At 65.5% G+C, this 54,516-nt stretch carries 45 protein-coding genes and 1 pseudogene; 23 read left to right on the top strand and 23 right to left on the bottom strand.

What is annotated here, in order from left to right:
• Window positions 1–648: 648 nt before the first annotated feature.
• The 4 genes from HMPREF3088_RS00230 to HMPREF3088_RS00215 all read right to left on the bottom strand — a co-directional run bounded on the left by HMPREF3088_RS00230 (window position 649) and on the right by HMPREF3088_RS00215 (window position 3,858).
• On the bottom strand, window positions 649–2,541 hold the full coding sequence (locus tag HMPREF3088_RS00230; protein WP_070757487.1) for a heavy metal translocating P-type ATPase: 1,893 nt from the start codon (window positions 2,539–2,541) through the stop codon (window positions 649–651).
• Window positions 2,538–2,897 (bottom strand): Cd(II)/Pb(II)-sensing metalloregulatory transcriptional regulator CmtR, encoded by a 360-nt coding sequence (locus tag HMPREF3088_RS00225; RefSeq protein WP_070757485.1) that lies wholly within the window; start codon window positions 2,895–2,897, stop codon window positions 2,538–2,540. The genes HMPREF3088_RS00230 and HMPREF3088_RS00225 overlap by 4 nt, the downstream gene beginning before the upstream one ends.
• An 82-nt stretch (window positions 2,898–2,979) precedes the next feature.
• Window positions 2,980–3,132, bottom strand: coding sequence for an alkane 1-monooxygenase (locus HMPREF3088_RS10580; RefSeq protein WP_246817951.1), 153 nt, complete (start codon window positions 3,130–3,132; stop codon window positions 2,980–2,982).
• Between the two features lie 183 nt (window positions 3,133–3,315).
• Window positions 3,316–3,858 carry a DUF488 domain-containing protein gene (locus tag HMPREF3088_RS00215; protein ID WP_070757481.1) on the bottom strand — a complete coding sequence of 181 codons (543 nt, stop codon included), beginning with the start codon at window positions 3,856–3,858 and terminating at the stop codon, window positions 3,316–3,318.
• Window positions 3,859–3,979: 121 nt separating this feature from the next.
• Between HMPREF3088_RS00215 and HMPREF3088_RS00210 the strand changes: the two genes are divergently transcribed.
• A complete protein-coding gene (locus HMPREF3088_RS00210) occupies window positions 3,980–4,420 on the top strand; it encodes a YtoQ family protein (protein WP_070757479.1) in 441 nt (146 codons plus the stop codon).
• A 27-nt stretch (window positions 4,421–4,447) separates the two neighbouring features.
• Here the strand turns inward: HMPREF3088_RS00210 and HMPREF3088_RS00205 are convergent, their stop codons facing one another.
• Both HMPREF3088_RS00205 and HMPREF3088_RS00200 read right to left on the bottom strand, forming a co-directional pair.
• Window positions 4,448–5,482 (bottom strand): sensor histidine kinase, encoded by a 1,035-nt coding sequence (locus HMPREF3088_RS00205; protein WP_070757477.1) that lies wholly within the window; start codon window positions 5,480–5,482, stop codon window positions 4,448–4,450.
• On the bottom strand, window positions 5,479–6,147 hold the full coding sequence (locus HMPREF3088_RS00200) for a response regulator transcription factor (RefSeq protein WP_210401459.1): 669 nt from the start codon (window positions 6,145–6,147) through the stop codon (window positions 5,479–5,481). Before HMPREF3088_RS00200 ends, HMPREF3088_RS00205 begins: the two co-directional genes overlap by 4 nt.
• Before the next feature lie 82 nt (window positions 6,148–6,229).
• Between HMPREF3088_RS00200 and HMPREF3088_RS00195 the strand changes: the two genes are divergently transcribed.
• The 4 genes from HMPREF3088_RS00195 to HMPREF3088_RS10015 all read left to right on the top strand — a co-directional run bounded on the left by HMPREF3088_RS00195 (window position 6,230) and on the right by HMPREF3088_RS10015 (window position 9,662).
• Window positions 6,230–7,117, top strand: a complete 888-nt coding sequence (locus HMPREF3088_RS00195) for a DUF418 domain-containing protein (RefSeq protein ID WP_070757473.1) — start codon at window positions 6,230–6,232, stop codon at window positions 7,115–7,117.
• Entirely contained in the window at window positions 7,098–7,979 is an 882-nt protein-coding gene (locus HMPREF3088_RS00190; protein ID WP_015381424.1) for a trypsin-like serine protease, read from the top strand. The genes HMPREF3088_RS00195 and HMPREF3088_RS00190 overlap by 20 nt, the downstream gene beginning before the upstream one ends.
• A 142-nt stretch (window positions 7,980–8,121) precedes the next feature.
• Window positions 8,122–8,526 (top strand): cupin domain-containing protein, encoded by a 405-nt coding sequence (locus HMPREF3088_RS00185; protein ID WP_012359897.1) that lies wholly within the window; start codon window positions 8,122–8,124, stop codon window positions 8,524–8,526.
• A gap of 146 nt (window positions 8,527–8,672) precedes the next feature.
• The gene (locus HMPREF3088_RS10015) at window positions 8,673–9,662 is read left to right on the top strand and encodes a TIGR00730 family Rossman fold protein (RefSeq protein WP_083317271.1); all 990 of its coding nucleotides are present in this window, start codon (window positions 8,673–8,675) and stop codon (window positions 9,660–9,662) included.
• Here HMPREF3088_RS10015 and HMPREF3088_RS00175 read toward each other — a convergent pair.
• The 8 genes and pseudogenes from HMPREF3088_RS00175 to HMPREF3088_RS00145 form a co-directional block, all read right to left on the bottom strand.
• Window positions 9,659–11,026, bottom strand: coding sequence for a YkvI family membrane protein (locus HMPREF3088_RS00175; RefSeq protein WP_070757471.1), 1,368 nt, complete (start codon window positions 11,024–11,026; stop codon window positions 9,659–9,661). The two genes, HMPREF3088_RS10015 and HMPREF3088_RS00175, sit on opposite strands and share 4 nt — an antisense overlap.
• A gap of 30 nt (window positions 11,027–11,056) precedes the next feature.
• Window positions 11,057–12,805, bottom strand: coding sequence for a thiamine pyrophosphate-dependent enzyme (locus HMPREF3088_RS00170; protein WP_070757469.1), 1,749 nt, complete (start codon window positions 12,803–12,805; stop codon window positions 11,057–11,059).
• Between the two features lie 189 nt (window positions 12,806–12,994).
• Entirely contained in the window at window positions 12,995–13,981 is a 987-nt protein-coding gene (locus HMPREF3088_RS10805; RefSeq protein ID WP_256374465.1) for an HAD-IC family P-type ATPase, read from the bottom strand.
• Between the two features lie 95 nt (window positions 13,982–14,076).
• A pseudogene (locus HMPREF3088_RS10800) lies at window positions 14,077–14,583 on the bottom strand (heavy metal translocating P-type ATPase); the annotation flags it as partial.
• A gap of 397 nt (window positions 14,584–14,980) precedes the next feature.
• Window positions 14,981–15,856 (bottom strand): patatin-like phospholipase family protein, encoded by an 876-nt coding sequence (locus tag HMPREF3088_RS00160; protein ID WP_012359902.1) that lies wholly within the window; start codon window positions 15,854–15,856, stop codon window positions 14,981–14,983.
• Between the two features lie 7 nt (window positions 15,857–15,863).
• Window positions 15,864–16,790, bottom strand: a complete 927-nt coding sequence (locus HMPREF3088_RS00155; protein WP_070757467.1) for a DUF808 domain-containing protein — start codon at window positions 16,788–16,790, stop codon at window positions 15,864–15,866.
• A 62-nt stretch (window positions 16,791–16,852) separates the two neighbouring features.
• Window positions 16,853–18,763, bottom strand: coding sequence for a DUF2339 domain-containing protein (locus HMPREF3088_RS00150; protein WP_246817950.1), 1,911 nt, complete (start codon window positions 18,761–18,763; stop codon window positions 16,853–16,855).
• Window positions 18,764–18,800: 37 nt separating this feature from the next.
• Entirely contained in the window at window positions 18,801–19,547 is a 747-nt protein-coding gene (locus HMPREF3088_RS00145) for a DUF4232 domain-containing protein (RefSeq protein WP_070757463.1), read from the bottom strand.
• A gap of 156 nt (window positions 19,548–19,703) precedes the next feature.
• Between HMPREF3088_RS00145 and HMPREF3088_RS00140 the strand changes: the two genes are divergently transcribed.
• Window positions 19,704–20,873 carry an acyl-CoA dehydrogenase family protein gene (locus HMPREF3088_RS00140; protein WP_070757462.1) on the top strand — a complete coding sequence of 390 codons (1,170 nt, stop codon included), beginning with the start codon at window positions 19,704–19,706 and terminating at the stop codon, window positions 20,871–20,873.
• A 184-nt stretch (window positions 20,874–21,057) separates the two neighbouring features.
• The gene (locus HMPREF3088_RS00135; RefSeq protein WP_246817949.1) at window positions 21,058–22,287 is read left to right on the top strand and encodes a SulP family inorganic anion transporter; all 1,230 of its coding nucleotides are present in this window, start codon (window positions 21,058–21,060) and stop codon (window positions 22,285–22,287) included.
• A gap of 81 nt (window positions 22,288–22,368) precedes the next feature.
• Here the strand turns inward: HMPREF3088_RS00135 and HMPREF3088_RS00130 are convergent, their stop codons facing one another.
• Window positions 22,369–23,076 carry an Rv1157c family protein gene (locus HMPREF3088_RS00130; protein WP_070757458.1) on the bottom strand — a complete coding sequence of 236 codons (708 nt, stop codon included), beginning with the start codon at window positions 23,074–23,076 and terminating at the stop codon, window positions 22,369–22,371.
• 353 nt (window positions 23,077–23,429) lie between these two features.
• Here HMPREF3088_RS00130 and typA point away from each other — a divergent pair, with 353 nt between their 5' ends.
• From typA to dapC, 6 genes are all read left to right on the top strand, one after another.
• Entirely contained in the window at window positions 23,430–25,340 is a 1,911-nt protein-coding gene (typA, locus tag HMPREF3088_RS00125) for a translational GTPase TypA (RefSeq protein WP_070757456.1), read from the top strand.
• An 80-nt stretch (window positions 25,341–25,420) separates the two neighbouring features.
• The gene (locus HMPREF3088_RS00120; RefSeq protein ID WP_246817948.1) at window positions 25,421–27,292 is read left to right on the top strand and encodes an ABC transporter family substrate-binding protein; all 1,872 of its coding nucleotides are present in this window, start codon (window positions 25,421–25,423) and stop codon (window positions 27,290–27,292) included.
• Entirely contained in the window at window positions 27,285–28,292 is a 1,008-nt protein-coding gene (gene mshB / locus HMPREF3088_RS00115) for an N-acetyl-1-D-myo-inositol-2-amino-2-deoxy-alpha-D-glucopyranoside deacetylase (protein WP_070757454.1), read from the top strand. Before HMPREF3088_RS00120 ends, mshB begins: the two co-directional genes overlap by 8 nt.
• Window positions 28,285–28,785 (top strand): hypothetical protein, encoded by a 501-nt coding sequence (locus HMPREF3088_RS00110; protein ID WP_070757452.1) that lies wholly within the window; start codon window positions 28,285–28,287, stop codon window positions 28,783–28,785. The genes mshB and HMPREF3088_RS00110 overlap by 8 nt, the downstream gene beginning before the upstream one ends.
• 76 nt (window positions 28,786–28,861) lie before the next feature.
• Window positions 28,862–29,179, top strand: coding sequence for a ferredoxin (fdxA, locus tag HMPREF3088_RS00105; protein ID WP_012359913.1), 318 nt, complete (start codon window positions 28,862–28,864; stop codon window positions 29,177–29,179).
• Between the two features lie 97 nt (window positions 29,180–29,276).
• Complete coding sequence (gene dapC / locus HMPREF3088_RS00100; protein ID WP_070757450.1) at window positions 29,277–30,446, top strand: succinyldiaminopimelate transaminase; 1,170 nt, start codon at window positions 29,277–29,279, stop codon at window positions 30,444–30,446.
• 105 nt (window positions 30,447–30,551) lie between these two features.
• Here the strand turns inward: dapC and HMPREF3088_RS00095 are convergent, their stop codons facing one another.
• Window positions 30,552–31,976 (bottom strand): amino acid permease, encoded by a 1,425-nt coding sequence (locus HMPREF3088_RS00095; RefSeq protein ID WP_070757449.1) that lies wholly within the window; start codon window positions 31,974–31,976, stop codon window positions 30,552–30,554.
• A 166-nt stretch (window positions 31,977–32,142) separates the two neighbouring features.
• Between HMPREF3088_RS00095 and HMPREF3088_RS00090 the strand changes: the two genes are divergently transcribed.
• Genes HMPREF3088_RS00090 through HMPREF3088_RS00075 form a run of 4 tightly spaced genes read left to right on the top strand, consistent with a single transcriptional unit; the run spans window position 32,143 to window position 35,784 of the window.
• Window positions 32,143–33,021, top strand: coding sequence for an LOG family protein (locus tag HMPREF3088_RS00090; RefSeq protein ID WP_070757447.1), 879 nt, complete (start codon window positions 32,143–32,145; stop codon window positions 33,019–33,021).
• Window positions 33,022–33,035: 14 nt separating this feature from the next.
• The gene (locus tag HMPREF3088_RS00085) at window positions 33,036–33,380 is read left to right on the top strand and encodes a DivIVA domain-containing protein (protein WP_070757445.1); all 345 of its coding nucleotides are present in this window, start codon (window positions 33,036–33,038) and stop codon (window positions 33,378–33,380) included.
• Between the two features lie 3 nt (window positions 33,381–33,383).
• Window positions 33,384–34,871: a leucyl aminopeptidase family protein gene (locus HMPREF3088_RS00080; RefSeq protein ID WP_070757443.1), complete on the top strand. Its 1,488-nt coding sequence runs from the start codon at window positions 33,384–33,386 to the stop codon at window positions 34,869–34,871.
• Window positions 34,872–34,914: 43 nt separating this feature from the next.
• The gene (locus HMPREF3088_RS00075; protein WP_070757441.1) at window positions 34,915–35,784 is read left to right on the top strand and encodes a methyltransferase domain-containing protein; all 870 of its coding nucleotides are present in this window, start codon (window positions 34,915–34,917) and stop codon (window positions 35,782–35,784) included.
• Between the two features lie 197 nt (window positions 35,785–35,981).
• Here HMPREF3088_RS00075 and HMPREF3088_RS00070 read toward each other — a convergent pair whose 3' ends face one another.
• Together HMPREF3088_RS00070 and HMPREF3088_RS00065 are read right to left on the bottom strand one after the other, a co-directional pair.
• Entirely contained in the window at window positions 35,982–37,592 is a 1,611-nt protein-coding gene (locus HMPREF3088_RS00070) for a glycoside hydrolase family 32 protein (protein WP_070757439.1), read from the bottom strand.
• A 113-nt stretch (window positions 37,593–37,705) separates the two neighbouring features.
• The gene (locus tag HMPREF3088_RS00065; RefSeq protein ID WP_246817947.1) at window positions 37,706–38,386 is read right to left on the bottom strand and encodes an O-methyltransferase; all 681 of its coding nucleotides are present in this window, start codon (window positions 38,384–38,386) and stop codon (window positions 37,706–37,708) included.
• A gap of 184 nt (window positions 38,387–38,570) precedes the next feature.
• On the opposite strand from HMPREF3088_RS00065, the gene sigE reads away from it, so the two are divergent.
• From sigE to tatB, 3 genes are read left to right on the top strand one after another with little or no spacing between them, the layout of a single operon-like run.
• Complete coding sequence (gene sigE, locus HMPREF3088_RS00060) at window positions 38,571–39,191, top strand: RNA polymerase sigma factor SigE (RefSeq protein WP_070757489.1); 621 nt, start codon at window positions 38,571–38,573, stop codon at window positions 39,189–39,191.
• 10 nt (window positions 39,192–39,201) lie between these two features.
• Complete coding sequence (locus HMPREF3088_RS00055) at window positions 39,202–39,675, top strand: anti-sigma factor family protein (protein ID WP_070757435.1); 474 nt, start codon at window positions 39,202–39,204, stop codon at window positions 39,673–39,675.
• 31 nt (window positions 39,676–39,706) lie between these two features.
• A complete protein-coding gene (gene tatB / locus HMPREF3088_RS00050) occupies window positions 39,707–40,282 on the top strand; it encodes a Sec-independent protein translocase subunit TatB (protein WP_070757433.1) in 576 nt (191 codons plus the stop codon).
• A gap of 123 nt (window positions 40,283–40,405) precedes the next feature.
• Here the strand turns inward: tatB and HMPREF3088_RS00045 are convergent, their stop codons facing one another.
• The 3 genes from HMPREF3088_RS00045 to HMPREF3088_RS00035 form a co-directional block, all read right to left on the bottom strand.
• Window positions 40,406–41,536, bottom strand: coding sequence for an Mrp/NBP35 family ATP-binding protein (locus tag HMPREF3088_RS00045; RefSeq protein ID WP_070757431.1), 1,131 nt, complete (start codon window positions 41,534–41,536; stop codon window positions 40,406–40,408).
• Between the two features lie 144 nt (window positions 41,537–41,680).
• Entirely contained in the window at window positions 41,681–42,247 is a 567-nt protein-coding gene (locus HMPREF3088_RS00040; protein WP_070757429.1) for a DUF1003 domain-containing protein, read from the bottom strand.
• On the bottom strand, window positions 42,240–43,553 hold the full coding sequence (locus tag HMPREF3088_RS00035; RefSeq protein ID WP_210401458.1) for a magnesium transporter MgtE N-terminal domain-containing protein: 1,314 nt from the start codon (window positions 43,551–43,553) through the stop codon (window positions 42,240–42,242). The genes HMPREF3088_RS00040 and HMPREF3088_RS00035 overlap by 8 nt, the downstream gene beginning before the upstream one ends.
• A 197-nt stretch (window positions 43,554–43,750) precedes the next feature.
• Here HMPREF3088_RS00035 and HMPREF3088_RS00030 point away from each other — a divergent pair, with 197 nt between their 5' ends.
• Entirely contained in the window at window positions 43,751–44,347 is a 597-nt protein-coding gene (locus HMPREF3088_RS00030; protein WP_246817946.1) for a hypothetical protein, read from the top strand.
• 199 nt (window positions 44,348–44,546) lie between these two features.
• Here HMPREF3088_RS00030 and HMPREF3088_RS00025 read toward each other — a convergent pair whose 3' ends face one another.
• Both HMPREF3088_RS00025 and HMPREF3088_RS00020 read right to left on the bottom strand, forming a co-directional pair.
• A complete protein-coding gene (locus tag HMPREF3088_RS00025) occupies window positions 44,547–48,245 on the bottom strand; it encodes a multifunctional oxoglutarate decarboxylase/oxoglutarate dehydrogenase thiamine pyrophosphate-binding subunit/dihydrolipoyllysine-residue succinyltransferase subunit (protein WP_070757423.1) in 3,699 nt (1,232 codons plus the stop codon).
• 118 nt (window positions 48,246–48,363) lie between these two features.
• Window positions 48,364–51,963, bottom strand: coding sequence for an ABC transporter ATP-binding protein (locus HMPREF3088_RS00020; protein ID WP_070757421.1), 3,600 nt, complete (start codon window positions 51,961–51,963; stop codon window positions 48,364–48,366).
• Between the two features lie 157 nt (window positions 51,964–52,120).
• On the opposite strand from HMPREF3088_RS00020, the gene HMPREF3088_RS00015 reads away from it, so the two are divergent.
• Together HMPREF3088_RS00015 and HMPREF3088_RS00010 are read left to right on the top strand one after the other, a co-directional pair.
• A complete protein-coding gene (locus tag HMPREF3088_RS00015) occupies window positions 52,121–52,948 on the top strand; it encodes a hypothetical protein (protein ID WP_070757419.1) in 828 nt (275 codons plus the stop codon).
• 153 nt (window positions 52,949–53,101) lie between these two features.
• Complete coding sequence (locus HMPREF3088_RS00010) at window positions 53,102–54,409, top strand: NAD(P)/FAD-dependent oxidoreductase (protein WP_246817945.1); 1,308 nt, start codon at window positions 53,102–53,104, stop codon at window positions 54,407–54,409.
• Window positions 54,410–54,516: the final 107 nt, after the last annotated feature.

Raw genomic sequence — 54,516 nt, 5'->3', positions numbered from 1 at the left:
AGTCGAGGTGGCGCATTCACCCACTGACAACTCCCATCAACCTTCCACTTTCCATTCTTCCGGCTCAGAGTATTGAGGGGTCTGGGACCGGGTCCGTAAACCCTTTATGTTTTTCGCGCACAGCGGTTTTTAGCGACGCACCCTATAGGTTTTCCGCAGAACTTATATGTGTTTCTGTGCACCCCATATGTTGTCTGTTTTAGCGGTATTTCGTTGTTAATTCCGCACGCGCGCATCAAATGGTTATTTATCGACGACACTCCGTGGACTTTAAGTTCAACGTTTAACGCGGGCAGCCGCCGGATTCTCGGCGGCGATTTCGGCCCGAACCTCGGGGAGATTGTCGCGCTTCCTCATCTACGTGAGCTCCGCAACTCCGGTCAGCGCACCGCTACCCCCCATCGTCGATAGCTTGAGCGAGCTCGACCACGACCACCTGATCTGGTGCACCGGTTTCCGTCCGGCACTTGGCTCATTCCGCCACCTTATGCGCGGCCGCGAATCTGACGTGGAGAATCTGCATCTAGTCGGTTACGGCAACTGGACCGACAACGGCTCGGCAACACTGATGGGTGTGGGCCCTTTGCCAAACACACTGCCCAGGTAGTCGCGGACCGTGTCGGTGAAGCTCGACATCAAAAGTGTGTCTCAGCGCTTCGCTTGCGCAGCCCGCAGGCCGTTCAAAATCACGATGACCTCGGCGACTTCGTGTACCAGCACGACGGTGGCCAGGCCCAGTACACCGCTGATCGCCAGTGGCATCAACACGATGATGATGGCCAGAGACAGCACGATGTTTTGGTTGATGATCCTGCTGCCTCGGCGGGCGTGCTGCAGCGCCTGCGGGATCAGCCGGAGGTCGTGGCCAGTGAAGGCGACGTCAGCGGACTCGATCGCGGCGTCAGAGCCGGTTGCTCCCATCGCAATGCCCACCGTTGCGCCCGCCAGTGCCGGCGCGTCGTTGATGCCGTCGCCGATCATCGCCGTCGGCGTCTTGGAGGAGAGTTCGGCGACGATGCTTACCTTGTCCTCCGGGCGCAGCTCGGCGCGCACGTCGTCGATTCCGGCGATTTCAGCCAGCGCCCGGGCGGTGCGAGTGTTGTCGCCGGTGAGCATGCTTACTTCCACATCGTTAGCGTGCAGGGTCTGCACGGCTTCGGGCACCTCGGGCCGCAGCTCGTCGCGGACCCCGATCGCCCCGGCAAGGGCGTCATCGACGGTGACAAGGACACAGGTCTGGCCCTCGGACTCCATGCGCTCAACGTCTGCCTTTAGTGGCCCGGCGTCGATCCACCGGGGGCTGCCCACCAGCACCCGTCGACCTTCGACAGTGCCGCCGATGCCATGTCCGGCTTCCTCGCTGATGTCCTGGGCAGCGGGCGCTTCGGGCACCGCTGCCGCGATCGCCGCGGCGAGGGGGTGCGTCGATTGCTGCTCAACTGCCGCCGCGAAAGCAAGCACCTGAGCCCGATCGAATCCGTCTGCCGGAACCACGCCGGTAACCTCGGGCTGGTTGCGGGTAAGGGTTCCGGTCTTGTCCACCGCCAGGTGACGGATTCCACCGAGCCGCTCGAACGCCGCGCCGGACTTGATGACCACGCCGAACTGGCTGGCCGCGCCAATCGCGGCTACGACTGTCAGCGGCACGGAGATTGCCAGCGCGCACGGCGACGCTGCGACCAGGACCACCAACGCGCGGGTGATCCACGTCTCGGGGTCGCCCAGCAGCGAGCCAATCACGCCGACCAGCACCGCCAAAATCATCACTCCGGGCACTAGGGGTTGGGCAATCCGGTCGGCGATCCGGGCGCGGTCGCCCTTTTCCGCCTGCGCCTGCTCGACCAGGTCCACGAGTGTGGTCAGCGAGTTGTCCGTTCCAGCTGCGGTCGTCTCGACCTCCAGCACACCGGCGGAGTTGATCGCTCCCGCGGCCACCTCGTCGCCGGGTGCGACCTCCTCCGGAATGGATTCTCCGGTGATCGCTGAGGTGTCAAGGCTGGAACGTCCAGACCGAATGATGCCATCCGTGGCGATCCGCTCTCCGGGGCGCACGAGCATCAGCTCGCCAACCACGAGGTCCTTCGCTGCGACCTCGGCCGTCGTACCGTCGCGCAGCACCGTCGCGGTCTGCGGTACCAATTTCAACAGTGCCCGCAGTCCGCCTTGGGCCCGGTCCATCGCCTTGTCTTCAAGCGCCTCGGAGATCGAGTACAGGAACGCTAGCGCCGCCGCCTCTCCGACGTAACCGAGGATTACCGCGCCGACCGCGCTGATCGTCATCAGCAAACCAATGCCGAGCTTGCGCTTCGTGGCAAGGTTCCGGATAGCGCCGGGCGTGAACGTATACGCCCCTAGCAGCAGGCCGATCCAGAACAGAACTGTCGCGGGTGTCTCTAGTCCGGACCAGTCCAGCGCCAGACCTATGCAGAGGGCTACGCCGGAGAAGATCGGCAGTAGCAACTCGGGGTCCTTCCACCATGGCCGATCGAGATCTTCGATCTCCGTGGCTGGTTCGTGTTCGCATCCACATGCTGAACTCATGCGTCCGCTCCTTTTCCGTCGCAGCCGGGCACCGAGCACTCAGGGTCGATGCACTGGGCGTTTTCGTCGACAGCCAACGTCGCGTTCACTAGTGCGTTGAGCGCTGTCGCGAGGTGCGGATCGGCGATTTCGTAGCGTGTCTTGCGGCCCTCCGGCTCGGCGACGATGATGCCGCAGTCGCGCAAGCAGGTCAGGTGGTTCGAGACGTTCGAGCGGGTCAGGTCCAGGTCGCGCGCAAGCACGGCTGGGTAGCTCGGGCCGTCGAGTAGGGTCATCAGGATTCGGGAGCGCGTCGGATCGGCCATAGCCCGGCCGAGCCGGTTCATGACGTCGGGGCGTGAAGCAATAGTCAGCATGTGTTGAACTATACAGTATTCACTGAAATATTCAACACGCACTGAACTGACGTTGGAGCGAAGAGCTTGCGACCTGCAGAAATTAGTCGATGGGGTAGCCGATAACTGGGCTTTTGTGGTTCGGCTGCCAACCCAACGCGGGGGCGAGGTGGGTGGCGAAGTTGTCCAAGATCTTCACGTTGACGTCCACGCCTATCCCGGTGGGGATGGTGTTGAACAGGGTGTCGGCGGACATGACGGCGGCGTCGGCTTTGAGCGTGCTGTCCGCTGGTGTGCCTCCGATGCTGCTGCTTATAAGGTGGCGGGCGCTCCATGAATGCAAGGCGTAGGTCGCGCCTGAGGTCAGGCCGAGGAGGATGCCGTGGCTGACTGAGTCGTAGTCCGAGTTTCCGCACCCCCCTGGCCTCTGGTGTACGCGCTAGCCCCGCTCGGGGTAGCGCACGAGGAGATCTTTGCCGATGACTGCGCCGTCGTTGAGCGTTGCCTCGCTTACCTTCGCCTCGGCTGCACCCAGGCCCATAATGTGGCCAACCTCGTCACCGTGGGCGATGAGGTGGTCGGCGATGATACGCCGGTGGCAGCGCCACCACACCGCCTCGGAGCACATGATCGCGGTGGGAGTTTCGGCGGCGTTCGCCCGTAGCTGCGAGAGCGCGTCCGAGAACTCCTCGCCGAGCGCATGGTCGGCGTAATTGTGGAAGCTGCGGTTACGCCAGTTGCCGTTAACCTCAAACGGCACCGAGTGGGACACGTTGCGCCGCCCGGTGAGGCCCTCGCTTCTGCTGTAAGTGATGCCACATGTGGGAAGGTGTTCGGCAAGGTGGTCGTCGTTGAACCACGGGTACTTCCTGGACCCGGGCAGCTTGCGCACATCCACGATGGATGCCACACCGGCAGCCTTGATCATTTCAGCGAAGTCCTCGAAGTCGAGGTTGGAGTGGCCCACGGTGTAAATGCGCATGTCGCCAATGCTACGCGCCAAGCGATTACACTTACATCGGCTTCACGAATGAGAAGGTGACTTTGCGACGACACGTCGTAAACTTCAAGGTCAACGTCAAAAACCGTAAGGAGAAAAGGCCTTGAGCTTCAACGTGTACCTGTCCGGCGAGATCCACACCGACTGGCGCGAAGAGATCCAGCGCGGCGCGGAGGCCGCCGGGCTCGACGTCGTATTCACCGCGCCGGTGACCGACCACCCCGCCAGCGACGCAGCCGGCGACCACCTCGGCGAGGCACCCGCGGGCTTTTGGCGCGATCACCAGTCCTCGAAGGTGAACTCCATCCGCACCCGCACCCTGATTGAGAAGGCCGACATGGTCGTCGTCCGCTTCGGGGACCAGTACAAGCAGTGGAATGCCGCCTTCGACGCGGGTTACTGCGCGGCACTGGACAAGCCTTATGTCACGCTGCATGGCGAGGACATCGTCCACCCGCTCAAGGAGGTCGACGCCGCCGCGCAGGCGTGGTGCACCACCACCGACCAGGTCGTGGAGATCCTGCGTTACGTGCTCGAAGCCTAAGAGGCACTCCGGAGCTGCGCTCACCCTCTAAGCAGGCAGCCGCAGCGTCACGATGAGCCCACCTTCAGCCCGCGGAGTCAGTTCCACCGAACCGCCGTGGGCCTTAGCAATTGCGTCGACGATCGCCAGCCCCAGGCCCTGACCGGCCCCCGAGGTCCGCTGCGCCCGGGCGAAGGGCTCCACCCACGTGCGAACCTCCGCCGCGTCCAGCTGCGGCCCACCTGACTCCACGGTGATCTCCGCGTTCCGACCCACCTGTGCCACCGTCATGGACGGATCCTCGCCGTGAGTGATCCCGTTGCGCACCATGTTCTCCACCGCCTGACGCACCAGGGTGGGGGAGGCGGCCACCGTGAGCGCTTCCGCCGCCACCGGCACGCTCTGCCCACGACCGATATCACGGCATAGCGCGGCCAAATCCAGCTCCTGGCGATCCCGGACGTCCACGTTCGCCAGCTGTAGCAACGAAGCCACGGTATCGGCGGCCCGTGCATTGACCTCGCGCACCCGCCCCAAGGTGTCCCGCAGCACCTGCTCATCGCCACTGGCCAGGGCCACATCAGCCATCGTCTGGATCGTCGCGATCGGAGTCTTCAGCTCGTGGGAGGCGTTCGACGCGAAGCGGCGTTGCCGCTCGAGGGCATCCGCCAGCTCGTCGAGCATCGCGTTCAGCGCATCCGCCAACTCGCCCACCTCGTCATCAGGGCCCTGGTGGCTGATGCGGGCACTCAAGTCACCCCGGGTGACGGTCGCGGCGTCGTGCGCAAAATCCCGAAGCGGCTTAATCACGAGCCCAGCCACGAACCAACCGATCACCCCAGCGACCGCGGTGAGCAGCGCCAATACGGTCAGGGAGGCCACCAGCACGCGGCGCAGAACCTCATCGGCGATCGGCACCGCCCCGTCGATGACTAGCCCCTCATCCGGCGTCGGGATTTGGGCCATGAAAGGGACCGGCGTGAGCTTCAAATACGCATACACCAGCCCGATCAGCGCCAACCCCACGCCCAAGACGGTGCCTAAGAACATCACGGTGATCCGTGCCCGCAAGCTCAACTTCATCGCGGCGCCTCCGCCACGTAGTAACCAGCACCTGCCACGGTGTGCACGATGCGCGGTTCGCCCAGCTTTTTGCGCAGGTGGGAGACCGTCACGCGCGGGGAGTTCGTGAATGGGTCGGCATTCTCGTCCCACGCCTCCGCGAGCAGATCCTCGGCGGAAATCACCCCACCGGCTGCCTCCATGAGGACCTCCAACACCGCGAACTCCTTCGGGCTCAAGGCCACCGGCGCCCCACCCCGGGTGACCTCGCGGCGGAAGGTGTCCAGCCGCACGTCGCCGCACCGGTAGACCTCGCCGCGCACCGGCAGGTTTCGCTTAGCTAGCGCATTAACCCGTGCGATGAGCTCCGGGACCTCGAAGGGCTTGGGTAGGTAATCATCCACGCCGAGGTCGAAGCCCTCCAGCCGGTCGTCCAGGGTGCCCGAGGCGGTCAGCATGATCACCCTCGTCGCCGGGTGGGTATCGACCACCCAGCGGCAGATGTCGTCGCCGTGGATGCCTGGAAGGTCGCGGTCCAGGACGACGACGTCGGGCCGGATATCGTCGATCGATGAGCGCGCGGTGGCACCGTCGTAGACCGCAGTGGCCTGCATGTTTGCGCTGTTCAGTGCGGTGCAAATGGCGTCGGCGAGGTAGCTTTCGTCGTCGACGACGAGAACGCGGATTGTCATGGCATCGATCGTAACGGCACGGGTGTTGTGCCCGCGTTAACGTCCCCGCAACATCGGCCTGCGTACCGTCCCAGCTATGCAGAACCGAAACGTTGGTATCGACGTCGCGCGCGCCGTTGCGCTCGTCGGCATGATGGTCGCCCACCTGACCTACCTGGATGGCGTGGCTGTCCAGGTGTTCTACGGCTTCCCGGCAGCACTCTTCGCTTTCATTTCCGGGGTGTCGATGGGTTACATGCGGGCGCGCCCCGCGCAACTCATCGTGCGTGGACTATGCCTGATTGCTCTGCACTTCGCGCTCGCCCCGTTCACCGGGCAGGTGTTCGTGGTGCTCGGAACCATCGGACTCTGCATGGCGTTGCTCGCCTGGGCGCCGCGCTGGAGCTCGCCCGTCCTCCTGTGGCTGGCCTGCGTGCTGACCTTTGGATCGGCGGTGCTGGCGTCCACCGCGACGGTGCTTATTCCCGCTTTCTGGCCCTACTCGCCGTTGACGTGGGGAGCGCTGATGATCGCCGGGATGCTCTTCCGGCGGCACATGCTCAGCCCGAAGCTGCTCTGGCTCGGCCTCGTTGTCGGCCTGGGGCTCTTCGCCGTGGACCTCGCGCTTCGCTGGTACACCATGCTGCCTGAGTTTTTCGACGTCGGCGGCCATACCGGTGGACTGGGCGACATCATCGGAAGCATCGGGGCGTCGGTGGGCATCTGCTCGTTGTGCTGCCTGCTGCAGCGCTGGATCGGCTGGCTCGCACCGCTGGGCCGTATGCCACTCACGATCTACTGCATCCACGTGCTCACGGCGGATCGGCTGGCACCGGAGTGGTTCGGCTTCTGGATCAGCTTGGGCGGCGCCATCCTCATCTCTTATGCGTGGCTCGCGGTGTGTGACCGTGGGCCGCTGGAAACTCTGCTTCGCCGCATCACCGCGGTGTTTGGAAAGGATAAAAATGAAGAAGTTCGCAGCTAGCGTGGCCGCCGGGGTGGTCGCAGCAGGAGCACTCGCCATCGCACCAGCCGGTGCCATGGAGAGCAAGACCTTCGCCGGGGACACCGAAGAGGCAAAGCCGGTCGTCTCCGTCCGCGTTGATGATTCTGACCCTGAAGAGGGCGTGTGCACCGGCACCGCCATCGACCCCCACTGGGTGATCACCGCCCGCCACTGCATCGACGCAGCCGCCAAGCCGGGCGGTTCGGTGCGCATCGGCCAGGGCGACGACCAGCGGGTGTACAAGGTGGACCGTCACGAGGCCGCCCCACGCGGGGACATCGCCCTGCTCCACACTGAGCAGGAGATCAACCTGGAGACCTTCGCTGAGGTCGCGGATGAGGTGCCCACCGGGGACGTCAACATTTACGGCTGGTCTTCCGATGGCTCCGGTGGTTCCACCAAGCTGCCGTCCGCCAAGGCAAAGGTCCGCGGTGACTCGCCGCTCGCGCTCTACGAGGCTCCGAAGGCCCTCGACGTTGCCCTGAAGGACGGTGCGCGCATCCAGCCGGGCGACTCCGGTGGTGCGATCTTTGCGGACGGCAAGGTCGCCGGCATCATGTCCGCCGGTCTCTTCGAGGACCCGGAGAACCCGACGGAGGAGGAGATGAAATCTAACGCCGCTGTCTCTGTGGCACCGGTGGCGGAGCAGGCTGACTGGATCCGGGGGGTCATTGGCGGTGATGCGAAGGGCGGCGACAAGAAGGAAGACTCCAGCGAGCCTGCAGCCGCGGCGTCCTCGGAGGAGTCCGGGAACACGGCCCGCAACGTCGGCATCGGAGCGGGCGTCGTCGTCCTCGCTGCGGCTGGCGCCTGGCTGCTGCTGCGCCGCCGCGGGGCCTAAGCCCTACCTCGCGTGCTGCCATTCCACCCGGACGGGCCTGAACGATCGCGCCTACAATTGAGGTGTAGCCGTTTCACCACGGAATACGGTTGGCTCAGCCGAAGCCGACTAAGCCGGAAAATCTCAAGAACAAGGAGTAGTCATGGCAGAGACACGAGATCAGGGCCCGAAGCCGTTCGTCGTCGATATCGAGAAGGAAACCCTCGATAACGAGACATTCCGCACCGCGCTGTGGACTGGGGAGCAGTTCCAGGTCACCGTGATGAGCATCCCGGTGGGCGGCGACGTCGGACACGAGGTTCACACCAAGGAGGACCAGTTCCTGCGCCTCGAGTCCGGCCGCGGCCGCGTCGAGATGGGCCCGTCCAAGGATGAGGTGACCTTCACCGAGGAGGTCTCCGCCGACTGGGCAGTCATCGTTCCGAAGGGGACCTGGCACAACATCATCAACATTGGTGATGAGCCGATGAAGCTCTACAGCATCTACGCCCCGCCGCACCACGCGCACGGCACCGTCCACCAGACCCAGGCGGACGACGTCGACTAGAAAGCACGCTTCGCGCTCAAGACAAAGCGCCCGGCCTACCGGTCGGGCGCTTTTGCCGTCTTGTTATCGTGAACCTTCCCTTCCCGTTCTTTTCCAGGGCCTGCTTCGAGCCCTTTTTAGACGCCAATCCCCACCGAAAGGACCCCGTGAGCAGCACTGAATCCGAAAGACTCATCACCGTCAGCGCCACCGTGATCCAGGACCCCCAGGGCCGGGTGCTCTGTGTGCGCAAGGAGGGCTCGCCCTACTTCCAGCTGCCCGGCGGCAAGCCGGAAGCCGGGGAGTCCAGTGCGCAGGCTGCCACGCGGGAGGCCGCCGAAGAGATCGGGGTGGAGCTCAAGGAGGAAGACCTGAGCTTCCTAGGCATCTTCAGCGCGCAGGCTGCCAACGAGGAGGGTTTTAAGGTGCGCAGCACCGTGTACACCCACCCGTACAACGAGGCGCTGGGGCAGGTGGCCGGTGGCCAAGCAGAGATCGCGGAGACCCGGTGGCTGGACATCACCACACCCGAGGAGCTGGATGAACAGCTCGCCCCGCTGCTGGCCCAGCGCATCGGGCCTGCGCTGAAGCGCAGGATCAATTCGCTGACCGTGTTCACCGGTGCGAAGACCGGCATGGGGGAGAAGTACGTGGCGCAGGCCCGCGAGTTCGGCCAGCAGCTGGCGGACCGCGACATCACCTTGGTCTACGGCGGCGGCCACGTCGGGCTGATGGGGGAGATCGCCGACGGCGTCCTAGAAAACGGCGGCCACGTGGTCGGCGTGATGCCGCGGCACCTGGTGGATGAGGAGATCGCTCACCCCGGGCTCTCCGCGCTGCTGGTGGTGGACTCCATGGCCGAGCGCAAGCAAGTAATGACCGACCTGGCGGATGGCTTCGTCGCGCTGCCGGGTGGGGTTGGCACCCTCGACGAGGTCTTCGAAGTGTGGACCGGCCTCCAGCTAGGCACCCACGGCAAGCCAGTGGCGTTGTGTAACTCCCGGTTCTGGCAGCCGCTGGTCACGGGGCTGGCCGCGATGGCCGGCGAGGGCTTCATCCGCGCGGCGGATTTTGATTCGCTGATCCTCACCGAGGGCGCGGCCGAGACCTTGGAGCGCTTCGAAGGCTGGCAGCCGCCGCGCCCACGCTGGTCCTAGCTCTGCTTCGGCGCGTACGCTGCAGCGTCAGGGGCCTGATCCGACGCCGCCGCGGCTTGCTGCGACGCGTAGCGTTCGTCGTATTCCTCGAGCTTGTCGAGCATCTCCTGGTGCTGGGCGGCCTCCGGGGAGTCCTCATACTCGCCCTCACCCTCATGCTGCTGCTCCAACTCATCCTGCAGCTTCTCACGGAAGCGCTCGTTATCCGGTGCGGTGCCGCGGATGAGCGTCGCGATGCGGCGCAGGTCACGGGTGGACGCCTTGGCCGGAGCCGTGGCGTACTTCCAGATGCGGGAGCGGGCCTTGCCCTCTGCCTCGATGCGGCTGGCCGTCTTGAAGCGCCACAGGATCAACGCGCCCACGATGACCATGCCGATCCAGCCCAGGATCGGGAAGACGATGTTGACCAGGTCGCCGAAGCCCACGAAGCTCACGCCGAAGCCGACCAGCACACCCAGCAGATACACCGGGCGGTAGGCCTCCGGCTTCTTGGCGGTCAGGCGGCGTCCCAGGGCATAGAACATGCCCAGGGCTGTGTTGAAAACCATGAACACCACGACCACGCTGGCGAAGTGGCTGAACCACGGTGCGATGTGCGTCGTCAGTGCCAGGATCGGGACGTCGGAGCCGAGGACCAGTGGGGCGGCCAGCAGCAGCATGATGACCTCGATGACCACCATGGTGCTGTAGATCAGCCCACCCAGCAGGCCACCGCGGATCGCGTTCTGCATGTTGGCGCTATCGCCACCGATGACCAGGATCATGCTGATGCCGGTGGCCAGCGTCATGCCCGTGTAGTTCAGGGCGGAGAGCCACCATGGCCGCACTGGGGACTCGTTTTGTGCTCCGATGGCAGCCAGCTCCGTGAAAGAGCCGTCCGGTTTATTCAGCAGCACCCACACGAAGACGATGAGGATCACCACGACGATCAGGGGCGTCGCTCCGCCGATGATCGTCGAGACGCGGTCCACGTCCAACAAACCCACCAGGGCGATGATGATCGTCAGGCTCAGGGCGCCGATCCAGGGCTGAATGCCCCATTGCTGCTCGACGACGGCCCCGGCGCCGGCGATCATGATGAAGCCAATCGCGAATTGGGTGACGGTCGCTCCCGCATCCATCACCTTGGAGATGATCGGGTGCGAGATGCGGTTGAATACGGAGGAGTGCTCCTCGGCGAGGAAGAAACTTCCCGCCGTCATCGCCACGATCGCGGCACCGGCGGTGGTGATGGCTGCGACGAGCACACCCCACACACCCATCGTGCCGAAGCTGACGAAGTACTGGGTAACTTCCTTGCCGGTTGCGAAGCCAGCGCCGACCAGTAGCCCGACGAGCGCCAACCCAATTTTGATGCTTCTCATTCTTAACTTTTCCCTTGAAGGTGCTTCCCGCTACTTCCGGAAGTTCACATCCGGAAGGAGCTCTAGCGCCTTCGCCCGGGCGAAACCATAAACCTGGGAGGGTTCGATTTCGCCCGGCACCGACACCTCGTCGGGGTTGGTGAGAACTTCGACCAGGTAGGGCTTGGGGGAGTGCACCGCAGTGCGCAGGGCTTCGGCCAGTTCCTCTGGCTCGGAGACCTGCACCGCCTCCAGGCCCATGGCACGGCCAAGTTCAGCGAAGTCTGGATTATCCAAATCAGTACCGTACTCCGGAAGGCCGACCTGTTCCATTTCCAGCTTCACCATGCCGAGTTTCGTGTTGTTGAAAACCACGACGGTGATAGGCAAATCGTAGGTCACCGCGGTGCGCAGATCGCCCGCCAACATCATGAGCCCACCATCGCCGGCCATGGCCACGACCTGGCGATCCGGGTACTCTGCCTGCGCGCCCAGCGCCATCGGCAAGGCGTTGGCCATCGAACCCAAATTATAAGAACCGATGAGGCGCCGGGTGCCACGCATCGGCAGCAGCCGGGAGGGCCACACCGTCGACATTCCGGTATCCGAGGTGAAGATCGCATCGTCGGCGCAGACCTCGTCCAGCGCGGTGGCCACACCCTCCGGGCGGATCCGCTTGCTGGGGTTATCGCCCAGCGAACGCAGTTTGCCGAGCAGCGTTTCATCGAAGTGCGGGTTAGCGAGCTTCTTCTGCCTGTCCAGCCAGCGCTCGTAGCGCTTACGTAGCCCTTCTGCCCAGTCCTTCGCATCCTTTTCGACGCCGGCGCTGCGCAGCGCGCCGATCAGCAGGCGGAGGCTTTCGGTGGCGTCACCGACCAGGGCGACGTCGATCTGGGCGCGGCGACCGATGTGGCTGGCGTTGATATCCAGCTGGATCATCTGCTTGCCGGAGGGGATCCACTCCCGGTAGGGGAAGTCCGTGCCGATCATGAAGATCGTGTCGGATTCCTCCATGGCCTTAATCGCCGCCGGGTTACCAATCAGCCCTGATTGGCCGAGCTGCCATGGGTTCTCGTCTTCAAGGAACTCCTTGCCCTTAAGCGTCAACACCATCGGGGAGTCCAGGATTTCGGCCAGCTCCAGCAGCTCCTCGCGGGAGTTCTGCGCTCCGCGGCCTACCAGCAGCGAGACCTTCTCCGCCGACTGCAAGGCGTTGACCGCCTCGCCGATCCGGTCGGCAGACGGGGTAGACCCCGCGGGCTTCGGCGCGAAGCGTGGGGTGGTGGCCTCCTTGGGCAGGGTCAGGCCGCCCACGTCGGCGGGGATGCTCAGAACCGCCACGCCACTCTGGGCGATCGCGGCGTTCACGGCCTGCTCGAAGAGGTAGGGCATCTGCTCGGCGGTGGTAACCGTCGCGGTGAAGACGGAGACGTCGTCGAAGAGGCGGTCGTTGTTGACCTCCTGGAAGAAGTTCGTCCCGATGGAGGCCTGCGGGACCTGGCCCACGATGGCAAGCACCGGGGCGTGGGATTTCTGAGCATCATAAAGCCCGTTGAGCAGGTGGATCGCGCCGGGTCCGACGGTGCCCATGACCACCCCGAGCTCACCGGTGAGCTGGGCCTGCGCGGAGGCGGCGAAGGCGCCGGCCTCTTCGTGGCGCACACCAATCCAGTCGATGCGATCCTCGCGCCGGATTGCGTCCGTAATGGGGTTGAGGGCATCGCCCACCACGCCCCAGACCTTGGAGACCCCGTGCTCGGCCAGAGCCTTAACCATCATTTCGCCGACTGTCATAGCCATGGGTTCAATCGCTCCTCGAATTCAGACCTAAGTTTCTGTTTTTTTAAAGAAGCAGTTGCGGCTGGTTGCCGGTCCGGGGCGACCAGCCACAGTGGTGCCCTTTGAGTCCCACTGTAACGGCCGGGTCAGAAGCCTGCAGAGCGTGCGCAGCGCCCCAGCATGAGGGCAGGCGAGGAGTGAGCGGTGTGGCTAGCGCTGCGCGGAACCCTCGAGATTGGCCACTGGCGCCTGTAGCGCCCGCAGCGCGTACAGGATCGCCGCGAGGTCCACGACCTCCTGCAACAGGGCGCCCGCGACCGCCGGGATGTACCCGAATGCCGCCACCAGCATCAGCCCCACCGAGAGCGTGATACCGATGATGATCGAGGTCTTGGCGGTCCGCAGCGTGTGCCGAGCGATCTCGATCGCCTCGGCCAGGGGAGCGAGGCTGTCCTTCAGAATGACGGCGTCCGCGGCCTCGCCGGCCGCCGTCGTTCCCCGCACGCCCAGGGCGATGCCGATGTCTGCCGCGGCGAGCACCGGGGCGTCATTGATGCCGTCGCCGACCATCATCGTCGGGTGGGGAGCGAGGTTGCCCGCCAGCTCCACCTTGTCCTTCGGTAGCAGCCCGGCGTGGACCTCGTTGATGCCCAGTTTTTCGGCCACGGCATTTGCCGTCGGTTCCGCGTCCCCGGTGAGGATCGCGAGCTTGCCGACACCCTGGTTGCGTAGCCAGCGAATCAACGCACCCGCTTCCGGGCGTACCTGGTCGGCCATGTGCAGTGATCCAGCGAACTGGCCGTCGACCGCGACATAGGCGACCGTCTCCCCGGATAGCACCTCCGCCGCATGCGCCGCCGGGTCGGTCTGCTGGATGAAGCTCAGCTTGCCGACCCGGACCTGGTGCCGACCGACCTCGGCAGCCACACCATTCGTGGCGATTTCTTCGAAATCCGTGGCAGTGGGGACGGTGACCCCACGGGCCTCGGCGGCCTGCATGATCCCCTCGGCGAGCGCGTGGGTGGAACCGCGCTCCGCTGCCGCGGCGAGAGCCAGAACTTGGTCTTCCTGCCAGCCATTGCTGGTATCGATGTGCTCCAGTTGCGGCCGGCCCGACGTGAGGGTGCCGGTCTTGTCGAAAGCGGCGGAGCGCACCGTGGCGAGCTGTTCCAGCACGCCACCGCCTTTGACCACCATGCCCCGCTCAGAGGCGCGCGACAGCCCACCCAGGAAGGCCCCGGGGCTGCGATGATCAGCGGACACGGGGTGGCCAGCACGAGCACCTCGGCGAAGCGGGTGGCGTCCTGAGCGACGAACGCCGCCACCGCGGCGAGGAGAACGGCGAAGACCGTGAATGGGAGCGCGAAACGGTCGGCGATGCGCACGACCGGGGCCTTTTCCTCGCGGGCCGTGGCCACCAGGTCGATGATCCGTTGGTATTGAGAATCCGCGGCCACCCGATCCGCCCGCAGACGAAGGGCCGCGTGGCCAGCCAGGGAGCCAGACATCACCTCGTCGCCGGTGTGCTTATCGACGCTGAGGGGCTCGCCGGTCAGCGCGGACTCGTCCACGCTGGCGTGTTCGGAAAGCAGCGTGCCGTCCACCGGGATCTGCTCGGCTGGGCGGACCAGGATGACGTCCCCGATCGCGATGTCCGACACCGCGATCTTCTCGACCTCGTCGGAATCCGCCGAGAGCAGGCGGAGCGCGTGCTGCGGGGCGCGGTTGAGAAGATTCGTGAGGTTGCGCTCCGCGCGGGCCTGCGCGTAATCCTCCAAGGCCTCGCCCCCGGTGATCATGAGGACGATGATCAGGCCCGCGACGTACTCACCGACCAGCAAGGTGGCCGTCATCGACACGACGGCGAGGATATCCAGGCCGGTGTGCCCGCGCAGCAGGTCGCGGATCATGTCCGCACCCACCCAGAGGATGACCGCCACGATGAATACTGAGGCGAGCCACTGTGCGGCGACTGGCTGCTTCATCAGCCGGAGCGCGCCCGTCGTGGCCAGGACTACCAGCGCGAGGTAGACCAGCCAGTAGCGTTGGAGATTTTTAAGCATACGCACATATTCGCCTATTAATGCGCGTTTAGCTAGCAAGGATAGCCTATCTGAACTGCGGTTATGCTGGGCTTCGGAAAGCTGAGGCTCGGCGGTCAGCCCCGGGTTCTTCAGGCCATTTCTGCGCAGCGGACTAGTCCCGCAGGAACTCCAACCACCGGGGGAGCTCCCGCATCGTCTGCTGCATCCCCAGCGCGTAATTTCGCCGCAGCGCGCGTACCTTGCGCTCGGTGCTGGTGACCATCATGTTCTCCGGGTAGAAGATCATGGCCTTACCCTGGCGCTCCAGCTCGGTCATTTGCTCCCGCACCGCGTTATAACGCTCGTGTCTCGTCAATGCAGCCTCCGCCACCGCCGGGTACTTGCGGTTGAACAGGCGCACGAGCTGTGGAGACCCCATCGCCGGGCGCGTGTAGTTGCGCGGCTTCGTCGCCAGGATGAGGAATTTATCGAAGCCGGCCTCGATCGCATTCGGCAGCACGAGGCCACCCGTGTCACCCAGCGCACCGTCCACGTAGGGCACCCCGTCGATGATGGTCGTCGGCATCAGGGCGGGGATCGTCGAGCTAGCCCGAACCTGTTTCATCAGGTCGCCGTCGTTGTGCTGGTCACCGCGACCCCAGGAGACCGTTTCTCCCGTGTCGGCCCGCAACGCGCTGATCGAAAAGGGGGTGTCGTCCGCGAAGAAGGTCTCGAAATCGAAGGGGATCGATGCGTTCGGCAGCGCGGCCTGCTCGTAGATGAAGTCCGAATTGAAGTAGCCGTTGCCCCGCATGAAGGACGACATCCCGCCCGCCGTGGGGTGGGCAGGAAGGGTGATGAAGCTCTCGCGGGCGCGCAGCCGGTCGCCGGAGAGGAAGTTCACGGTGTGCGAGGCACCTGCGCTCACCCCGCCGACCCAGCCGAACTTCACCTCATGGGCGAGTAGCTGGTCGATGCAGGCCGCGGTGTAGCTATTGCGCATGCCGCCGCCTTCCAGGACGAGGGCAACGTTTCTTGCATCCAGCATGTTTTCCCTACTTCTTCTTTATCGACGTCGCGATCGCCTTGCACACAGCGACGATGCCAAGCACGATGAACCCGGCGACGAGCCCAAACCCGAGGCTACACAGGGTTTCCGCGGTCCAGGAGGCGAAACCTCCCCAGGATTCGACGGCACCGCTCGCAGCTGCGGCGACCTCGTGTGGCCAATGCCAGCCGAGCTCGTCGAACCCGGAGAGCAGGATGTGCCCGCCCACCCAGAGCATCGCGAAGGTGCCGATCACCGCGATGGTGTTCAGTATCTTCGGCATCGCCGTGACCAGGCCCCGGCCGAAGCGAGCAGCCGCGGGCTTATTGGTGGCGATGAGCCGCAGCCCGATATCGTCGATCTTCACCAGCAGGCCCACGAAGCCGTAGACACCGAGCGTGATCGCTAGGGCGACGATGATGAGGATGAGGGTGCGGTTGAAGAAGGGTTCGGTGGCCACCTCGTTCAGCGAGATGACCATGATCTCCGCCGAGAGGATGAAGTCCGTGAGGATCGCCTGCTTTACCAGCGCGTCCTCCTCGACGGCCTCTTCGCTCTCGGCGTCGGGATGGGCGACGATTCCGAGCTTCTCGGCGACCTTCTCCGCCCCCTCGAAGGAGAGATAGAACCCGCCCACCATCAACAGGGGCATCAGCGCCCACGGGGCGAGCCAGCTCAGCAGCAGCGCCAGCGGCAGGATGATCACGAGCTTGTTGAACAGTGAGCCCCGCCCGATGCGGAAGATGATCGGCAGCTCGCGGGCAGGGGTCACGCCCTGGACGAACTTTGGGGTCACCGCGGCGTCGTCGACCACCACTCCCGCGGCCTTCGCGCTCGTGCGCCCGGCGGCCGCAGCGACGTCATCCACCGTGGCCGCTGCCTTTTTCGCGATCAGCGCGACGTCATCCAAGAGGGCGGCGAGTCCACCTGCCATAGTCCGGTTCTAGCCTTTCGGTTCTGAGGCGGGGCGCAGTCGCGCTCGCCCGGATCTCAAGTTTAGTGTGCCGAGCGCTCCATGGGGAGGAGCGGACCGATAGCACCTGCTCCCAGGCACAGGTAGTTGCCGCCCGCAGGGGTGGAACGCTGCTGCGGGGTCGCCAGAACCTCGATCGTGTTCCCGCCCCCGGAGACCCGCACGTGCTGCTGATTCAGTTCGGCCGGGACAGCGACCCGGTGGGCGCGGGCCAGGGACTCCTCGTAGCTTTCGAGCCCATTGGGGGTCAGGATGCGCAGCGTGACGGGGGTGCTCGCCGTGGTGTTCAGCACCCAGGTCCATTCGCCGAATTTCAGTGGCGCGCTGAGCTTGACCAATGTCGGTTTGTTCAGGGGGATCCGTTGCCCGCATTGTTTGCTGTCTGGCTGCTCGTTGACCGCCAGTTTTAGGACGTCCGCGGCCACCAGCTTCCCCTCGTCGTTGAGGAACGTGGGGCGTGGCGTCCCCGCCGATACGCCGGGCCAGTCAGGCAGGGAGCGGGCGACCTCGCCGATATCGACCCGCGGGCCGTCGTAGCGGTTCGCGATCATGGCCGGGACGGGCTGCGGCAGAAGCGGGGCGGGTGCGGCCCGCAGGCTGGACGTGACGGTGCGCAGCCACTCGGCGGTCTCATCGTCATGCCAGCTATCCAGGTAGCTGACGGTCGTGGCGGTGGAGGAGGCGATGAATCCCACGACGAGGACGGCCTGCACGATAGTGCGGGCATGCGGAGCCTGGGACTTGCCCTTGGTGCCATGACGGCGCGTGGTGCTTGTCCGCGGGTCCCCATCAGCTGCCGCCGCGTGGCCAGCGATCCGATGGTCGGGGAGCGCTCGGGCCTTCGCCTGCACGGCAGCCGCGGTGCACAACAGGACGGCCGCGGTGAAGGCATCAGCGTAATAATGCAGCGAGGCGGTGATCACGTCCGCCGTGTTGGCGCCAGAGCGGGCCAGAGCTAGGGCGAGGAAAACCAGCGCCAGGTAACCCAAGGAGAGCACCAGCCCGCCGGCCCGCAGCCGAGTGCCAACGGGCCCCTGGCCATGCCGGAAAAGCCACACCGCCACGAGTACGATGGCCCCGACCGCAGCGAGCCAGCCCACTGCAGCCGAGGGGGAGGCGAAGCTGCCACCAGGCGCCCAACGCTCAAAGCTCCACGGCCCACCGAGAACCCCGGGGAGAACTGCGTCCCGCAGCGCCCGCGGTACCGCACCCCACACCACGGACCCCGACGCCTCCCCGGTGGACGGCGCAGTCCGCGTCACCGCAACATAGAGCACCGCCCACGCGGCGGTGACCAACCACCCAGGCGCAAGGGTGAGGACCCGCATGCGTCGCGACGCGACGTCCTGACACCGGGGATAGAGGAAGGACGGGAAGAACAGCGCCAATGCGGTGAGCAGGGGGAGGATGGAGAGTGCCTTTTCCGTGAACAGCAACCCGACGAAGACTGTGACAGCCACCGCAGCACCGCGCACTGCAAGCCGAGCGCGAGAAGACGGCCTCGTTCGGCGCAGCAGCAACAGCGCCACAGCGCAGGTGATTTGCCAGGCCAGCGCGTTGATGGCCGCCGACCACCAGCCCAGCGCAACCCCCAGGAATGGGGAGAAACACAGCAGGGCGAGCACCAACGGGCGACCTCGAGCGACCCCACTGGCAGCCCACAGCACAGCAGACACAAAGGTGCCGACCACGATCAGCGTGGCCGGCAGCCACCATTCCAGGGCGGCGGTGCGGTCGGCCGCTAGTTGGAGGGCGATCGCGCCGGGCATGAGGTGCCCGTCGTGGGGGAGGAAGAGTTCCGTGAACGAGAGCTGCTCCGGGGCGCCGTAGGTGGCGGGGATCAGGAAGTCATCCCAGTACAGGGTGCGGCCGGCCACCCGATATGCGCTGAGCGCGGTGGCGGCGAGAATGATGGCGAAAGTGGCGAACCGCACTGACCTCGCTGCGCCCATGGAACCCCCTGGTCAGCTGCTACTGGGCTGCGCGCACTGGCTGCACGGACATGTACTTATCCTTCCCGGTGCAGCCCTCGAGCCCCTTGAACTCGACATAGGCGGAGCGAGTCTCCTCCGGCGGGTAGACGCGGATCCCGTCGGCAGCCTTCGGGCTGCACTCCTCAGGGTCCAGCGCCCCGACCTTCGTGATTCGGACGGAGGCGGTTGCGCGGTCTCCCGGCTGGAGGGTCACCTTGTCGGACTCGCCGGACTCCTCGCGATCGGCGCTGGCGCCGAGCTGCGTGCCGTTGTTATCGGTCACGAGGCTGACCCCGGGGTAGCCCTCGAGCGAGCACTCCTCGTCGCCAGTGTTCGTAAATACGATGTCCAGCAGGGTGCTGCCGGCCGCACCCTGCATGTTGTCCGTATCGATCTTCAGGTCAGGGGTGGCGCACAGGCCGTCGCGCTTGCGCTCGTCATCGGCGGCCGCCAGGCCAGTGGATTCGGAAGGGACAGTGGCGGTGGATTCGCGATCCGTCTGTGAGGACAGCGACTGCGGTTTGGCGTCCTCGGGGGAGTCGGATCCCCAGCTGCAGGCAGCGGTCAGTGCTAGTGCTGCGGCGCCCAGCCCCGCAGCGGCGCGCCGGGCCCACCGGGAAGCGTGCTTGTCTGCGCGAGCGGAGGTGGCTGCGCCCGGCAACACGGCAGGATTCGCAGGGGCGGTGCCCTCATTACCTGGCTGGGATGCTGGGGTGGCGTCGCTATATGGCTGGGACTGAATCATGAATTTTAGGGTAACTGAGCTGCGGAAAAACCGAGAACCGGAAGGGCTAAAAAGTTGTGAAATCGTGACAATGCTGCCCCGGTGTCCCGTGGCGCGCTACAGTGTCAGATAGTTATCTAGAACACAATTCCTGAACGCAATTTGTGGAGGTCACCTATGGGATTCAACCCGGACTTCGAACCATTCAAGCTCCCTGAGGAGTACCAGGAGCTGCGCGAAGCCATCCGCGGCCTCGCGGAGCGCGACATCGCCCCGTACGCGCAGGACGTCGATGAAAATGAGCGTTTCCCGGAGGAGGCCCTCAAGGCGCTGAACGAATCCGGGTTCAATGCGATCCACGTCCCGGAGGAGTGCGGTGGTCAGGGCGCGGACTCCCTCGCGGCCGTCATTGTGATCGAGGAGGTCGCCCGCGTCTGTGGCTCGTCCTCCCTCATCCCGGCCGTGAACAAGCTCGGCACCATGGGGCTGATCCTCAACGGCTCCGACGAGCTGAAGCAGGAAGTGCTCCCGGATATCGCCAACGGTGAGCTCGCCTCCTACGCGCTGACCGAGCGCGAGGCCGGCTCCGATGCTGGCGCGATGAAGACCCGCGCGGTGCGCGAGGGCGATGAGTGGGTCATTAACGGCTCCAAGTGCTTCATCACCAACGGCGGGCGTTCCTCCTGGTACACCGTCATGGCTGTCACCGACCCGGAGGCAGGGGCCCGGGGCATCTCCGCGTTCATGGTTCACAAGGACGACCCGGGATTCCGCGTCGGTGGCCTGGAGCACAAGCTCGGCATCAAGGGTTCCCCGACCGCAGAGCTGTACTTCGAGGACTGCCGCGTGCCGGCTTCCCGCATGATCGGCGAGGAAGGCACGGGCTTCAAGACCGCCCTGCAAACCCTGGACCACACCCGGCCGACCATTGGCGCGCAGGCTCTCGGCATCGCCCAGGGCGCGTTCGACCAGGCCGTGGCATATGTCAAGGAGCGCAAGCAGTTCGGGAAGGCCATCGCGGACTTCCAGAACACCCAGTTCATGCTCGCCGATATGAAGATGAAGATCGATGCTGCCCGGCTGATGATCTACACCGCAGCGTCCAACGCGGAGCGCGGGGTCGCTGAGGGTGGGGAGCGCCTGGGTCTGATGGCCGCCGGTTCCAAGGCCTTCGCCTCCGACGTCGCGATGGAGGTCACCGTCGACGCGGTTCAGCTGCTCGGTGGTTACGGCTTCACTCGTGACTTCCCGGTGGAGCGCATGATGCGCGACGCCAAGATCACCCAGATCTACGAAGGCACCAACCAGATCTGCCGCATGGTCATGGGGCGCCAGATTCTGGGCTAACACCGCAACAGGCGGCAGCCCACTGATCCGCCCCGGAGCGCAATACAGCGCCCGGGGCGGATTTTTCTGTTGCGCGTGGCAAGAGCTGAGCGTTTGCGCTTGGGGGGCGGACAGCATAAACCCCTGGGCTAGGGCTGCACCCCGGCGGTGGGGACCTGCTCTGCAGCCCGTTATGCTTAAGCGCATGCCACGTACCGTTCCCCAGGGGCCTCCGTACCAGTCGGTGGTGGGCTCCTTCCGCGAAGCATTCAGCAGTCAACAAAGATTCCGCACGGAGGTTTTGGCCGGGCTGGCTACCTCCTTCGCCCTGATCCCGGAGGTCATCAGCTTCGCGATCCTCGCCGGAGTGAGCCCCGCGGTGGGGCTGTTTTCCACGGTGGTGCTGTGCTTCGTCATCGCGTTCACGGGTGGGCGACCGGCGATGATCACCGGCGCTGCCGGCGCCACCGCCCTAGTCATTGCGCCCCTCGTGGCCAGCCACGGGACGGATTACCTCATCGTGACGGTCGTGCTGGCCGGCATCATTCAGGTGATCTTCGGCCTGCTGGGTGTAGCCAAGCTGCAGCGCTTCATCACACCCGAGGTCATGGCCGGATTCGTCAACGCCCTGGGCATCATGATCCTCACCGCCCAGCTGGAGCACATCATCGGTGCCGACTGGCCGGTGTGGGTGCTCTTCGCCATTGGCATCGCCGCTCTGCTTATCTTCCCGAAGATCACCGCTGCGATCCCCGCACCACTGATCGCCATCGCGATCCTGACCCTGATGGTCGTGATTCTCGGCTGGCGGGTGCCGGATGTGGGGGACATGGGTGGTCTCACCGGTGGGCTGCCCGAGGTGCGCATGCCGGATGTCCCGTGGACCTGGGAGACATTCTTTCTCGTGCTGCCTTACGCACTGGGCTTCGCCGCCGTCGGGCTGGTGGAGTCGGTGATGACAGGCCAGCTGGTGGACGGGATGACCATGACCTCCTCCAACAAGACCCGCGAATCCTGGGGTCAGGGCGTGGCTAATATCGCCGCCGGTGCGCTGGCTGGAACGGGCGGCTGCGGCATGATCGGCCAGACGATGGTCAACGTTGAGGAATCCCATGCCCGCACCCGCTTCTCCTCGATTGCCGCTGGCGGGTTTTTGCTGCTATTCATCCTTTCGCTGCACCAGGTCGTCTCCGCCATCCCCATGGCAGCGCTGGCTGCGGTGATGGTCATCGTCTCTCTGAAGACGATCTCCTGGTACACCGTGAGCCCCAAGGGCTTACTGCGGTTGCCGTGGCAGCACTCGCTGGTGATGATGTGCGTCTTCACTGCGACCCTGGCCACCAATAACCTCGCGGTGGGTGTGGTTTTGGGTGCCGCGGTGGGCGTGGCGCTCACAAAAATCGCCCCCACGGAACGCGGGGGCAAGGCCGCTTAGCCGTGTCCGCAAGCATGTGCGCCCGTGGCCCTTGGGGGGCCACGGGCGCTGTGCTAGCCGACGATGGTCATCGCGGCTGTTTTAGCGGACGTTGATCATTGCCACGGTCGGGCTGAAACCACAGTTGGACGGGCCGGAGTTCTCTTCCACCGTGGTCACGCCGCCCTCAAGCAGAGCCAGGACGGTGCCCGGACCGGTCTTCGCAGCACCGTTGACGGTGCCCGGGCCCTTCGGGTTGATGCCGTTGTTGCCCAGCACGGTGGTGCCGATGCGGCCGTTGTTGATGTTCACCCAGTGGACGCGCATCGGGATGGCCTGCTTCTTCGCAGCCGGGCCCGTGCCCAGTGCGGTGAAGACGAAGTTCACCTCACCCGCTGCCACGCCAGGCAGTGGCAGGGCAGCCGGGCCCGGAACGGCCATGGCGGTACCAACGGCCTTGTTCTTGCCGCCGATGCACTTCATGGACATGGTCGGGAAAGCGAACTGGGTGAATGCCGGGCCGCCCTCCGGCAGGTAGACGCCAGGATCCTTGTCGCCATCGCCACGGAAGAAGCCGACCACCGACTCGAGGGCGGACTTGGCCTTGTCAGGCAGGCCAGGGGTGTTGGCGAACTGCTCGATCTGGTTCAGCACGTGCGGTGCCGGACGGCCGAGGTGATCGAGAGAGCCGACAGGAGCTGCCTGCGCTGGGCTGATGACGGCCGTGGCGCTGAGCGCCATCGCGGCGAGGGTCGTGGCGGCGCGGCGGCCCCACGTGCGCTTGCGAGAGGAAATGGCCTTGACGTTCATTCCGGGTGGTGCCTTCCAGTGCTGGTTGCGGAGTATTTCGGACCGGCAAGCCTGGTGCTGCTCATCACCGTTCTATGGGAGAGGGCAGTCAGCGCTTGCACGATTGTTGTTTGGTTTGGTTCACAATATCAGCACGGCGTGAAAAGTTGGGGAAAACGATAAAACTTTTCTGGCCGCCACCTGACCCCGGAAGCGGGGGAGTGCGCAGGGGTGACGAGCACGGGCTGGGATAACGCATGCAGAAAAACTTCGAGGCATGTGGAAAAATAGTGGAGTCAACCGCGGCGCTAACATTGGCTCCGTAGGAGTGGCCAATCGCTCATAGTCGATATTTTTAAGGAAGCGTTGAACTAGTGACCCATACCGAGTTTCGAAACGTCGCCATCGTCGCGCACGTCGACCACGGAAAGACGACTCTCGTCGATGCCATGCTGCGCCAGTCTGGCGCCTTCGACCCGCACGCGGAGGTCGAGGACCGTGTCATGGATTCTGGTGACCTGGAGCGCGAAAAGGGCATCACGATCCTTGCGAAGAACACCGCGATTCGCCGCAAGGGGCTCGGTAAGGACGGCTCCGACCTCGTCATCAACGTGATCGACACCCCAGGCCACGCCGACTTCGGCGGCGAGGTTGAGCGCGCCCTGTCCATGGTGGACGGCGTGGTGCTGCTCGTCGACGCATCCGAGGGGCCGCTGCCGCAGACCCGCTTCGTGCTCGGCAAGGCACTGGCCGCCAAGATGCCGGTCATCATTTGCGTGAACAAGACCGACCGCTCGGACGCCCGCATCGACGAGGTTGTCGAAGAGGCGCAGGACCTGCTCCTCGAGCTGGCTTCCACCCTGGAGGACGAGGAGGCCATGGAGGCCGCCGAGTCCCTTCTGGAGCTGCCGGTGCTTTACACCTCCGGCCGCGAGGGCAAGGCGTCCACCGAGAATCCGGGCAACGGCAACGTCCCGAACTCCCCGGACCTGCAGCCCCTCTTCGACGTCCTGTACGACACTCTCCCGGAGCCTTCCGCCGACATCGAAGGCCCGCTGCAGGCCCACGTCACGAACCTCGACTCCAGCTCCTTCCTGGGTCGCATCGGCCTGGTCCGCATCCACTCCGGCGTGCTGCGCAAGGGCCAGCAGGTCGCGTGGATCCACTACGACGAGGAGGGCGAGCAGCATGTCAAGACCGCGAAGATCGCCGAGCTTCTGCGCACCGTCGGCGTGACCCGTGTGCCTGCCGAGGAGGTCATCGCTGGTGACATTGCCGCGATCTCTGGCATCGACGACATCATGATCGGCGATACTCTCGCCGACCCGGAGCACCCGAATCCGCTGCCGCGCATCGCCGTAGATGAGCCTGCGATCTCCATGACCATCGGCGTGAATACCTCCCCGATGGCTGGTCGTGGAGGTGGCGATAAGCTCACCGCCCGCATGGTGAAGGCCCGCCTCGACCAGGAACTGATCGGTAACGTCTCCCTCCGCGTGCTGCCGACCGAGCGGCCCGACGCCTGGGAGGTCCAGGGCCGTGGTGAGATGGCGCTGTCCGTCCTCGTTGAGACGATGCGTCGCGAGGGCTTCGAGCTCACCGTCGGTAAGCCACAGGTCGTGACCCGCACCGAGAACGGTCAGCTCATGGAGCCCTACGAGAACCTCACCATCGACACTCCAGAGGAGTACCTGGGCAACATCACCCAGCTGATGGCCGCCCGCAAGGGCCGGATGGAGTCCATGGACAACACCGGCTCCGGCTGGATCCGCATGCACTTCGTCGTGCCTGCTCGTGGACTCATCGGTTTCCGCACTGTCTTCATGACCGAGACCCACGGCACCGGTATCGCCAACCACTACTCTGCGGGCTACCAGCCCTGGGCCGGCGAGATCAAGGGCCGCCCGACGGGTTCCCTGGTCGCGGACCGCACCGGCCAGGTCACCGCCTATGCGCTGATCAACCTCGCCGACCGCGGTCAGTTCTTCGTCGAGCCGGGCGCCGAGGTCTACGAGGGCGTCGTCGTCGGCGCGAACAACCGCGACGAGGACATGGACGTCAACGTCACCAAGGAAAAGAAGCTGACGAACATGCGCGCCGCGTCCGCGGACACGACCGTGACCCTGGCGAAGGCCCACGAGATGAGCCTCGAGGAAGCCATGGAATTCTGTGGCTACGACGAGTGCGTCGAGGTCGCGCCGGACGTCATTCGCGTGCGTAAGCTGGTCCTTAATGCAACCGAGCGCGCTCGCGCCCGGTCCCGCGAAAAGGCTCGTAACAAGTAATGTGCTCTTCGCCCGCGGCGGGGAGCCACCCGCCCGGGCGTGATAGAGCGCAGTGGCGCTGACGGAGGTTGGTCTTGGCAATGACTCAGAGGCAACCCCGTCAGCGCTTTTTTGCTGCCCTCGTGGCCACCCCGGTGGCGCTCAGCCTCGTGCTGGCAGGCTGCCAGGCCCGCCCCGGCGATGCCCCCACCGTGGAAGAGCCGGCCAAGCCCAAGGCCAAGGAGCCTAACGAGGAAAAGAACGAAGACACTCCGGATTCGAAGCTGCGGGAGATCAACATTGGCGTCGATGAATTCGACGGCAACCTGAACCCGCACATCGTCGGAAACCTGGGCCAATCCACGATGGCGGTCGCTGATCTCACGCTGCCGTCCGCGTTCAACCGCTTCGGCAACCGCTGGGTGATGAACAAGGACCTCCTGGTCAAGGTGGATGCCGATAACCCTGAGGCGCCGACCGAGGTGACCTACACCCTGCGCCCGCACGCCCAGTGGTCCGACGGCACCCCGATCTCTGGCAGTGATTTCCAGTACCTCTGGGATGAGCTGCGCACCCAGCGCATCGCGGAGAATGCGGCCCAGTACAGCAAGATCTCTGGGATCAAGGTCTCCGGGGGAGGCTCAAGGGTTCGCGTGAGTTTTAGCGAGCCGCAGGAAGGTTGGCGGCAGTTGTTCCGGCATCTGCTGCCGAGCCATATCTATCGGGCTGAGGGGCAGCAGTTCGCCACGATGATGAACGAGCGATCGGTGGCCTCGGGCGGAGCTTATCGGGTTCACGCAGTAGACGCTGGGCGCGGTGTCATCGAGCTGCAGCGCAACGACCGCTACTGGGGATCAGCCCCTGCCGCCACGGATAAGCTGGTCCTCCGGGCGGTCCCGGATGTTCACACGGGGGCGCAGATGCTGCGTTCCCGGCAGCTGCAGATGTACGCCTCCTACCCAGCGGGGCTGGCGGCGCTGACCCTCGGCGAGGTGCCGGATGTCCGCGGTACCCAGCGGGACCGGAAGGTCCAGCTGAACTTCGCTCTCAATCTCGATTCGGAGCGGATGAACCAGATGGCTGTGCGCCGCGCAGCCTTGGCGGCGATCAAGCCAGACACCGTGGCGCAGATCGTCTCCGGGAATAGGGACGTCACCCCTCCGGAATGGGGTGAGCGACCCACCGAACAGATGCCGGACGAGGCCCGGGCTTTGTTCGACGAGCGCCCCTTCACCATCGCCGCTCCCAATAACGACAAGCAGGCGGCCATCGCCGCCCGCACGATCGCTGATGAGCTCAGCCGCAACGGGATCAACGCCCAGGCTCTGACTGTGGATGCGGAAAATCTGCTGGAGGAGATGATCCCCGAGGGGGAGGTAGACGCGTCGGTGCTGTGGGGGCGCACCCCGGATACCCCCACGGACGTGGCCAACCAGTTCTCCTGCGTCCAGCCGGAGACGCTGCGTCAGGCTGAGGAACGGGCTGCCGAGGATAAAACGTCGGGCGAAGACAGCAAGTCCGAGGAGTCGACCGTCAGCTCCGCGACCAGCGAAAAGGCCACCGAATCCGACAAGGCGAGCTCGTCACAAGAACCTGGCGAGACGGAGGCCACCCCGTCGGTGGAGCCAGCGGAGGGGTCCCCGCAGCGAACCTTCGGCGCGAACATCACGGGCCTCTGCGACCCGGCAATCGACGAAGCCATCGCCGAGGTGCGCGACGGTGAAGATTCCGCCGCAGCTATCGAGCAGGTGAACGCGCTGGTGCAGATCCAGTCCGTGCTGTTGCCACTCTTGCGCGATGAGCAGTACTACGCTGCGAGCCCAGAGTTCGTGGGCTCCGACAAGCCCGTCGAGCAGTGGCCTTTCGACCCCTATAGTGGAATTTTTTTCGGCGGTGCCCGCTGGACGCGCCAGGACGTGGCGGAACCGACGACGGCAGCCCCAGAACCGGAGGTACCACGTTCAGATGACTAAGCCCGCCACCCACGCGGCACCGCGCCGGGTGATGTTTATCCACGCCCACCCGGATGATGAATCCTTGTTTACTGGCCTATTGGTGGCCGCGAGCTCCCGGGTAGGTGCGGAGACTTCCGTGCTGACCTGCACGCTCGGTGAAGAAGGGGAGGTGATCGGGGAGAAGTACCAGAACCTCACCTCCGAGCACTCCGACCTGCTGGGCGGTTTCCGCATCGGGGAACTGCAGCACGCCCTTGAGCACCTCGGGGTTCAGCAGGGCCCGCAGTTCCTGGGTGGGCTGAGCCGCTGGCGGGATTCCGGGATGGCGGATACCCCGACGATCCGGCACCCCCGCGCCTTCGCCGGGGACTCGGAGGATAACTGGGAGCTACAGGTTGAGCAGCTGCTCGCGGTGCTCCGCCGTGAGCGCCCGGAGGTGCTCGTCACCTACGGCCCCGACGGCGGCTATGGGCACCCCGACCACATCCGAGCCCACCGGGTGACCCACGAAGCAGTCCGCCGGCTCGTGGACGCGGGCGAGGAGGCCGCCCCGCACGAGATCTGGTGGGCCGTCACTCCGGCAGGGGCATTCCACGCGGCGATGGCGGGCGCGGAGGTGCCGGAAGGCTGGCGTAAGGCTGAGGACGGGGAGGTCGCGCTGGTCGCGGAAGAGTTTATCGACGCCTTCGTCCAGGGCGCGCCCGAGGACGTCGCGGCCAAGCGGAAGGCGATGGCGGCGCACGCCACGCAGTTGTGGGTCGCCGACGGTACTCGAACGGACGTCAACCCCGAAGCTCGGGACGTGGTCACGCCGACGGGGGAGTACCTCTTCGCGTTGTCGAACCTCATCAGCCAGCCGATCCTCCCCGTCGAGGGCTATCAGCTGGGCTGGGTGAAGAACGCTGAGCCAAACACAAACAGACAGATCAGTCTGCTACACTTTGACTTCGTGGTTCCCAGCAACGGGACCGCCCAAGAACACGGTAACGACGGGAAGGTACGGGGTGAGAATGGCTGACAACGCGACAAGCCAAAACCACCGTGCCGTCAATCCCGAAGAGACACGCCGGAGCGAGCCTCACTGGGGAGACCCGAACCGCAGCCAGGTCCGCCGCGACACCACCCGCCGCGAGCGGATTGCGGGGATCGCCTGGCTGAGCGTTGGGGCTGCCTTCGGACTCTTCGTCTCCGTGCTCTACCTGGGCAGCCGCATCAGCATCGGCGAGGTGAGTATTCCGTTGCCTTGGACGATCCTCTTCGCGGGAGTGTTCAACTGGATCATCACCAAAACCGCGCTGCTGTGGACCCCGAATAAAGCGATCGCTGCCATCCCCACCTGGATCTGGCTGGCGGGATTCATCGCGCTGCTGCTGTGGCCTGCTATCAGCTCCAGCGGGGATACCCTGATCCCGCAAAGCATCACCACGCTCGGCCTGCTCGCAGCGGGGCTGCTGGGTGGCGCGATTCCGGTCATGTATATCGACCCCACGGCCGATCGTGATTCGAATTGAACCCGCCCGAGTGACAGAATAAAGAGATAAGTGCTTAGCCGTTAGCGCTAGACCCGATAGTGCATAAGGGAGAATAATGACCTACACGATTGCGCAACCATGCGTCGACGTCCTGGACCGCAGCTGCGTCGAAGAGTGCCCAGTGGACTGCATCTACGAAGGCAAGCGCATGCTGTACATCCACCCAGATGAGTGCGTGGACTGCGGCGCGTGTGAGCCGGTCTGCCCGGTCGAGGCCGTCTTCTACGAGGACGACATCCCGGAGGAGTGGGAAGAGTACAACGACGCCAACGCGGCGTTCTTCGACGACCTGGGCTCCCCGGGCGGTGCTGCGGCGCTTGGCCCGCAGGACTTCGACGCCCCGATGATCGCGGCCCTGCCACCCCAGGCCTAAGTGGCTGGAAGGCCGGCCTTCACAGTGTCGGCCGCGTGCCCGGCTCCCGGTGCTTCTGGTGGGGCACCGGGAGTTTTTCAATGAGGAGAGTGAACCCGTGACTCGACGGTCACCAGCTTTTCGCACCCCCGCCGCCGAGCGGCTTCCAGCGTTTCCCTGGGACACTCTGGCTGAGGCGACGCAGCGAGCTGCCGCCCACCCCGACGGGATGATTAACCTCTCCGTCGGAACGCCAGTCGACGACGTCCCCCCGAACGTCCAGCTCGCGCTGGCGGAGGCCGCGTGGCAGCCGGGCTACCCGCCCACCGAAGGTTCCGCTGAACTCAGGGAAGCCATCGTGGCCGCGATGGCCCGACGCTTCGGTGTCACCGGGCTCAGCGAGGATGCCGTGGTGCCGGTGATCGGCACCAAGGAGGCGATCGCGAGCCTGCCGATGGACCTCGGCATCCATGCCGATTCGCTGGTGGTCATCCCAGAGCTGGCGTATCCGACCTATGAGGTCTCCGCGAAACTCGCGGGCTGCCGGGTGCTGCGCGCTGATTCGCTGCTGAAATTGGGGCCCGAAACTCCAGCCCTGATTTACCTCAACTCGCCCGCGAACCCGCACGGCGCAGTGCTCGGGGTAGAGCACCTTCGCAAGGTCGTGGACTTCGCCCGGCAGCGCGACTGCATCGTTGTCTCCGACGAGTGCTACCTCGGCCTGGGGTGGGAGGCCACCGAGGTGGCCGACGCGCCCGTCTCCATCCTCGATCCGCGGGTCTGCGATGGCGACCACCGCAACCTGATCGCGGTGCATTCGCTGTCGAAGACCTCCAATATGGCCAGCTACCGCGCGGGCTGGCTCGCAGGTGACCAGGAGCTCATGGCTGAGATTCTCGGGATCCGGAAGCACGCCGGGGGCATGGTGCCGGGGCCGATCCAACGCGCGATGATCGCGGCGCTGAGTTCCGATGATTTCGAAACCCTGCAGCGGCAGCGCTACAGGGAGCGCCGTGAGGTGCTGCTTGCCGGGCTGGCCGCTGGCGGTTTCACGGTCGAGCACTCCGAAGCCGGGCTCTATATCTGGGCCACCGAAGGCCGGGATGCGTGGGAGACGGTGGACCGGTTCGCGGAACTTGGCATCCTCGTGGCTCCGGGGCACTTCTATGGCCCCGCTGGAGCACAGCATGTCCGGGTGGGGCTGACCGCTAGCGATGAGCAGATCGCCCAGGCCGCCCAGCGTCTCGCCGCGCTGGGTGAGGGCGCGGTGGGTGAGGGCGCGGTATAGATTCAAAGAAAACGGCCTCGGAAGCACCATTTTGTGCTTTCGAGGCCGTTGACTTTTCTTGCCACGTGAGGGCGCCCCAGGAGGGTTCGGGGCGCCGGTGATGTTCTAGAGCGTCATCTCCTCGTGGTCCTGGGCAGCAGGGTTAACCTTGCCCACGATGTAGCCCAGTGCGGAGAGCGCAGCGAAAGCGACGGCTACGGTGATGACCTGGCCTCGGGCCGAGGGATCCCACAGCATGAGGATGGTGAGCCCCAGCAGCAGGGCAACGGTCAGCCACGGCAGGAACGGGTAGCCCCACATCCGGACCGGCATCTTGCCGCGGGCCTCGAGAGCCGGGCGCAGCTTGATTTCGGAGAGCACAATCATCACCCAGATCACCAGCAGCGAGCCGCCGACGGCGTTGAATAGGATGCCGATCAGGTTCTCTGGGCCCCAGACCTGCAGGGTCACCGAGAGGAAGGCGAAGAACAGGGATGCCCACACTGCCGGGATCGGAACCTGCTTGGAGTTCGTCTTCCGGAAGATCTTCGGTGCGTAGCCAGTGCTACTGAAGCTGAACAGCAGGCGGGAGGTGGCGTAGATCTGGGCGTTACATGCCGAGAGCAGGGCCAGGACGATGACGATCTCCATGAGCATCACAGCACCCGGGATGTTCGCCAGCTCCAGCACGCGGGTGAAGGGGGACTCTGCGGCGGTCTCAGCGTCACCCAGGGTGGAGTACGGAAGCAGGGCGGTGATCAGGAAGACCGAGCCCAGGTAGAAGACGGAGATGCGCCAGATGACGGCGCGCACGGCGGAGGCAATGGAAGTGGTGGGGTCCTTGGCCTCGGCTGCGGCGATGGTCACGATCTCGATTCCGCCGAATGCGAAAGCAACAGCGAGTAGGCCGGCAGCCATGCCGGAGATGCCGTTCGGCGCGAAGTCGCTGAAGTGGGAGAGCCCAGGGCTCTCGAAGCTCGGGAAGAAGCCGAAGAGCAGGCCCAGGCCGATGACGAGGAAGATGACGATGACCGCGACCTTGATGAACGCGAACCAGTACTCAAACTCGCCGAAGCCGCGCACGGCGGTGAGGTTGACGATGGTGAAGAAGACGACCGCGATCAGGCCAGGAATCCAGCCATCCACGCCGAACCACTTACCCATGATGGCGCCGGCGCCGGTGATCTCGGCGCCCATGACCATCACGAGCATGAAGTAGTACAGCCAGCCGAGCGAGAAACCCGCCCAGTTACCGAATGCCAGGCGGCCATAGGTGGCGAAGGTGCCGGAGGCCGGGCGCGCGGCCGCGAGCTCGCCCAGCATCTGCATCACGAAGATGACGATGATACCGGCGACGATGTAGGACAAGAGGACAGCAGGGCCGGCTGCTTCGATGCCGACGCCTGTTCCGAGGAACAGGCCGGCACCGACAGCGGAGCCGAGGCCCATCATGGTGAGGTGTCGGGTTTCAAGCCCCTTGCCGAGGGCGGAGCCACTCTCTGGGGTTGCCGCTGTGGTGTCGGCAGCCGACTGAGTATTGGGGGAATTCATGTATGAATTAGACCATATTCACGCGCGCGTCAGACAATGAAGTCCACTTCTTTGCCCACTTCCGGGCCCGCGGGGGCGCGCACTGCACCTGTTAAGGGGGAATGCTGGCCGCGCCAGGAGATTGCCGGCGGCCACGTGTCCTGGGTCACCGTTAAGATGAGTAGCGATGACTACTGAAGACCCCACCCCCAACTTTCTGGCCACAGATTCGGCCAATCTCTCCGATTTTCGTTTCCGTGGGCCCGTTCTGTACCGGGGGACTCCGGACTCAGAGCCGAAGGACTCCACCACCGACCAGCGCCTGCTTCAGCCTCAGGACAGCACCGACTGGTTGCACACGGATCCGTGGCGCGTGATGAGGATCCAGGCCGAGTTCGTTGACGGCTTCGGCGCGCTCGCGAAGATCCCGAAGGCGATCACCGTCTTTGGCTCCGCACGCGTCCGGGAAGACCACGAGTACTACAAGCTCGGCCAGCAGATCGGCACGCTGATCGCCCGCAGTGGCTACGCCACGATCACGGGCGGTGGTCCAGGCCTGATGGAGGCCGCGAACCGGGGTGCGGCAGATGCGGGCGGGCTCTCCATCGGCCTGGGCATCGAGCTGCCCCACGAGCAGCGCCTCAACGACTGGGTGCAGCTGGGCATGAACTTCCGCTACTTCTTCGTGCGCAAGACGATGTTTCTGAAATACTCCCAGGCCTTCATCTGCCTGCCTGGCGGTTTCGGCACCCTCGACGAGCTCTTCGAGGCTCTGGTGATGGTTCAGACCCAGAAGATCCAACGCTTCCCGATCATCCTCGTCGGGACGGAATTCTGGGGTCCGCTGGTGGACTGGATTAAGGAGCGACTCGTCGAGGAGAAGATGATTTCTCCCGAGGACGTCGACCTGATTCACCTCACGGACGACCCCGAGGACGCCATGGAATTTTGCCACCGTGCGCACGATAAGCACACCGAAAGCTTGAAGCGCCGCCGCGAGGACCTCGAACGCGAGCGCGGTCGAATCGAGGAGGAGCTGGAGATGCTCCGCCGGGAGCAGCCCTAGGAGAAGCCCCAAGGATGTACTGGATCTTTTCGATCGCCGGCGCGGCACTTGTCGCGGGGCTTCTCGTTTACCTGGTGGGGCGCGTATTCGGCCCGGGGGAGTACACCGGGCCGCGAGCGGACCACCCCGCCGAAAGGCAGGCAGCGGAGTTCCGCGCGAATTGTGAGCTCACCGGGGCGAACCTACGGCAGGTGAAGTTCACCCGCTCCCTCCGCGGGTACGACGCGGCCGAGGTCGACGCCCTGCTCGAGCGGCTCGCCACCCACTTCGGCGACCCAGGCCAGCCGGGCGACTATAAGCAAGCGCCCCCAGCCGCCGGGGATAATAAGGAAGATAAACAAGCAGCAGAAAGGGCATAAACCGTGGCTCCCATTCCCAAGATTCCGCAGGCCGTACCCGAGATCACCTTCGGCGCGCCCGTCGAGGGAACCGAAGTGCTGAATGTGCGCTTCGACGCGGATCGCGAGCCTGCCCGCGGAGTTGAGATCAGCGCGAACGGAGAACCCGTCGAATGGGTCGTGGGGCTGCCTGATGCGCCCACGCGGGCATCTGACTTTTCCGAGCACAGCGACTTTCTCGACGACGGCTGGCGCGCCCGCGGGGCGCAGGTCATCCGCCACATGAACCAGGTCGTCGCAGGCCACCCGGTGCGCTCCAAGCGTCATCTCGTCCAGCTTCACCTGCCCGCCAATATCAAGCCGCGCCAGCTACGCTCCCTCATCATTGGCGCGATCGTGGGCGGCCACGAGTTCGTCACAACGAATGAGAAGCGACCCGGTGCGGTACGCAACCTCCACCTGGCATGGGACAACCCGGCGTACCGCAGCATCGACAATCGCACGAACCTGGGGCTGCGCCGCGCGGTGCGCGACGGCGTGCAGCTGGGTAAGGCAACCTGCCTGTCCCGGGATCTGGCGAACGCCCCCAGCAACGTGAAGTCCCCGGAATGGCTGGCTAAGCGCGCGAAGAAGCTGGTCGGGAACATCCCGGGCGTCAAGGTGAAGGTCCGCGACGCCGAGTGGCTACGTAGCAAGGGCTTCGGCGGCATCATTGCGGTGGGCTCCGGATCCTCCCGGCCGCCGGTCATGGTGGAGATGGTGTGGGGTCCCGAGAGCATCGGCTTGCCACAGCGCCGCAGCCCCATCGCCATGGTCGGCAAGGGAGTGACCTTCGATACCGGTGGTATCAGCATCAAGCCCGCCGCTGGGATGGATCTCATGCGCACGGACATGACCGGCGGGGCGAGCGTCATCGCCGCTTTCCGGGCGCTCGCGGAAGGACAGGTGCCGCGCAAGGTCGTCGCGATCGTCCCGATGGCGGAGAACATGGTCTCCGGGGACGCCTACCGGCCGGGAGATGTCGTCGAACACTACGGTGGCATTACCTCCGAGGTGACCAACACCGACGCCGAGGGCCGCATGGTCCTGGCCGACGCGATCAGCTACGTGGCCAAGAAGTACGAGCCGAACGCCATCATCTCCATCGCCACGCTCACGGGTGCCGCGAAGCTGGCCCTGGGCCTGCGCACGGGAGCTGTGTTCGCGCCCACCCCGCAGGTAGCGCTGAAGCTCGCGCGCCGGGGCGCCCAGGTCGGTGAGCAGTGGTGGCCGCTGCCACAGCCGAAGTACCTGGAGCAGGCGGTGGATTCGAAGATCGCGGATGTCCGCCAGGCTCCGAAGGGGCCGGGTGCGACCACCGCGGCGATGTTCCTCCGCCGGTTCACCCGCGGGGTCGACCTGATCCACCTGGATATCGCTGGTCCGGGGCGTGCGGAGCAGACCTACGCGGAGGTCTCGCCGGTCGGTACCGGGTTCGGTGCCCGCACGCTTGTACAGTGGTTAGCCAAATAGTTTATAAAAGAAGTTCTTGAGGCTTGAATGAAGGAGCGCGACTGTGCTTTCTGATGTGATTGATCTGCTGGCGGACCCGGTGGACGGAACCGCGCTGTCGGCTGGTGACGCGCAGTGGCGAACCCTCGTGTCCGACTCGGGGCATAGCTACGACATCGCCCGCCAGGGCTACGTGACGCTCGCCGGCGGAGCCGGGCTTCGGTACTCCGGCGATGACGCCGCGATGATTAGCGCCCGCGAAACCTTCCTCACCGGCGGGCACTTCGCGCCCTTCGTCGAGGCCGTCACCCACAAGGTGGAGGACGTGCTGGACGACGCCGGGGTCGCGCCGAGTAGCCACCCAGGGCTGGTAGAGATCGGTGCAGGAACCGGCTACTACCTGAGCCACGCGCTCGACACCATCGAAAACTCCCGCGGCGTGGGCATCGACGTCTCCACCGCGGCGGTCAAGCGCCTGGCTAAGGCCCACTCCCGCATCGGCGCCATTGTCGCGGACGCATGGTCGCGACTTCCTATCCAGGACGAGTCTGTGGACGCTATCATGGTCGTCTTCGCTCCGCGCAACGCTGCCGAGTTCGCCCGGATCCTGAAGCCCGGTGGGGAGGTCGTCGTCCTCACGGCGGACGCCGGTCACCTGCACGAGCTACGCGAGCCACTGGGCATCATCGAGGTTGAGGAGGGCAAGGTCGAGCGCATGATCGAGCAGGCCTCCGGCCACCTCACACCGGTCGGGGAGTCGGAGACCGTGGAGTTCGAGATGACCCTCGACCAGGATTCCATTGCCGCGCAGATCGGCATGAGCCCGTCCGCGCGCCACATTCACTCCAAGGTGCTCGCCGAGCGCATCGAGAACCTGCCGCCGCAGATGAACGTCACCGCGCGCGCGAAGATCACCCGCCTCGCGAAGGCCTAACGCGAGCAGCAGGGGAGAGTCAAAGCCCCCCTTGCTGTCGCTGACATTGTTGTTGACGCCTCTCCGCGGCACGCGCGCTCACCAGCGGCCAGCCACGTCAGCGCCCCACAGCAAAGCTAAAGCCCGGGCAGGGAACACGCGTTCCCGCCCGGGCGTTGGCATTCCTCACGCAGGAAAGCCGTGGCAGATACTCCGAGCTAGTCCAGGTCCAGCAGGTCGTCGATAGCGCCGGCTGCGATATCCCGATCGGCTTGCGCAGAATCTGCGATGATCTGCTCCTGGGCGGCGGCCGAGTTGAGGCCCGCGTGCAGGCGCTGCAGCTGGCGGCCCAGGGTGACCATCGAGACTTCGGTGCGGGCTCCGTCGGTCGCGGTGACCTCCACGTCCCGGACCGGTACCGCAGCGGAGATGCTGCTCGTCAGGGTGGCCGCACCTCCGTCGGCGTAGACCTCGCACAGCGGGCCGTCGATGAAGACCGTGAGCACGTCGGCCTCCGGGTCTGCGAGAGGGGCGGTGCGCGTCTCCCCGTCGCGGGTGACGGAGACCGCGTCCTTGGTGTAGGTGATCAGCGCGATCTCCCCGCCGTCCATGTTGCGCACGCTGAGCTCCACCTTTCCTTCGCCTGGAGCAAGCTGTCCGGTCCAGATGAGCCCGAAGTCGGAGAAAGCGTGCACGGCTTGCGGGGCGCCAACGATGTCCTGGTACAGCGACCCGTCCAGCAGGGTGAGGGCGCGCGGCGTGGACAGGCAGTTGGCCCAGTCCGCGCCGGTGCTGGCGTCCGGGTGGGCGCCCACCAGGCCAATCAGCGCGGGGGTATCGCCCGGGACGATGCGGGGACGGGTCAGGTCATGGCCGTGGTCCAGGACGCGGAACTCACCCTGGGGCCGGAAAGTGACCTTCCCTGCGGCGGGGGTGTCGATACGTCCGACGAGGTAGCCGGTGACCTCGTCGCCCTCGGCCTTCCAGGTGCCGTCGTCGCGGTAGGTGAGGATGAGGACGTGGTAGTCCTGACCATCACCCTGGTCGGTCATCTTGACCAGACGCGGGGCGAACGGGCGGGATGCGGGCAGGGACACGTCGCCGTCGATCTCGACCGCACCGGCGACGCGCCAGCGCTGACGGTCCTCGGAGAGGAGCCAGACGATCTCGGCGTCCTCGTCGTTAACGAGGTTCAGGGCCAGCATGCCCCAGCCATCCTCGCCGAGGGGGACCACACTCGGGGTGACCAGGTCAGCGACCGGGTGGGCGGAATCGTCGACGTCGATGGGGCCCAGGCGACGCACGCCGGCGGCCACGGCCTTCGGGTCGTCGGACACTTCGTTGAGGGTGGCGAGGTCGTCGATCTGGGCGCGTTGGATGCGGAAGGTGCGCGCGCCACGGCGACCATTCGCGACCTGGCTGCCCAGCAGCTCCTCGCGCTTGGTGTCCGCGTCGCGTGGCTCGGAGGTGACGAAGATCAGTTCAACGGTCTCCGGGGTGCCGTCCGCGGCGGGGAGGGTGAGGGCGGAACCCGCGAGGACGTCCAGCTCCTCGCCCTCGGGCTTGAGGACGTCGTCGTTGATGTCCCAGTCGTAGGGAATGTGGGAGGCGGTGACGTGCGCCCACCGCGAGCCGTTGCTGCGCTTCGTGCGGAACTGGTGGAAGACGTGGATCGCGCCATCGGCGAAGACGGCTCCCGCCGGGGCCTCGAGCACACCGCGTTCGGCGGTGATGTGAAGCTCTGGGGCCTGGTGGGGGAGCTCCGCGTCGGTGCCTGCATGCTGCGGGTTGACCGGCGCGGAAGTGTGTTCTGCGGAAGGGTTAGCCATGACCCCGTTTATACCAGCGGATTGCGTGCGAGGTCGGGCGGAGTTCGCCCAGCTAGCGCCCGCCCGGACGCTGCCGCCGGTGGAGAGAGGGCAGCCGTGGGACGAAGGGAGGGCTAGTGCTTCGTGATGATGGTGGCGCCGGCGCCGACGGGCAGGCGGGCGGCGGTCACGCCGTCCAGGCTCGTGATGTACTCGTCGGCCTCGCGGGCACAGACGGACTGGCGATCGGTGCGCTCCGCGTCGGCGAGGGTGCCGTCCAGCAGCGTGTCCAGCAGGAGGAGGACGCCACCGTGGCGGAGCGTCGGGAGGGTGGCCGCCACGGTGGCCTCGATGTCCTCGACCGCGCACTCTGCAATCGCGAGGTCGTAGCTGGTGGAGGCGAGCCGGCCGATGACGTCCAGGGGGCGGCTGGGCAGGAAGCGGAAGCCGTTGCTGGCGATGCCGATCTGCTTGAAGGCGTTCTTCGCGAGCTGCTGGTGCTGGACCTCAGGCTCGATGCAGGTCAGGTGCGCCTGGGTGGCGCCGGCGGCGTAGAAGCCACGGAAGAGGTGGGAACCCAGCAGGCCACACGCTGGGGACATGATGATCCCGGTGGGGGTGTGGCCGCCCAGCGCCGCGCGGCCCGCGGTGTTGGCCGCGAGGAAACGGAGGAGTTCTGCGGTCGCGGCGTCCGGGACGAGTAGACCGAATTCGCGGGCAGCTTCGGTCGCGGCGGCGAGTGCCTCATCGGCAGGGGCGGTCTGCTCGATGTAGGACTTGATGGCGTTGATGCTGGAATTATTTGCAGAGTTCACGATTGTCGAGACTATGGCACGGGACCGTGAATTCGGGTCAAGACATGCCTGATCGGGTGGGGTTTTAAAGAAATAGAAACGCTTGTTAATCACTGTGGCCTAAGTGGGATGGCGGCCAAAGTTCACAGCGTTTCCCCAGTCGGAAACTACCCCGCAGGGAACTCCGCATGACATGCTGAAAAACATGACTCACTCGAACGCCAGCCCCCACCCCCAGGCTGACGGCCCGGTGACGAGCCCGGCCACCACCGCCGCATTCGATGCTGGCGAGGCTGAGATGCCCTCCTGGTCCGAGCTGGTGGCCGAGCACGCTGATCGGGTGTACCGGCTGGCATATCAGCTTTCCGGCAATCAGCAGGATGCCGAGGACCTGACCCAGGAGACCTTTATGCGGGTGTTCCGCAGCCTCAAGCACTACCGCCCTGGCACCTTTGAGGGCTGGCTGCACCGCATCACCACTAACCTCTTCCTGGACATGGTGCGCCACCGATCCAAGATTCGGATGGACGCGCTGGAGGAGTACCCGGAGTACTGGACCCCAGCCGCCTCCTCGGAGCCCACACCTGAGGCTGCCTTCGAGCTCAACCACCTGGACCCCGCCTTGGATGCGGCGCTGGCCGACCTGCAGCCGGAATACCGCGTGGCGCTGGTGCTACGGGATGGTCTGGACATGAGCTACGACGAAATCGCCGTCACTCTCGGCGTGAAGTTGGGGACAGTCCGCTCCCGCATCCACCGCGCTCGTGCGCAGATGAAGGCTAGGCTCGTGGAAAAGCAGGGTGAATTGCACTACGTCGGATCCTAAGGTGGGAGCTATGGAGATCGGTCACTTGGGGCCGGAGGCCATCGCCGCCCTCGTGGATGGGGAACTGAGCCCCCGCGCGGCTGAACGCGCTCGCATCCACCTCGTGAACTGTGCGGAGTGCCGCCGTGAAGTGCTGTCCCAGCGCGAGGTCGCCCAGGCGATGCGTACCGCCATGGCGCAACAGGACGGCCCGGGCCACGCGGTTGAGCACGAGGGTCAGGGGCTGCCCGCCGCACTGTTGTCGCGCCTGGCAGCGATCCCGGAGGACTCGGTCGATCCCCAGGCGGCTGGGCGAAACGGTCAGGACACACGTGCCGCTGGTGTCGCCACTGCTGGCGACCGTGGCCGCGCGGGTGCGCGCAGTGGGGGAGACAGCGCCGAGCAGAAGCTAAATTTCGATATCGCCGGTAGGCGATTCCCGCGCACGCTGGCGGCGAAAATCGAGCTGTTCATTCACCAGCTTCGCGACGCCAGGAGGTCTTAAGTCCGCCTGTCTGGTGGGCTAAAGTGGAGGCGTGTTTTCTTCCATCAGTTGGTTCAACATCCTGGTGCTGCTGATCATCGGGCTGATTGTTATCGGCCCGGAGCGGCTGCCGGGGATGATCAAGGATATCCGCGCGGTGGCGTTGGCCTTTCGCAACCTCGTGAACGACGCGCGTCGCCAGCTGGATGAGGACTTCGGCCCTGAGTTCAAGGAGTTCCAGAAGCCGCTAAGCCAGATCAACGAGTACCGCCGTATGGGGCCACGCGGGTTGGTGACCAAGGCTCTGTTCGATGGGGACGACGCCTTCTTCAACGACCTGGAGAATACCGGCCGCCAGTTGGCTGACTCAGTAAATTCGGTGACCAATCCGGCCGGACACACGAACGCCGAGCGGCCCTCTTCGCAAGCCCCGCTGCCCGGCTCCCAGGCGGGGGCGGGGACCCAGGGCGCCGGGAGCGCTTCCAGCGCGGCGTCGGCGGGTGCGTCCGCTCAGGGCGCACGGGGCAGTGCCCCGGTGAGCACTCCGAGCCAGCAGCCCCAGCAGCCCGCGGCGGGGGAGCGCACCGCGTCGCCACGGGCAGCCGGGGTGTGGGACGACGTCCTCTAACGCCTACTGGGAGCCCTAGCCGGGAGGGCCGTGCACTTGAGCTGCCCCGCCAGGGCACTGTGAGAAGCGAAACGCCCGCTCGCTGAAGATTCAGCGAGCGGGCGTTAGCTTTTGTACCCAGGGCTACTTGCGGGTGACCCCCAGGCCGAGGGACTTGCCGGCCAGGGAGGAACGCCGCAGCGCCAGGTGATCGGCGATCGCGCCGAAGGCCTGGGCCGCCTCGGAGTTCGGCTCCGAGAGGGCGATCGGGTTACCCAGGTCGCCACCAATGCGCAGGTTCGGGTCCAGCGGGATCTGGCCCAGCAGCGGCACCTTCGTGCCCGCGATCTGCGACAGGCGATCGGCCACCAGCTGGCCACCACCGGAGCCGAAGATCTCGTTCTTCGAGCCATCCGGCATCTGCATCCAGCTCATGTTCTCGATCACGCCGCCGATGCGCTGGCGGGTCTGCTGCGCGATGGAGCCCGCACGCTCCGCGACCTCCGCGGCAGCCGCCTGCGGAGTCGTCACGATCAGCAGCTCAGCGTTCGGCACCAGCTGGGCGACCGAGATGGCCACGTCGCCGGTTCCCGGCGGCAGGTCGAGCAGCAGGATGTCCAGGTCGCCCCAGAACACGTCGCCGAGGAACTGCTGGATCGCGCGGTGCAGCATCGGGCCACGCCACACGACCGGGGAGTTATCGCCCACAAAGTGGCCGATGGAGATCAGCTTCACGCCGTGCGCCTGCAGCGGCATGATCATCTCGTCGACCTGGTGCGGCCGATCGGTGCTGCCCATCATGTTCGGGATGGAGTGGCCATAAATATCGGCGTCGATGACGCCGACCTTCAGGCCACGGCGCTGCAGGGAGACCGCCAGGTTCACGGTGGTGGAGGACTTGCCCACACCACCCTTGCCGGAGGCCACAGCGTAGACGCGGGTCGTGGAGTCCGGCTGCGCGAACGGGATCACCGGGTCGGCGGCGTCGCCGCGGACGATCTTGCGTACCTCGCGTCGCTGTTCGTCGCTCATCACGTCGGTGGTGACGGTGACGTTCTCGACGCCGGCCACGCTTTCTGCGGCCTTCCGCGTTTCCTCCGTGAGGTGGGACTTCATCGGGCATCCCGCGATGGTGAGGTAGATCTCGACAGCCACGTCGGCGCCGTCGATCTCGATGGACTTCACCATGCCGAGTTCGGTGATCGAGCGGTTCAGCTCGGGATCCTCGACCTTCGACAATGCGTTGCGAATATCAGATTCTTGAACCATGGGCATCGCCTTAAATCTGCTTCTTTACCTATAAGTGTTTTCGAGGGTCTGGGTCACAAAAACTGACCCTCAAGCCAATAAGCCACTGTACCTTGGGCGCGGTCGCTTTATTCAACCTCGGCCCCCGTCACGTGGCTCTCCGCAGGCCCGCTAGGCCTCGCCACGTGGGGATTCGCCTGCACGTCGAGCGCCCTCCGCCGTCTCGCGCTCGTCTTCGTCGTGGGCGCGGTCCTCGAGCTTGTCCTCAATGCGGCGCATCAGTTCCGAGAGTTCGTCGAGCTCGCGGCGCAGGTAGTCGCGTGTCACGGTTTCGCCCACCGCGATGCGCACACCCGCCAGTTCCCGGGCAAGGAATTCCGTGTCGGCCTTGGTTTCCGCAGCGCGGCGCCGATCCTCGTTCAACGCCAAGCGGTCGCGGTCGTCCTGCCGGTTCTGAGCCAGCAGGATCAGAGGTGCCGCGTAAGCAGCCTGCGTGGAGAAAGCCAGGTTGAGCAGGATGAAGGGGTACGGATCCCAGTTCCACCACATGCCACCGATGTTGAGGCAGATCCACACCACCACGATGAGGGTCTGCCAGGCGAGGTACTTGCCGGTGCCCAGGAAGCGGGCCACCTTCTCCGCGCCCGCGCCGACGGCGTCGCCGTTGAAAGCAAACAACGAGCGGCGTGTCCCGGTGACCGGGGTGTCGAGGGCGGGCTGGTTGTAGTTCTTAGGCATCCGCGTCACCTTCCTGCAAGGACGTCTGTGGTTCCTTCTGTGCTTCGTTGCCGACACGCCAGTCCTGGTCGCGCCAATCTTCCGGCAGCAGGGCGTCTAGCAGGTCGTCGACGGCGAGCACCCCGAGCAAGTGGTTCCCCTCGTCGACCACGGGCGCGCAGACCAGGTTGTACGTCGCGAAGAAGCGCGCCGCGGTCTCGTGGCTATCGGCCACGGACAGGGCCGGTAGGTCGAGGTCGAGCAGCTCGCTGACCAGGGTGGCGGGCGGATGCCGCAGTAGCTTCTGTAGGTGCACGCAGCCCAGATAGTGCCCCGTGGGGGTGGACTGGGGCGGACGCACCACGAACACCAGGGAGCTCAAAGAGCTGGACACATCGGGGTTGCGGGCGTGCGCCAGCGCCTCAGCAACCGTCGCCTGTGGGGTGAGGATGATTGCCTCGGAGGTCATCACGCCACCGACTGTGTCCGCGGAGAAGCTCATCAGGCGGCGCACGGGGGCGGAGTCCTCGGGATCCATGAGGTCGAGGAGAACGTCCGAGGTGCCGGCCGGGAGCTCGGCGAGCGCATCAGCGGCGTCGTCCGGCTCCATCTCCTCCAGAACCTCGGCTGCGCGCTCCACGCCGAGCTGATTGAGGATCGCGATGCGGGAATCCTCCGGCAGCTCCGCGACGACATCGGCGAGGCGCTCGTTCGGGATCTCCCGGGCCAGCCTGGTCTGCTGTTCTTCCGGCAGGTCGTTCAGTGCGATGGCGATGTCCGCGGCGCGCATTTCCTGGAAGGACGCCAGCAGCTCGGCGTTGTTGTCCGCAGGCCCGGTGCCGCTCGCGCTCAGGCCCTGGATGCGTGAAAGCGGCACCACCGCGACCTTCCCCAGGCGGCCGAGGCGGCCGCGCTGGGCCACCGCGACGCGGCTGACTTCCCAGTCCCTGGTGCGGGACTGTTTCAGCTCCACGTCCACGATCTCCAGCGCCTGGCCATGCAGCTCGGCGTGTTCGGGATCGTCCGTGTGCACCTTGGAGCCCACCAACTCGTGCTGAATGCTGATCTCGCCGGAGCGGGACTGGAAGGGCTTCAGGTTCACCGAGCTGGAGGTCGCCATCACCTCCGAGGGGTTGATGCTGGCCACGCGAAGGATCGGCAGAAAGATCTGGCGTTTATTGGGCAGGGCTATAACCAGCCCCAGGACGTGGCTGCGGTGCTGGTAGATGGTGACCACCACGTCCCGAACTCGGCCTATGGAATCCCCGTAGGGGCCCATCAGCATCATTCCGGCCAGTCGGCCTGCATAAACGCGAGTTTCTGTCATGGTAGCCAAGAATACTTGAGTGCCTACGCAGCCACGATGCCCGGCCAGGTGGCAGGCCCGCGATAGGATGAGGAGCATTCCTCGCAGCCAAGCCTTTCGCTGCGAACCCTAAAGCTGTGAAATTCACCCAAGGAGAGCTGCAAACCGTGTTTCTTCCGCGCAATGCCGATGCTGGGCGCACCCCGAAAAGAAAGCGCGTGGTGGTAGCTGGACTGGCGCTGGCACTGGTGGCACCGCTTGCTTCCTGCGCGGATAAGGACCACATCGTGATCGGGGTGCCGGACGCCGGCACCGGGACCCACGGCGGGCCACGCATGGAGGAAGAGCTGATCGAGCCGCTGGCGCAGGAGTACATCGAGCAGTTCGAGGACATCACCGAGGACACCCCAGAGGTCTCCACGACGCCGATCTCCGCCGACCAGCGAATCAGTCAGCTGCGGGAGGGCAAGGTCAGCATGACCTTCGGCTGCGTGGGTGAGCTTCTGGACATTCTCGACCCCGCGAAGGGCAGGGAACTACGCGAGCTGTATGCGGCGGAGGAGAAGCCCGACCGCGTGGAGTGGCGGGATATCACGCACTCCACGATGCTCTCGGCGCTCCCGCCGGAGCTGGCGGCAACCCACCCCGGAGCTGCCGTGATCTGCGAGGACGAGACCCTGCCACAGAACATCGTCGCCCTGTGGGCCAAGCCGCAGCCTGATCGTTATGAACTGCGCGCGGCCAATAACGTCGCCGGCGGGGTGTCCACCGAGAAGCTGCGTGCGACCGCTGCGGGCGAGGACTACGTCCAATAAGCGAGGGCTTGGGGGAGCGCGAGTCCTAGCAGGGCGCACACAACCTGGGGGCTCGCCAAGAAGAGCAGGGAGTGCGCCGTAGCCGGGCGGGCGCGCGAAGGGGGCTCGGCTAGAAAATTGGCGGGGTAAAGAGCGCTACCAGATACAAGAAAAAGCTCCCCCAGCCAGCTGGCTGGGGGAGCAGGGGGCAATATGCCGACTAGTCGGCGAAGGCCTCCTCGAGCAGTGCCTTCTCCTCAAGCTGGTGGACCTTAGCCACACCAGTTGCGGTGGAGGACTGCGGGCGACGGGACACGCGCTTCAGCTGGATACCCGGCAGGTACTCAGGCAGCTCCAGCGCGATGAACGGCCATGGACCCTGGTTGGCCGGCTCGTCCTGCACCCAGCGGAACTCCGCGTTCGGGTAGTTGGACAGAGCGTCGCGGATGCGGTTGAACGGCAGCGGGTGCAGCATCTCCAGACGGATGATGGCGACGTCGTCGCGACCATCCTTCTGACGCTTCTTCTCCAGCTCGTAGTAGATCTTGCCGGAGCACATCAGGACGGTCTTGATGTCCTTGTTCACGCCGTTCTGGTTCGGGTCGTCGATCACCGAGGTGAACTTCTTCGTATCCGTGAAGTCCTCAACAGCGGACACCGCGGCCTTGTTGCGCAGCATCGACTTCGGGGTGAAGACGATCAGCGGGCGGGTCAGGGAGCCCAGCGCGTGGCGGCGCAGCAGGTGGAAGTAGTTCGCCGGGGTACTCGGCTGAGCCACGGTCCAGGAACCTTCCGCGGACATCTGCAGGAAGCGCTCGATGCGTGCGGAGGAGTGGTCCGGGCCCTGGCCCTCGTAGCCGTGCGGCAGAAGCATGACCAGGTTGGACTTCTGGCCCCACTTCGCCTCACCGGAGGAGATGTACTCATCGATGACGGTCTGGCCACCGTTGGCGAAGTCACCGAACTGTGCCTCCCACAGGGTCAGCGCGTCGGTGTTACCCACGGAGTAGCCGTACTCGAAGCCCAGGCCCGCGTACTCGGTGAGCGCGGAGTTGTAGGCCTCGAAGCGGCCGCCGTTGCCGGTGTCCTCAGCCAGGGACTGCAGTGGGCTGTAGCGGTCGAAGTCCTCGTTGTCGAAGAGGACCGCGTGGCGCTGGGTGAAGGTACCGCGCAGGGAGTCCTCGCCGACGAGGCGGATGAGCTTGCCCTCGGCAGCCAGGGAACCCAGGGCGAGCAGCTCGCCGAAGGCCCAGTCGATGTTGCCGTTCTCGCTCATCTCCTTACGGCGCTTGATGAGTGGCTTCACGCGACGGTGGGCGTTGAACCACTCCGGGGTCTCGTAGAATTTGTCGCCGATCTGGCGGACCAGGTCCTTGGAGATGGAGGTGTCCAGGCCGTGCGGCAGCTTCTGGGAGCCGGTGATGCCGGTCTGCTCTGCCGGGGGCGTGCCCTTCTCGGCCTCGCGGACCTGGTTGAACACGGTCTCGAGCTGGTCGTGGAAGTCCTGTGCAGCGCGCTCGGCCTCCTCCTCGGAGATATCGCCGCGGCCGATGAGGGCCTCGGTGTACTGCTCGCGGGAGGTCGGCAGCTCGTTGATGATGTCGTACATCAGCGGCTGGGTCATCGACGGGTCGTCGGCCTCGTTGTGGCCGCGACGGCGGTAGCTCACCAGGTCGATGAAGACATCCTTGCCGAAGCGGTTGCGGTAATCGACCGCCAGCTGTGCCACCCAGACGACAGCCTCCGGGTCGTCACCGTTAACGTGGAAGACCGGGGCGTCGAAGCCCTTGGCCAGGTCGGTGGCGTAGTAGGTCGAACGGCCGGAGTCCGGGGTCGTCGTGAAGCCGATCTGGTTGTTCACGATGACGTGGACGGTACCGCCGACGGAGTAGGCATTCAGCTTGGAGAGGTTGATCGTCTCCTGGACGATGCCCAGGCCGGTGAAGGCTGCGTCGCCGTGCAGCAGGATCGGCATGACCGAGCCCTTGGCGTCCTCGCCGTGCTTCTCGACGAGCAGGTCCTGCTTCGCGCGGGAGATGCCCTCCATCACCGGGTTGACTGCCTCCAGGTGGGACGGGTTGGCAGTCAGGGTGATGTCGATCTCGTTGTCGCCGAACATCTGGATGTAGGTGCCCTCGGCGCCCAGGTGGTACTTCACGTCACCGGAACCGCCGGCGGAGCCCGGGTCGATGTTGCCCTCGAACTCGGTGAAGATCTGGGCATAAGGCTTGCCCACGATGTTGGCGAGGACGTTCAGGCGGCCACGGTGGGCCATGCCGATGACAACCTCGTTGAGCTTCGAGTCCGCAGCGCGGTCGATAGCCGCATCCATCAGTGGGATCAGGGTCTCCGCGCCCTCCAGGGAGAAGCGCTTCTGGCCGATGTACTTGGTCTGCAGGAAGTTCTCGAAGGCCTCAGCGGAATTCAGCTTCTGCAGGATGTACTTCTGCTCTGCGGAAGAGTACTTCGGCTGACCACCCTCGACGTGCTGCTGCAGCCACAGGCGCTCGTCCTTGTCCATGACGTGCGCGTACTCGTAGCCGACCTTGCGGGTGTAGGCCTTACGCAGGGTGTCGAGCACCTCGCGCAGGGTCATGGTCTCGCGACCGTTGAAGCCACCGACGTTGAAGGTGCGGTCGAAGTCCCACAGGGTCAGGCCGTGGGATTCGATGTTCAGGTCGGAGTGGTCCGGCACCGGCAGGCCCGGCTGGACCCAGTGCAGTGGGTCGATGTCCGCGATGAGGTGGCCGCGGGAGCGGTAGGCCTCGATGAGCTGCGCGACGCGGGTGGACTTGTCCACGCCGGTGTTCGGCAGGTCCTGGGACCAACGGATCGGCGCGTACGGGACGTGCATGGCCTGGAAGATCTCGTCCCAGAAGCTGTCGTTGATCAGCAGGCGGGACATGGTCCGCAGGAACTCGCCGGACTCCGCACCCTGGATGATGCGGTGGTCGTAGGTCGAGGTGATGGTGACGAGCTTGCCGATGCCCATCTCGCCGAGGCGGTCGACGGAGGTGCCCTGGAACTCGGCCGGGTAATCCATCGCACCAACGCCGATGATCGCGCCCTGGCCGTTGGTCAGACGCGGTACGGAGTGGCGGGTACCGATGCCACCCGGGTTGGTCAGGGAGATGGTCACGCCCTGGAAGTCGTCCATCGTCAGCTTGCCGACGCGGGCGCGGGCGACGATGTCCTCGTAGGCGTCAACGAACTCGGAGAAGTTCATCTTCTCCGTTTCCTTGATCGCTGCCACGACCAGGCTACGGCTGCCGTCCTTGTTGTTCATGTCGATCGCCAGGCCCAGGTTGATGTGCTCTGGGGTGACGACGGTCGGCTTGTTGTCGACGACCTTGTAATTCAGGTTCATGTCCGGGTGAGCCTGAACCGCGCGGATCAGGGCCCAGCCGATGATGTGCGTAAAGCTGATCTTGCCGCCACCGCGGGCCAGCAGCTGCTGGTTGATGATCGCACGGTTTTCGAACATGAGCTTCGCTGGCATGTCGCGGACCGTGGTTGCGGTCGGGATGCTCAGCGAGGCATCCATGTTCTTAGCGATGGCGCGGGCGGCACCCCGCATCACCTGCTCGCCGGCCTCGGGGGCCTCTACCGGCTGCTTCGGCTCCGGCGGGGCGACGCGCTTCGGGATGGCGTCATAAGACTCGATGACGCGCTCGTCGGCGTCGCCGCGCAGGCCACCACGTCGGCCGGAAGCGGCGGTGGCGGCGCCAGTGGAGGCGGCTGGGGCGCTCTGGGTGCTCGTGGCGGCACCGTTATTTGCGCCCGCCGAGCTGCCGGCGAGTTCGCCGTTCTTCTCGAAGTACTTCCGCCATTCGGCGTCAACCGACTCCGGGTCCTTCTTATACTGCTGGTACATCTGATCGACCAGCCATTCGTTCTGACCGAAATTCGCGCTGCTCACAGCAGGTCCTCGCCTCTTTTCATCATGACTTCAGTCTCGCTGTAACAGCCTACACGATGTGCTATGTGATTTCGCTTCCAGGTGGCGCGTCACCGACCGGCGAAAAACGGCGTGTGACCTAGCGAGATTCCCGGGATGCGGCGACGAGGTCCGCGTATCTGCCGCTGGATTCCAAAAGCTCCTGATGACGGCCTTGTTCAACAATTTTTCCGGCGCTGACGACCGCAATATTGTCAGCCAGCTCCGCGGTGGAGAGTCGGTGGGCGATGATGATCGCCACCCGCGAACGCGTAGCCAGTGCGATTGCCCGAACCACGTCAGCCTCGACCGCAGGATCGATATTCGCCGTCGCCTCATCCAGGACCATGACGTCCGGGTCGATGAGCTCCGCACGAGCCAACGCGATGATCTGCTGCTGGGCAGAGGACAACCCCCGGCCCCGCTCGCCGACCTCGCCGGCGAAGCCGCCGTCGATGCCGGCGATAATCTCCGTGCCTCCGATGGCAGCGATGGCCGCGGTGATCTCCTCCTGGCTCGCAGTCGGTCGACCATAGGCGATGTTCTCGGCCACCGTGCCACGGAACAGGTGCGCTTCCTGCGGGACGTAGCCCACCCGAGAGCGCCAGGCCCGCAAGGGGAGCTGCTGGAGGTCGAGGCGCTGCACTCCGGAGCCACCCGACGCGAAAACGGCGGTGATGGACCCCGCCGTTGGCTGGTACCACCGGGTGACCAGCTTCGCGATCGTCGACTTCCCGGCGCCAGTCGCACCGACGAGGGCCGTCGCGCCACGGAAGTTGACGGATGCGCCCCGCAGGGAGGACTGGTCGGCGCCGTCGTAGCGGAAGTGCACGTCAGAGAAGTCCACCGCGGTGACCTTGCCCGGCAACCTGGCCTCGGCATCGTCGTCGGCTGCGTCCTGCTCGGCAGGCACGGCCAACAACTCGGAGATTCGCTCGAAACTCACCGCAGCCTGCTGGAACTTATCGAAAATCTGCGAGAGCTGCTGGACGGGGCCGAAGAAGAAGGTCAGGTACAAACTGAAGGCGACCAGTGCGCCGTGGCTCGTCGTGCCCTCCGCGACCCGAGCGGTACCGAAAAATAGGACGGTTGCCTGGGCGAGCTCGGTGATGAAGGAGATGCCGGGGAAGAAGATGCTGACCGCTGCCTGCGCGCGGGTGCGCAGCCCCACGTACCGCTGCGACTGCTCCCCGATGCGCTCGGCGAGCACCGGGCCGAAGCCGTAGGCCGCCGCGGTGTTCAGCCCATTGACCGCCTCCTGGAAGTGGGCGTTGACCGTGGAGACCTGGGAGCGGGCGGCCCGGTAGAGGCGCGAGGAGTAGCGGCGGAAGACCCACGCGCCCACCCCGATGACCGGCAGGAACAGTGCGGTGATGCCAGCCAGAGCAGGGTCGGTCCAGATGAGCATGCCCAGCACACCCAGCAGCATTGTGGTGGAGACGATGGCCTGGGAGAGCCCGGTCTGCAGGAAGCTGGAGAGGTTGTCGATATCGGTCGTCATTCGGGTCATGACCCGGCCCGAGGCGTTCTGCTCGAACCAGCTCATGGGCAGCCGGTGGAGGTGCTCGAAGCTGCGCACGCGAAGGGCGTAGAGCAGTCGCTCGCCGGTGTGCGTGGTGAGCACCGTGTTCCACGCACTGGCGGCCCAGGAAATACAGACAAGGAGCAGGGCGCCGAGCCCCAGGGAGAACAGCGCGCTGCGGTCTGACCTGCTGATTCCCTCGTCGATGGCCTTGCGTACCAGGGATGGCAGGGCAATATCGGCGACGAGCCCCAGCAGGAGCGTTGCCACGATGACCGCGGTCGCGACCGGGACGAGCCCCACCAGGGTGCGCAGCCGCAGTGCGGGGGTCGTGTTCTCGGACGCCGAGCCAGCGGGCGTGGAGTTGTGGGAGGTCGATTCCTGCTGTGCCGGGGTGACGCGGCGCAGCGCTGCGGCGTCGGCCTCCAACAGCTTCGTGAACCTCGCCGCTACGGCCGCTCGTGCGCGCCCCTCGTCGCCATGGGCGCCATCGGCGACGCCGAGCAGCTCTCGATCCGCCTCCTCCTGGATCTCCTCCCAGCTGCGCGGCCACAGCGGACGGGCCGGGGGAGCGGGCAGGCTGATGACGCCCCTTTTCCCGGCGTCAGCGTTAGTCGCGCCCTTGTCTTCGGGCGCTGCCCGGTGGTCGACGATCACCATCGTCAGGTTGCCCTCGCCCGCGCGCTGATGGAGATTGGCGATGATCTTCTGTTCGGTGACGGTATCGATCGCGCTGGTGGCGCTGTCCAGAACCAGGACCCTGGGGTTGCGCAGCACCGCGCGGGCCAGCGCGATGCGCTGCCGCTGCCCACCCGACAGCGTCAGGCCGCGCTCACCCACGATGGTGGAATAACCCCCGAGCTCGTCGATGAAGTCGGCGGCGCAGGCGATGCGGGCTGCCTCCGCCACCTCGGCGTCGCTCGCCTGAGTTCCCATGCGGATGTTCTCCGCGATGGACATGGAGTAAAGGAAGGGCTCGTCGAAGACGATCGTCGGCCACTGGTCGGGTGCCAGGTCGCCCAGCCACACCGCGGTGCTGCCCGCGTAGGCCTCAAAGTCGGCCGTAACGTCCGCCGATTGCCCAGCCAGAGCCAGCGCCAGCGCCGACTTCCCGGACCCCGCAGGACCCGTGATGTACGCGGTCGACCCGGGAGTGACATCCACGGCGAGGTTCTCGCCCGCCCGGGTGCGGAAGGTGCCCCGGACCCCGACGGGGCCATTCGGGAGCTTTCCCGGGTTCTCAGGCGCCTGCCGTTGGGGGAGGGCGAGGATGTCCTGCACGCGGGAGACGGCGGCGTTCGCCAGGTGCAACATCACCAACATCCCGGCGCCCATGCGCGTCATCCGTGACAGCAGGGTGACGTAGGCCGACGCCGAGAGGAACTCTCCGATGGTGATCGCGCCCCGCATCGCGAGCAGACCGCCGGCAACCACGGTGGCGATCAGCGCAATCTGTGGGACGGCAGCCAACGCCGGTTGGAAGCGAGCAGTGAGCTGCCCGACGTGCAAGCGCATTCCGAAGAGCCTGCGGGCCCGAGCCATAAAGCTGGTCTGCTCGCGCTCCTCCTGGACGAAAGCCTTGACGATGCGCACGCCCGTCACGGTCTCCTCCACCTGGCTGGCGACGTCCGCGGCCTGCTGTTGGGCCTCCCACGTCGCGTCGTAGAGCCGGCGGCGGGAGAAGAAGGCGATGGCGGCGAGCACCGGAAGTTGAATGCTGAGCAGCACCGCCAGCGGCCAGGAGAGCCAGAACATGATCCCTAAGATCAGCACGACCTCCACGAAGATGCTGCCCATGATGGGCAGCATCGCCAGCATCCCCTGGATCTGGTTCAAATCCGAGATGGTTCGGGAGACCACCTGCCCGGTGCGCACCTGGGCCATCGCTGCCGGCGATGCACCCTGCAGGGCTGCGAGGCAACGCATCCGGATGTCGTGCTGGACGTCGACGGAGAGCTTCCCGGCGAAGAAGCGCCGCGCGCCGTGGGTGCAAAACCGGGCGAAAGCCGCCGCGATGAGCAGGCCGATCGCGCCCTGGCTACCGTCGATCGCTCGGCCGGCGAACAGTGGGATCAGCACGGCCGCGGCGGGCATGAGAACGCTCAGCAGGGTGATGATGCCCAGCTGCATGCGGTGAGCGCTCAAAGTGGCGCGGAGGAAAGCAAACACGATAGCCATCAGCCTATCGCCTGCACCAGACACGCAAAGCCTGCCACCACGCCAGCGGTCGACGTCGAGAAGCGGAAGCCGGGAGAAACGGCCCCGGCGCGAGAGAAATAAACCGGGTTAAGATCAACGCAGGAGACGAACCGCGCCGCGGAGAGAGGATTCCTCAATGGGATTTTTGGAAAACATCGCCCAGGCCCTCGACGTTGAGGGCATCGAGTCCCGAGCCAACGATGGAACGCTGTTCGTTCCAGTCTCTGCGGAAGTGGAGATCCAGTTCGAGCTGATCGAAGGGGTGGCCGGGGTCAGCACGCCGGCCGCGAACGTCTTCGTCGCGCTCGCCGACGTCACCGATGAGGATGAGGACTTCGACGCCGCCCTGGTCGGCGTGGTCTTCACCCCGGAGGCCGCGGTCGAGGCAGTGAACCGGCACATGGCCACCGATGAGGTGATCACGGTGCTCAATGAACTGCTTGATGGGCAGGACCCGCGCGTCGAGGACCTCGAGTTCGAACAGGATGATTACGACCCCCTCGTCCTGCGCGCGAACCTCAGCGCTAACTCCAAGGTCACCGTGAAGATCTCGGAGGGCCAGGGGGCGCCGACCGCTGCAGTGAGCTTCGTGGTGCTGCCCGATAGCGTCTTCGATCTCGCGGAGAACATCGCCGCGGAGATCCTCGTCGATGAGGAGGACGAGCAGGACCCGGCGAAGCTGGACATGCTGGACGCCACCCTGGACGAGCTGCGCACGCAGTACCAGGAGGTGCTGGACCTCGGCGTATTCGAGGATTTCAACCAGCTCTTCGACGTGCTCGCTTATGTCTCGCAGCAGGCCGAGGACTGGGAGGACCTCCTGGTCACCCTCGACGACGGCTCCGAGGACCCGTTCTTCGAGTGGGTCGAGGTCGAGGACGGTGACGTTGAGGACGATGACGCCGACGACGTCGCTGCCGACGGGGAGGACGGCGACGTGACGGCAGACGGTGAGGAACGCTAGCTTTCCACGCACCGCGACTGGCGGGGCGCGGGTGGTCAGGCGCGGCCGGGGTGTGGGCTAGCATGGCTAGCGTGATGATGGGCACAGCCCCCGGCACGGCGCCGGGCACATGCTGTGCCACCCAGCGTTGAGCGAGGACCGCAGGAGGGGCACGTGACCGAGGTAGCCATCATTGGGGCCGGCATGGCCGGCCTCGCAGCGGCCCGCACGCTCTCTCAGGCCGGGGTGCGCTGCACCCTCTTCGACGCCGCTGACCGAGTGGGCGGGCTGGTGCGCTCGGAGCAGCACGGCGAGATCACCGTGGACCGGGGACTGCAGTTCTTCAATACCTGGTACCCGGCGGTCAAGGAGATCCTGAACCCCGGGGAGTACTCCGCCCTCAAGATCAAGAACTTCCAGCCGGGGATCAACACCGTCACGCGTGCGGGCTCCGCGCTGATCATCGACCCCGTTCGCGCGCCATCGATGGTGCCGAAGCTGCTGCGCTCGGAATTCAGCTCCGCGCTACGGCTGGGTGAGCTCGTGCGCATGCGCAACTGGCTGCGCAGCGAGCTGATGCACCGCTCCTCCCTGGAGCTGCGTGGTCCCAGCCGCTTCGGGCACGCCAGCGACGAGCCGGTCGCTGAGTCGCTTACCAAGGCCGGCATCACCGGCCCGGTCCGCCAGAACGCGGTCGACCCAATCCTGCGCGCCTTCCTCTATGACCACGGCGGGGATACCTCCGCGGAGTTCGCGAAGTGGGTGTTCGTCACCCTGTTGCGCGGCACGCTGGCCCTGCCGGAGCGCGGAATGGGGGACCTGGCGGCGACGATGGGGCGCCTCGGCGGCGTCCGCGTCGAACTGAACTCCCAGGTCAGCGCGGTGGACGTCCAACCGAATGGGGTGGAGCTCACGGTGAACGGCAAGACCGAGCGCTTCTCCCATGCGATCGTGGCCACCTCTGCGCAGGCGGCCCACGAGCTGATCGGCACTGCGGTGCCCGAGCATCGCGGGCAGAGTACCTGGTGGTTCACCGTGAGCGACGAGGTGCACAGCGACAGGCTCGTGACCGTGGACGGCAGCGGTGAGCTGTGCATCGACCTGGCCGGCGAGGTCACATCCGTGGCCCCGGCCTACGCGCCGGGAAGCCAGCTGATTGCTGCAGCGACCTCCCACCCGCACAGCAACGGCGATTTCGACGCGGCCCGCGATCTACCCACCGAAATGCAGGTCCGCCGTGACGTGGCCAGCATTTACGACTGCAGCCCCGAGGCCCTGGAGTTGGTCACCCGCCACGACATCCCAGACGCCCTGCCACTGGTCGGGCCCAATCACGCGATCCAGGCCCAACCGGCAGCCGAGCTGCTCGATGGGCGCGTGGCGGTCGCCGGCGCTCACACCGCGACCTCAACCATCGATGGTGCTATCCGCTCCGGGCAGCGTTCTGCCCGGGCTATCGCGGAGCTGCTGGCAGAAAAATAGCCCCGTGCCGGGCGGGGCGACTCTGGGGCTACCGCCTGGTAACAGGGTAATAATCCGCAAAAATCCCCGCACTCTGAACTGCTCCCCATTAGTTGGACTGAGAAATC

It is taken from the genome of Corynebacterium sp. HMSC22B11 (genome assembly GCF_001815965.1).
Taxonomy (GTDB): Bacteria; Actinomycetota; Actinomycetes; order Mycobacteriales; family Mycobacteriaceae; genus Corynebacterium.
This window is presented reverse-complemented; position numbering and strand designations above follow the sequence as displayed.

Excerpts from the sequence above, each read along its gene's own strand:
- HMPREF3088_RS00230 (WP_070757487.1), bottom strand. The coding sequence starts at position 2,541 with ATGAGTTCAGCATGTGGATGCGAACACGAACCAGCCACGGAGATCGAA.
- HMPREF3088_RS00225 (WP_070757485.1), bottom strand. The coding sequence starts at position 2,897 with ATGCTGACTATTGCTTCACGCCCCGACGTCATGAACCGGCTCGGCCGG.
- HMPREF3088_RS10580 (WP_246817951.1), bottom strand. The coding sequence starts at position 3,132 with ATGTCCGCCGACACCCTGTTCAACACCATCCCCACCGGGATAGGCGTG.
- HMPREF3088_RS00215 (WP_070757481.1), bottom strand. The coding sequence starts at position 3,858 with ATGCGCATTTACACCGTGGGCCACTCCAACCTCGACTTCGAGGACTTC.
- HMPREF3088_RS00205 (WP_070757477.1), bottom strand. The coding sequence starts at position 5,482 with ATGAAGTTGAGCTTGCGGGCACGGATCACCGTGATGTTCTTAGGCACC.
- HMPREF3088_RS00195 (WP_070757473.1), top strand. The coding sequence starts at position 6,230 with ATGCAGAACCGAAACGTTGGTATCGACGTCGCGCGCGCCGTTGCGCTC.
- HMPREF3088_RS00190 (WP_015381424.1), top strand. The coding sequence starts at position 7,098 with ATGAAGAAGTTCGCAGCTAGCGTGGCCGCCGGGGTGGTCGCAGCAGGA.
- HMPREF3088_RS00185 (WP_012359897.1), top strand. The coding sequence starts at position 8,122 with ATGGCAGAGACACGAGATCAGGGCCCGAAGCCGTTCGTCGTCGATATC.
- HMPREF3088_RS00175 (WP_070757471.1), bottom strand. The coding sequence starts at position 11,026 with ATGAGAAGCATCAAAATTGGGTTGGCGCTCGTCGGGCTACTGGTCGGC.
- HMPREF3088_RS00170 (WP_070757469.1), bottom strand. The coding sequence starts at position 12,805 with ATGGCTATGACAGTCGGCGAAATGATGGTTAAGGCTCTGGCCGAGCAC.
- HMPREF3088_RS10805 (WP_256374465.1), bottom strand. The coding sequence starts at position 13,981 with ATGGTGGTCAAAGGCGGTGGCGTGCTGGAACAGCTCGCCACGGTGCGC.
- HMPREF3088_RS00160 (WP_012359902.1), bottom strand. The coding sequence starts at position 15,856 with ATGCTGGATGCAAGAAACGTTGCCCTCGTCCTGGAAGGCGGCGGCATG.
- HMPREF3088_RS00155 (WP_070757467.1), bottom strand. The coding sequence starts at position 16,790 with ATGGCAGGTGGACTCGCCGCCCTCTTGGATGACGTCGCGCTGATCGCG.
- HMPREF3088_RS00145 (WP_070757463.1), bottom strand. The coding sequence starts at position 19,547 with ATGATTCAGTCCCAGCCATATAGCGACGCCACCCCAGCATCCCAGCCA.
- HMPREF3088_RS00140 (WP_070757462.1), top strand. The coding sequence starts at position 19,704 with ATGGGATTCAACCCGGACTTCGAACCATTCAAGCTCCCTGAGGAGTAC.
- HMPREF3088_RS00135 (WP_246817949.1), top strand. The coding sequence starts at position 21,058 with ATGCCACGTACCGTTCCCCAGGGGCCTCCGTACCAGTCGGTGGTGGGC.
- HMPREF3088_RS00130 (WP_070757458.1), bottom strand. The coding sequence starts at position 23,076 with ATGAACGTCAAGGCCATTTCCTCTCGCAAGCGCACGTGGGGCCGCCGC.
- HMPREF3088_RS00120 (WP_246817948.1), top strand. The coding sequence starts at position 25,421 with ATGACTCAGAGGCAACCCCGTCAGCGCTTTTTTGCTGCCCTCGTGGCC.
- mshB (WP_070757454.1), top strand. The coding sequence starts at position 27,285 with ATGACTAAGCCCGCCACCCACGCGGCACCGCGCCGGGTGATGTTTATC.
- HMPREF3088_RS00110 (WP_070757452.1), top strand. The coding sequence starts at position 28,285 with ATGGCTGACAACGCGACAAGCCAAAACCACCGTGCCGTCAATCCCGAA.
- fdxA (WP_012359913.1), top strand. The coding sequence starts at position 28,862 with ATGACCTACACGATTGCGCAACCATGCGTCGACGTCCTGGACCGCAGC.
- HMPREF3088_RS00095 (WP_070757449.1), bottom strand. The coding sequence starts at position 31,976 with ATGAATTCCCCCAATACTCAGTCGGCTGCCGACACCACAGCGGCAACC.
- HMPREF3088_RS00090 (WP_070757447.1), top strand. The coding sequence starts at position 32,143 with ATGACTACTGAAGACCCCACCCCCAACTTTCTGGCCACAGATTCGGCC.
- HMPREF3088_RS00085 (WP_070757445.1), top strand. The coding sequence starts at position 33,036 with ATGTACTGGATCTTTTCGATCGCCGGCGCGGCACTTGTCGCGGGGCTT.
- HMPREF3088_RS00070 (WP_070757439.1), bottom strand. The coding sequence starts at position 37,592 with ATGGCTAACCCTTCCGCAGAACACACTTCCGCGCCGGTCAACCCGCAG.
- sigE (WP_070757489.1), top strand. The coding sequence starts at position 38,571 with ATGACTCACTCGAACGCCAGCCCCCACCCCCAGGCTGACGGCCCGGTG.
- HMPREF3088_RS00055 (WP_070757435.1), top strand. The coding sequence starts at position 39,202 with ATGGAGATCGGTCACTTGGGGCCGGAGGCCATCGCCGCCCTCGTGGAT.
- HMPREF3088_RS00045 (WP_070757431.1), bottom strand. The coding sequence starts at position 41,536 with ATGCCCATGGTTCAAGAATCTGATATTCGCAACGCATTGTCGAAGGTC.
- HMPREF3088_RS00040 (WP_070757429.1), bottom strand. The coding sequence starts at position 42,247 with ATGCCTAAGAACTACAACCAGCCCGCCCTCGACACCCCGGTCACCGGG.
- HMPREF3088_RS00035 (WP_210401458.1), bottom strand. The coding sequence starts at position 43,553 with ATGACAGAAACTCGCGTTTATGCAGGCCGACTGGCCGGAATGATGCTG.
- HMPREF3088_RS00020 (WP_070757421.1), bottom strand. The coding sequence starts at position 51,963 with ATGGCTATCGTGTTTGCTTTCCTCCGCGCCACTTTGAGCGCTCACCGC.
- HMPREF3088_RS00015 (WP_070757419.1), top strand. The coding sequence starts at position 52,121 with ATGGGATTTTTGGAAAACATCGCCCAGGCCCTCGACGTTGAGGGCATC.